This window comes from Saprospira grandis str. Lewin (assembly GCF_000250635.1).
GTDB classification, from domain to species: Bacteria; Bacteroidota; Bacteroidia; order Chitinophagales; family Saprospiraceae; genus Saprospira; species Saprospira grandis.
In genome coordinates, this window is record NC_016940.1 from 3,140,857 (window position 1) to 3,198,527 (window position 57,671).

At 48.2% G+C, this 57,671-nt stretch carries 42 protein-coding genes (2 of these 42 only partly in view); 28 read left to right on the plus strand and 14 right to left on the minus strand.

The window, feature by feature from the left end; genetic code table 11:
• Positions 1 to 329 carry the final stretch of an NADH:ubiquinone reductase (Na(+)-transporting) subunit F gene (gene nqrF, locus SGRA_RS13865; RefSeq protein ID WP_015693377.1) on the plus strand. It extends 1,000 nt beyond the left edge of the window, so only the last 329 of its 1,329 coding nucleotides appear in the window; its start codon lies off the left edge, out of view; the stop codon is at positions 327 to 329.
• Positions 330 to 615: 286 nt separating this feature from the next.
• On the plus strand, positions 616 to 1,890 hold the full coding sequence (gene fahA / locus SGRA_RS13870; RefSeq protein WP_015693378.1) for a fumarylacetoacetase: 1,275 nt from the start codon (positions 616 to 618) through the stop codon (positions 1,888 to 1,890).
• Between the two features lie 85 nt (positions 1,891 to 1,975).
• On the opposite strand, the gene SGRA_RS13875 is transcribed toward fahA, so the two are convergent.
• The 5 genes from SGRA_RS13875 to SGRA_RS13900 form a co-directional block, all read right to left on the minus strand.
• Complete coding sequence (locus SGRA_RS13875; protein WP_015693379.1) at positions 1,976 to 2,617, minus strand: hypothetical protein; 642 nt, start codon at positions 2,615 to 2,617, stop codon at positions 1,976 to 1,978.
• Positions 2,618 to 2,693: 76 nt separating this feature from the next.
• Positions 2,694 to 3,893, minus strand: coding sequence for a class I SAM-dependent rRNA methyltransferase (locus SGRA_RS13880; RefSeq protein WP_041329931.1), 1,200 nt, complete (start codon positions 3,891 to 3,893; stop codon positions 2,694 to 2,696).
• Between the two features lie 230 nt (positions 3,894 to 4,123).
• Positions 4,124 to 4,777 carry an HD domain-containing protein gene (locus SGRA_RS13890; RefSeq protein ID WP_015693382.1) on the minus strand — a complete coding sequence of 218 codons (654 nt, stop codon included), beginning with the start codon at positions 4,775 to 4,777 and terminating at the stop codon, positions 4,124 to 4,126.
• Positions 4,778 to 4,958: 181 nt separating this feature from the next.
• Positions 4,959 to 6,197, minus strand: coding sequence for an SH3 domain-containing protein (locus SGRA_RS13895; RefSeq protein ID WP_015693383.1), 1,239 nt, complete (start codon positions 6,195 to 6,197; stop codon positions 4,959 to 4,961).
• 38 nt (positions 6,198 to 6,235) lie between these two features.
• On the minus strand, positions 6,236 to 7,180 hold the full coding sequence (locus tag SGRA_RS13900) for an SDR family oxidoreductase (RefSeq protein WP_245538560.1): 945 nt from the start codon (positions 7,178 to 7,180) through the stop codon (positions 6,236 to 6,238).
• A 129-nt stretch (positions 7,181 to 7,309) separates the two neighbouring features.
• Here SGRA_RS13900 and SGRA_RS13905 point away from each other — a divergent pair, with 129 nt between their 5' ends.
• The 5 genes from SGRA_RS13905 to SGRA_RS24130 all read left to right on the plus strand — a co-directional run bounded on the left by SGRA_RS13905 (position 7,310) and on the right by SGRA_RS24130 (position 13,940).
• Positions 7,310 to 8,332, plus strand: a complete 1,023-nt coding sequence (locus SGRA_RS13905; RefSeq protein WP_015693385.1) for a FecCD family ABC transporter permease — start codon at positions 7,310 to 7,312, stop codon at positions 8,330 to 8,332.
• Positions 8,333 to 8,505: 173 nt separating this feature from the next.
• Positions 8,506 to 9,309, plus strand: a complete 804-nt coding sequence (locus SGRA_RS13910) for an ATP-binding cassette domain-containing protein (RefSeq protein WP_015693386.1) — start codon at positions 8,506 to 8,508, stop codon at positions 9,307 to 9,309.
• Between the two features lie 5 nt (positions 9,310 to 9,314).
• Positions 9,315 to 10,391: a hemin-degrading factor gene (locus SGRA_RS13915; RefSeq protein ID WP_015693387.1), complete on the plus strand. Its 1,077-nt coding sequence runs from the start codon at positions 9,315 to 9,317 to the stop codon at positions 10,389 to 10,391.
• 184 nt (positions 10,392 to 10,575) lie between these two features.
• Entirely contained in the window at positions 10,576 to 12,642 is a 2,067-nt protein-coding gene (locus tag SGRA_RS13920) for a TonB-dependent receptor plug domain-containing protein (RefSeq protein WP_148268353.1), read from the plus strand.
• A gap of 497 nt (positions 12,643 to 13,139) precedes the next feature.
• Entirely contained in the window at positions 13,140 to 13,940 is an 801-nt protein-coding gene (locus SGRA_RS24130) for a hypothetical protein (RefSeq protein ID WP_015693390.1), read from the plus strand.
• Positions 13,941 to 14,539: 599 nt separating this feature from the next.
• Here SGRA_RS24130 and SGRA_RS13945 read toward each other — a convergent pair.
• Complete coding sequence (locus SGRA_RS13945) at positions 14,540 to 16,777, minus strand: Na+/H+ antiporter NhaC family protein (RefSeq protein WP_015693393.1); 2,238 nt, start codon at positions 16,775 to 16,777, stop codon at positions 14,540 to 14,542.
• A gap of 452 nt (positions 16,778 to 17,229) precedes the next feature.
• Between SGRA_RS13945 and SGRA_RS13950 the strand changes: the two genes are divergently transcribed.
• The 4 genes from SGRA_RS13950 (at position 17,230) to SGRA_RS13965 (ending at position 20,812) form a co-directional block, all read left to right on the plus strand.
• Positions 17,230 to 18,345, plus strand: a complete 1,116-nt coding sequence (locus tag SGRA_RS13950) for a leucine-rich repeat domain-containing protein (protein ID WP_041329934.1) — start codon at positions 17,230 to 17,232, stop codon at positions 18,343 to 18,345.
• 14 nt (positions 18,346 to 18,359) lie between these two features.
• Positions 18,360 to 18,674: an MGMT family protein gene (locus SGRA_RS13955; protein ID WP_015693396.1), complete on the plus strand. Its 315-nt coding sequence runs from the start codon at positions 18,360 to 18,362 to the stop codon at positions 18,672 to 18,674.
• A gap of 259 nt (positions 18,675 to 18,933) precedes the next feature.
• Positions 18,934 to 20,529 (plus strand): zinc-dependent metalloprotease, encoded by a 1,596-nt coding sequence (locus SGRA_RS13960; RefSeq protein ID WP_015693397.1) that lies wholly within the window; start codon positions 18,934 to 18,936, stop codon positions 20,527 to 20,529.
• Between the two features lie 22 nt (positions 20,530 to 20,551).
• Positions 20,552 to 20,812 carry a hypothetical protein gene (locus tag SGRA_RS13965; RefSeq protein ID WP_015693398.1) on the plus strand — a complete coding sequence of 87 codons (261 nt, stop codon included), beginning with the start codon at positions 20,552 to 20,554 and terminating at the stop codon, positions 20,810 to 20,812.
• A gap of 226 nt (positions 20,813 to 21,038) precedes the next feature.
• On the opposite strand, the gene SGRA_RS13970 is transcribed toward SGRA_RS13965, so the two are convergent.
• Entirely contained in the window at positions 21,039 to 21,317 is a 279-nt protein-coding gene (locus SGRA_RS13970) for a DUF202 domain-containing protein (RefSeq protein ID WP_041329935.1), read from the minus strand.
• A gap of 178 nt (positions 21,318 to 21,495) precedes the next feature.
• Between SGRA_RS13970 and SGRA_RS13975 the strand changes: the two genes are divergently transcribed.
• The 4 genes from SGRA_RS13975 (at position 21,496) to SGRA_RS13995 (ending at position 34,748) form a co-directional block, all read left to right on the plus strand.
• Positions 21,496 to 22,701: an imelysin family protein gene (locus SGRA_RS13975; RefSeq protein WP_245538561.1), complete on the plus strand. Its 1,206-nt coding sequence runs from the start codon at positions 21,496 to 21,498 to the stop codon at positions 22,699 to 22,701.
• 432 nt (positions 22,702 to 23,133) lie between these two features.
• Complete coding sequence (locus SGRA_RS13985; RefSeq protein ID WP_041329673.1) at positions 23,134 to 27,873, plus strand: T9SS type A sorting domain-containing protein; 4,740 nt, start codon at positions 23,134 to 23,136, stop codon at positions 27,871 to 27,873.
• A gap of 336 nt (positions 27,874 to 28,209) precedes the next feature.
• Positions 28,210 to 33,060, plus strand: a complete 4,851-nt coding sequence (locus SGRA_RS13990; RefSeq protein WP_015693403.1) for a T9SS type A sorting domain-containing protein — start codon at positions 28,210 to 28,212, stop codon at positions 33,058 to 33,060.
• A 242-nt stretch (positions 33,061 to 33,302) separates the two neighbouring features.
• The gene (locus SGRA_RS13995; RefSeq protein WP_015693404.1) at positions 33,303 to 34,748 is read left to right on the plus strand and encodes an IS4 family transposase; all 1,446 of its coding nucleotides are present in this window, start codon (positions 33,303 to 33,305) and stop codon (positions 34,746 to 34,748) included.
• A gap of 138 nt (positions 34,749 to 34,886) precedes the next feature.
• Here the strand turns inward: SGRA_RS13995 and SGRA_RS14000 are convergent, their stop codons facing one another.
• From SGRA_RS14000 to SGRA_RS14015, 4 genes are all read right to left on the minus strand, one after another.
• The gene (locus tag SGRA_RS14000) at positions 34,887 to 36,140 is read right to left on the minus strand and encodes a pyruvate dehydrogenase complex dihydrolipoamide acetyltransferase (RefSeq protein WP_015693405.1); all 1,254 of its coding nucleotides are present in this window, start codon (positions 36,138 to 36,140) and stop codon (positions 34,887 to 34,889) included.
• A gap of 334 nt (positions 36,141 to 36,474) precedes the next feature.
• Entirely contained in the window at positions 36,475 to 37,341 is an 867-nt protein-coding gene (locus SGRA_RS14005) for a nuclear transport factor 2 family protein (RefSeq protein WP_015693407.1), read from the minus strand.
• A 95-nt stretch (positions 37,342 to 37,436) separates the two neighbouring features.
• On the minus strand, positions 37,437 to 39,371 hold the full coding sequence (locus tag SGRA_RS14010; RefSeq protein ID WP_015693408.1) for a toxin-antitoxin system YwqK family antitoxin: 1,935 nt from the start codon (positions 39,369 to 39,371) through the stop codon (positions 37,437 to 37,439).
• A gap of 595 nt (positions 39,372 to 39,966) precedes the next feature.
• The gene (locus SGRA_RS14015) at positions 39,967 to 40,470 is read right to left on the minus strand and encodes a Dps family protein (protein ID WP_015693410.1); all 504 of its coding nucleotides are present in this window, start codon (positions 40,468 to 40,470) and stop codon (positions 39,967 to 39,969) included.
• A 294-nt stretch (positions 40,471 to 40,764) separates the two neighbouring features.
• Between SGRA_RS14015 and SGRA_RS14020 the strand changes: the two genes are divergently transcribed.
• Together SGRA_RS14020 and SGRA_RS14025 are read left to right on the plus strand one after the other, a co-directional pair.
• Complete coding sequence (locus SGRA_RS14020; RefSeq protein WP_015693411.1) at positions 40,765 to 41,760, plus strand: sugar phosphate nucleotidyltransferase; 996 nt, start codon at positions 40,765 to 40,767, stop codon at positions 41,758 to 41,760.
• A complete protein-coding gene (locus SGRA_RS14025; protein ID WP_015693412.1) occupies positions 41,760 to 42,416 on the plus strand; it encodes a glycoside hydrolase family 25 protein in 657 nt (218 codons plus the stop codon). Before SGRA_RS14020 ends, SGRA_RS14025 begins: the two co-directional genes overlap by 1 nt.
• Here the strand turns inward: SGRA_RS14025 and SGRA_RS14030 are convergent.
• Positions 42,413 to 45,061 (minus strand): AAA family ATPase, encoded by a 2,649-nt coding sequence (locus tag SGRA_RS14030; RefSeq protein ID WP_041329675.1) that lies wholly within the window; start codon positions 45,059 to 45,061, stop codon positions 42,413 to 42,415. The genes SGRA_RS14025 and SGRA_RS14030 overlap by 4 nt on opposite strands.
• Before the next feature lie 1,588 nt (positions 45,062 to 46,649).
• Here SGRA_RS14030 and SGRA_RS14045 point away from each other — a divergent pair.
• Genes SGRA_RS14045 through SGRA_RS14060 form a run of 4 tightly spaced genes read left to right on the plus strand, consistent with a single transcriptional unit; the run spans position 46,650 to position 50,570 of the window.
• Complete coding sequence (locus tag SGRA_RS14045; RefSeq protein WP_015693416.1) at positions 46,650 to 47,360, plus strand: ABC transporter ATP-binding protein; 711 nt, start codon at positions 46,650 to 46,652, stop codon at positions 47,358 to 47,360.
• Positions 47,357 to 48,502 (plus strand): ABC transporter permease, encoded by a 1,146-nt coding sequence (locus tag SGRA_RS14050; protein WP_015693417.1) that lies wholly within the window; start codon positions 47,357 to 47,359, stop codon positions 48,500 to 48,502. Before SGRA_RS14045 ends, SGRA_RS14050 begins: the two co-directional genes overlap by 4 nt.
• Positions 48,499 to 49,773: an ABC transporter permease gene (locus SGRA_RS14055; RefSeq protein WP_015693418.1), complete on the plus strand. Its 1,275-nt coding sequence runs from the start codon at positions 48,499 to 48,501 to the stop codon at positions 49,771 to 49,773. Before SGRA_RS14050 ends, SGRA_RS14055 begins: the two co-directional genes overlap by 4 nt.
• A gap of 59 nt (positions 49,774 to 49,832) precedes the next feature.
• Positions 49,833 to 50,570 (plus strand): outer membrane lipoprotein-sorting protein, encoded by a 738-nt coding sequence (locus SGRA_RS14060; protein WP_015693419.1) that lies wholly within the window; start codon positions 49,833 to 49,835, stop codon positions 50,568 to 50,570.
• Between the two features lie 59 nt (positions 50,571 to 50,629).
• Here SGRA_RS14060 and SGRA_RS14065 read toward each other — a convergent pair whose 3' ends face one another.
• Positions 50,630 to 51,406 (minus strand): ParA family protein, encoded by a 777-nt coding sequence (locus SGRA_RS14065; protein ID WP_015693420.1) that lies wholly within the window; start codon positions 51,404 to 51,406, stop codon positions 50,630 to 50,632.
• 181 nt (positions 51,407 to 51,587) lie between these two features.
• On the opposite strand from SGRA_RS14065, the gene ribD reads away from it, so the two are divergent.
• The 6 genes from ribD to SGRA_RS14095 all read left to right on the plus strand — a co-directional run bounded on the left by ribD (position 51,588) and on the right by SGRA_RS14095 (position 57,061).
• Positions 51,588 to 52,634 carry a bifunctional diaminohydroxyphosphoribosylaminopyrimidine deaminase/5-amino-6-(5-phosphoribosylamino)uracil reductase RibD gene (ribD, locus tag SGRA_RS14070; protein ID WP_015693422.1) on the plus strand — a complete coding sequence of 349 codons (1,047 nt, stop codon included), beginning with the start codon at positions 51,588 to 51,590 and terminating at the stop codon, positions 52,632 to 52,634.
• A 3-nt stretch (positions 52,635 to 52,637) separates the two neighbouring features.
• Positions 52,638 to 53,540, plus strand: a complete 903-nt coding sequence (locus SGRA_RS14075) for an EamA family transporter (RefSeq protein ID WP_245538562.1) — start codon at positions 52,638 to 52,640, stop codon at positions 53,538 to 53,540.
• 229 nt (positions 53,541 to 53,769) lie between these two features.
• Positions 53,770 to 54,549 (plus strand): hypothetical protein, encoded by a 780-nt coding sequence (locus SGRA_RS14080; RefSeq protein ID WP_015693424.1) that lies wholly within the window; start codon positions 53,770 to 53,772, stop codon positions 54,547 to 54,549.
• A gap of 173 nt (positions 54,550 to 54,722) precedes the next feature.
• Entirely contained in the window at positions 54,723 to 55,151 is a 429-nt protein-coding gene (locus SGRA_RS14085; protein ID WP_148268474.1) for a hypothetical protein, read from the plus strand.
• A gap of 9 nt (positions 55,152 to 55,160) precedes the next feature.
• A complete protein-coding gene (locus SGRA_RS14090; protein ID WP_015693426.1) occupies positions 55,161 to 55,925 on the plus strand; it encodes a leucine-rich repeat domain-containing protein in 765 nt (254 codons plus the stop codon).
• 17 nt (positions 55,926 to 55,942) lie between these two features.
• Positions 55,943 to 57,061, plus strand: coding sequence for an AAA family ATPase (locus SGRA_RS14095; RefSeq protein WP_015693427.1), 1,119 nt, complete (start codon positions 55,943 to 55,945; stop codon positions 57,059 to 57,061).
• Positions 57,062 to 57,121: 60 nt separating this feature from the next.
• Here SGRA_RS14095 and trxA read toward each other — a convergent pair whose 3' ends face one another.
• Positions 57,122 to 57,442: a thioredoxin gene (gene trxA / locus SGRA_RS14100; protein ID WP_015693428.1), complete on the minus strand. Its 321-nt coding sequence runs from the start codon at positions 57,440 to 57,442 to the stop codon at positions 57,122 to 57,124.
• 142 nt (positions 57,443 to 57,584) lie between these two features.
• Between trxA and dacB the strand changes: the two genes are divergently transcribed.
• Positions 57,585 to 57,671 carry the start of a D-alanyl-D-alanine carboxypeptidase/D-alanyl-D-alanine endopeptidase gene (dacB, locus tag SGRA_RS14105; protein WP_015693429.1) on the plus strand. Its footprint extends 1,374 nt past the window's final position, so only the first 87 of its 1,461 coding nucleotides appear in the window; its start codon is at positions 57,585 to 57,587; its stop codon lies off the right edge, out of view.

A 57,671-nucleotide genomic window follows, 5' to 3' on the forward strand; every position in this document is an offset into this window, starting at 1 on the left:
GTGGACGTACCCGCCGAGAACTCTTCTATATCGAGCAGTTCCGCGAAATCGAAAAACAGTTCCCTAACTTCCGCTTCTATGTGGCTCTCGATAACCCCTTGCCCGAAGATAACTGGCAGGTCAAAGAAAATATCGATGCCGATGGCGATGGCTTCAAAGGTTTTATTATGCCCGTTTGCTACGAGCAATACCTTAAAGACCATCCAGAACCAGAAGAAATTGAGTACTATTTCTGTGGCCCTCCCATGATGAACAAATCTGTGGTAGATACCCTAGATCGCCTAGGGGTGCCAGAAGAAAATATCTCTTTTGATGACTTTGGTGGCTAATCTTAGCCCTTTCCATAAAAGCCTCTGTTCTTTACAGGGGCTTTTTTATTTTTTTTAGGGGCCTCCCGCCTGCGGCGGGCGCTACGTTTCGCAGCTCGCAGGTCTGCTCGGCCCTGCGGCAGCAAAGCTGCCTAGGTCTGGCCTGACGGCCACTGCTCCACATCGCTAGGCCAATTCACCACCCAGCCCACTCAAATTTTGGATAAAATTAAGTTTTGAAGCCTTGTGGCTTCCCCTTTTTTTTATAGCTTAGACGCTATTCAATAAACTCATCTAAAAATATTATATGGCTTCTATTATAGCAGCAGCACTCAAAAGCTGGTTGCCCGTTCAGCAAAATAGCGACTTCCCTATCCAGAACTTGCCTTTTGGGGTCTTCAAAACCACTCAGTCTGAAGCCCGTATGGCTACAATTATCGGAGATACCGTTATCGACCTACAACAACTAGCCAAATTAGGCCTCTTCGATGATATGGACCTCGATAAAACTGTCTTTAGCCAGCGCTATATCAACGATTTTATGGCCCTCGGAAAAGCCAAAACCTCGGCCTTCCGCCTCCGCCTAGCCGAAATCTTTGCCCAAGATAATCAAGCCATGGCCCAACATGCCGAACTCCGCGCCCGGGCCCTCTTTCCTCTCGATAAAGTAGAGTTGCTCCTGCCAGTCAAAGTAGGCGATTATACCGATTTCTATTCTTCTATCGAACACGCTACTAACGTAGGAACCATGTTCCGCGATCCCGATAATGCCCTGCTCCCCAACTGGCGCCACCTGCCTGTAGGCTACCATGGCCGCGCTTCTTCTATTGTGGTTTCTGGTACAGCCATTCACCGCCCCAAAGGCCAACAAAAACCCAATGAAGGAAATCCCGTTTTTGGCCCTTCTAAATTACTCGATTTTGAGCTGGAAATGGCTTTCGTTATCGGTAAAGAAAACCCCCTAGGCAAAAGAGTAAGCACCGCCCAAGCCGAGGACTATATCTTTGGCCTCCTCCTCTTCAATGACTGGTCCGCCCGCGATATCCAAAAATGGGAGTATGTGCCCCTCGGTCCCTTCTTGGCCAAAAGCTTCGCTTCTACCGTTTCACCTTGGGTCGTTACCCTAGACGCCTTTGAAGATATGCGCGTAGAAGGCCCAGAACAAGATCCCGAAGTTCTTCCCTACCTCCAATATGAAGGCAAGAAAAACTATAATATTGAGCTAGAAGTTAACCTCAAAACAGCAAGCGGAGCAGAGAAAACGATCTGCCAATCTAACTTTAAGTACATGTACTGGAATATGGCCCAGCAATTGGCCCACCATACCGTAAATGGCTGTAATGTTCAAGTTGGCGACCTCTGCGCCTCCGGTACAATCTCTGGCAAAGAACCCTCTAGCTATGGCTCTATGCTCGAACTAAGCTGGAGAGGTACCCGCCCCATCGATATGCCCGACGGCAGCCAACGCAAGTTCCTCCAAGATGGCGATGAACTCAGCCTTTCCGGCTATGGCTACAATGCCGAAGGGATCCGCATCGGCTTTGGCCCCTGCACAGGCAAAATTTTACCCGCTCTAGATTAAGCGATTGGCCCAATAGAAAAGAGCGCAGTACCCCAAGGGTACTGCGCTCTTTTTTTGCCCTTTAGGGCGCTGACCATAATAAACATTAAAACAAACGCATGGCCGTAAACATAAACCCATAAGTAGGTAGGTCATTGGTCGTGCTGCCATCAAATGCACCTCCCATATAACGAGCCTCTACACCCAATTGCATTTTTTCCGTCTGCCAACGATGACCTACAGAAATAATAGGACGATAGCCCTGAGGAAAGAAAACTCCACCAACCTCAGATTCAAACCAGTTCCTAATGTTCAGAAATAAGAAGTTGTTGGCCGTCTCTTTTCGATTGCTATACTCCCAGTATAAGTTGAGGTCCGCCTCAGGCTGAAAAGGCGTTAAGTCACTGGTCGAATAAGAGTTGAACTGGGCCGTTAGCCGAGGAGAGATACTACAACCCGGCCGCCAACCCTTGGGCTTCAAAAGTCCATACAAAAAACCAATATCGGCCATGAAAACACCACCCAATAAAGAACTGACATTGGTGCCCGCATAAAAGGTCGTGTACTTAGATAATCCATGGGCCACTTGCATGTTGATAATGGGGGCCGCTTCTCCAGCTGTAGTGAATAAACAGACATCGGCCCCAAAGGCCGTTTTCTTCTTTTCTAAAGGCCGAACCACTCGGCTAGAGGTACAAGAGGCAAATAAAAAGAGGCCCAAAAGGGAGAGTAGGAAAGGGAATTTCATCAGAAGGGGATTAGATTATTTAATACCCTAAAGATAAAAAAAGCTAATAGATAAGGTCTATTAGCTTTTTCTAAAATTATTCTACATGCAAAAGTAATCCTTTGAGATAACTCCCTTCTGGATGAAACATACTCACGGGATGATCGGCTGGCTGACTCAAGCGACGCAGTACCCGCACTTGTCGACCCGCCTCAATGGCGGCAGAGGTAATCGTATTGTAAAACAGTTGCTCATCTACCACCTGAGAACAAGAGAAGGTAAATAGTAAACCTCCTGGGGCCACTTTCTTAAAGCCTTCAATATTCAATCGCTTATATCCCTGTACCGCTTTATGCCGCTTTTTCAGGCTTTTGGCGTAGGCCGGTGGGTCAAGAACCATCACCTCGTATTTTTCTTCCGATTGCTGCAAAAATTTGAGCACATCTTGGGTGTACGCCCGATGGGTTTCCCCTTCCAAACCGTTAATCTCCACATTTTTGTTGAGCAAATCAATCGCTTTGGCCGATACATCTACAGAGTCTACCCGCTTGGCTCCCGCTTTTAAGGCATAAATCGAAAAACCACCCGAATAGCAAAAGGCGTTCAATACCGTTTTCCCCTCAGCATAACGCCCCAAGAGCGCACGGTTTTCTCTTTGGTCCAAGAAAAAGCCCGTTTTTTGGCCCGTAATCCAGTTGACCTCAAACTTATGGCCGTTTTCTAGTACTTCGGCCAAGCCGCTTTCTCTTTCGCCATAAAGCAAACCATCTTCCAACTCTTGGGCATAAAGAGCCGGCAAACTCGCCTTACTTTTATCATAAACCGCCTGTAGCTTATCGCCCAAACAACGCTTGAGCGCCTCCACAATTTCATTGCGGCAGCGGTGCATCCCAATAGAATGCGCCTGAAAAACAGCCGTCCCCGCATAAAAGTCAATAATTAAACCCGGCAAACCATCTCCCTCGCCATGCAATAAGCGAAAACAGTTGGTTTTGGGGTCTTGGTCCAAGCCCTCTATTTGCCGAACTTTCCAAGCTCGATTAAATTTTTGGGCCCAAAAATCAGCATCGGGCGCCAAGGGCTCATAACTAAATACCCGCACGGCAATGCTGCCATGATGATAGTGCCCAATGGCCAAAAACTCCCCATTGCTGCGGTGCAAGCTCACAATATCGCCATCTTCTACCTGCCCCTCAATGCGCTTGATGGCCCCAGAAAATAACCAAGGATGCTTGCGCAAAATGGCGCTCTCTTTTCCCGGCTTGATAAATACTTTTGGATAATATAATTTGTTCATCAGTTGTTTGTTGCTGTTCTGTTTCAAAGACTGTTTTTTTGGGGCTGCCCCGCCCTGCGGGCGGGTCGGGCTGTTTCGCAGCTCGCTATTCGCTCGGCCCTGCGCCGCCTTTGGCGGCTGGGTCTGGCCTAAGGGCCACTGCTGTCCATCCCTCAGCCAAAAGAAAGGCGGCTAAAGCCGCTCAGCGCCTTGGCCTAAAGGCAAAGGCCCAAAAATAGGCTTTTTAAGCGCTATTGGCTAATCTCACGATCTATATTTTCTCTGGCTTGGGCCTCATATTGCTCTCTAAAGACCGCAGAGTAGTAAATTTGAGGACGATCCAGAAAGCTTTTCATGGCTTTTCGCCTCCCTTGCTTATAAAATAGGAAGTTGTACCAATTGACGTATTCTTTCTGCACGGCTTGGGCGTATTCTTCATAAATAGACCAGCTTTGGCCCAATATGGCCAAGTCAAAATCTAGAAATAAACGACAGTCGGGCTCATCGAGCAAAGGAGCATGCTTTTCTGTACTCAATATATATTGTTCGAGCTGTTTGCATTTTTTTGCCCCCAAGGGTTTGCGCAGCTGCTGCCGAGCAAATTGGGCCGAGAGCCGCTCATTGTCTTTGGATTTGGGGTTGTACTCTACATCATGAAAAAAAATGGCCATTTGGACCAAGGCTTTATCTTCTAGCTGGGCCTCCCACTGATCGGCTAGTTGTAGCAGATTGTACAAATGAGAAAGGTTGTGGTAATGCCGACCCCAATCGGCATAGGCCGCATAGAGCAAATCCCAGATGTCTTCTTGTTGCTTGGGCCCGATCGAATAGGCCCCAGCGGCCTCTTGCCATTTCTCTACTAAATAGGCCTTTTGTTCTTCTTCTAAATATGGACTAATAATCATATTGTATGGTTTTGCGGCTAGCTTGGGCGGCCTAGCCGCCCCTGGCCAAAGGCCAGAACGGCTGAGGGATGGGCAGCAGTGGCCGAAGGCCAGACCCAGCCAGCTTGCTGGCGCAGGGCCGAGCGATTAGCGAGCTGCGAGACAGCCCGACCCGCCCGCAGGGCGGGACTGCCCCAAAAAATTATTCATATACCTTGGCTTGTGCAGCCCTTACTCGCTCATTGTAAATATAGTTTTCTTGGGCCAGTACCTCCACATAGGGTTGCATTTTTAGAATCAAACTAGCTTCCCCCATCTGTTCGAGCAGGTTTTTATAGGCCAACTGAAAATCATCCTCTAAGCGCTTGGGCTGGCCCGCAAAAGCCGGGCGATTGGCCGTGCCCTGCAATAAGGCCCGCAAATAAAGGCTTTTTTGCTCCTCGATCCAGTCCTTGAGCTCGTAATTGGGCAAGCGCAATAAGAATTTATCCCAGCTAATGAGACGAGCGGCCAACTCCGTAATGGGCCGAATAATTTCCCCATCCTTTAGCACCGGCTCCTCGATGTCTTGGGCGTACAGGTCCAGAAAAATACGGCCATTGGCCGGGGCAATGCGATAGACCCGCCGCTGAAATTTATCAATGTTCGGGACCAGCAATAGCTCGCCCTTGGGCCCCAAGGCAAAGGCCAAATACAATTGATCGAGCTCTCGCAAACTGGCATTTTGCTGCATATCTACAGAGCCATAGCGCTTGAGCTCGGCCAAATGGGCCTGAAATTTACTGCTGGGCAAACGGTCTACCCAATAGCTATGCACTTGCTGCTGAAAAGCAATTAGCTTGGCCAAAGCCCAGTCTGAAGCCGCCGCTTTGCGGTTGGGAAACATCCCCTCATAGTATTGTATAGCCTCTTCTAAGGCCGACTTTTTTTGTATCGAAGTCTTTTTAAGCAGCTCTCCAAAACGATTCATCTGGGCCTGCTCCATAGGGTCAATTTCCTCCTTTTGGCTCAAGGGAATAGGGGTTTCACTCTCCTTGATGCTCTGAAAACGAAGGCTCTCTCGCTCTCCCAAAAATTTGATGCAACCGCCATAGACCCAACCCTCATTGCCGTTGCCGCTGCGCACCTTATACCAATGCTCATAGCGATCCTCTCCACCCATTTCTACTAGGGTCGTAAAGTTGGTGCTGTCGTTGAGGTACTCCACTACACTCTCTAAGGCCAAACGCTCTAAAACAGCCCCCTCCAAATCAGGGGTGGAGCGCAGCCGAAGGTTGGGAATACTGACTTCTACAAACTGTGGCAATGGGCTGGTTTTGCTGTTTTTGGCCGCCAAACGATGCTCCGGCCCCTGAGGCTGCTCTTTGGGCCGTTCCTCATTACAAGCAGGTAAGAGTAAAAAAACAAAACTACCAATTAGAAGATGTCGAAAGGGTCGCATAGGGAATAAACTAACGTGAGAAAAAAATAAGTTGGCCCTTAACCTTTGGCGGCAATCTCTTCTAGCTGAGCGGCCAAACTTAAGGGACTGTAGTTGAGGTATTGGGCGGCATAAAGACTTTGCATACTGAGGTCTTCAGGGCGAGCAGGCTGTATATCGGCCAAACTAGCCGCCAAAATTTTATGCGCATCAAGACCAAAACAATGGGCCATTTTTTGGGCCAATTCTAAACGAGATAGCCGCTCTGGCCCAGGAAAATGCCAAATTCTAGGCAATTTCTCTTCCGTATTATAATAAATTAAAGCCAAAAGTTGCTGCAAATAACGAGCAGCCTCATAAGCCGATAATGGGGTTCGGTATTCATCGCTAAAAGCCGCTAGTTGCTCCCCTTCCTGATCGGCCAATTGGGCCAACCAACGCCCAAAAAAATGCTTGCTGTAAGCCGGACCAATGCCCAGCAATAAGGGCAGGCGACAAATATACGCATTGGGGTAATCGGCCAATAAAGCTTCTTCTACCGCCAATTTCTGACTACCATACTGCAAGAGCGGATAAGCAAAACTTTCCTCATCATAAGGCGCCGAATGCCCATTGAATACCATGTCCGAGGAGACAAACAAAAAGGGAATCCCCTTGGACTTGGCATAATCCGCTAAGGTCAAACTCGCATATACATTTACATGATAGGAGAGGGCCGGATGCTCCTCGCAAAAGCTAGTGTTGGCAATAGCCGCCGCATGAATAATGGCATCAGGAGCCAAACGATCCAGCAGTTCCCGCACTTCCTGATCCCGCAATAAGTTGATGCGCTCCCAAGACCAAGGCGCCCCCTCAAATTGCTGCCGATAATATAAACCTACAGCCTCTCCGCCCAATTGCCAGCTCTGAGCCAAATGCCAACCCAAAAAACCCGAGGCCCCCGTCAAAATAATTTTTTTCACAATCCAATTCGTTCGGTGAATCGCTAATCTAAGGAATATCAAACAGCCTTCATATTTAGTAGCCCAAATCTTTTAAGGCCGCTTACTTAAAATAAGTCTAAATAAGTTTTGTCTTTTGCTAAATAGGGCCTATACTTGCACTATTAGTAATTGATCTAAATAAGAATAGCGATGAATCTGGCAAAGGAAGATCTGCAATGGCTGTTGTTGGGCGGACTGTTTTCGGTCCTTTTGCTCTTAGGTTCAGCTACTTTTGGGGCCTACCCACTTTCTGCTGCCGATTTATGGGCCCTGCTTTCTGGCCAAACCCAAGCAGGCGCTAGCTATTTTCTCTTTTGGCAAATTCGCCTGCCTCGCCTGCTCATGGCTTATGCTGTGGGCGCGGCCTTGGGCCTTTCTGGGGCGGGGGTGCAGGGACTTTTCCAAAATCCTTTGGCCGAACCCAGCCTGATTGGGGTACAGGGCGGAAGTATGCTGGCCGCTGCCATTTATTTGGTCCTCATTGGGCCACTTTTGGGCAGTTATTCGCTTTGGGGCTTGCCGCTTTTTGCTTTTCTGGGGGCCATTTTGGCCTGCCTGGGGGTCTACCGCATGAGTACGCTAAATGGCCGAACTTATACGGCGAGTATGCTACTCGCTGGGGTGGCCATTACGGCCCTTTGTGGCGCCTTTACGGGCCTACTGACTTATTTTTCCGATGAGGCCCAACTCCGAGATTTTACCTTTTGGAGCCTGGGTAGCCTGGCCGGAAGTAGCTGGTCCAATCTCCTGATTTTATTGATTTGCTTATTGCCTGCCTTGTTCATTTTGTTGCCTATGGGCCCTGCCCTAAACGCCCTTTTATTGGGCGAAACCGAGGCGCAATATATGGGCTGGAGCAGCCAAAAAATAAAATGGAAGGTCTTGTTTGCCGCTAGTTTGGCAGTAGGGGCTTCGGTGGCGCTTTCGGGCAGCATTGGCTTTATTGGCCTTTTGGCCCCACACCTAATCCGCCTTTGGCGAGGCAGTAATCAACGCTTTTTGTTGCCGGCTTCGGCTATGCTGGGGGGCTGCCTGCTCTTGCTGGCCGATACCTTTGCCCGCTGCCTTTTGGCCCCTCAAGAGCTGCCCCTTGGGGTCTTGACGACCCTTTTGGGGGCCCCGCTTTTTTTCTATCTGGTCTTACAAGCCAGAGGAAGACATCAGTTGGTTTAGGCTGATTTATTTTTTGGGGCCTCCTGCCTGCGGCAGGCGCTACGTTTCGGGGCTCGCTGCTCGCTCGGCCCTGCGCCAGCAAGCTGGCTGGGTCTGGCCTTCGGCCACCCCTACACATCGCTAGGCCTGCGGCCCCTTTGGGGCCTGTAGGACGCAAAATAAACGGAATAATTATGCTTTTAGATGTAGATGCGGCCTTGTATTGGGGCCAAAAGCCCTTGCTCGAAGAGTTGCGCTTTTCGCTCTCTGCTGGAGAGTTCTTGGTGGTTCTGGGCCCCAACGGAGTCGGAAAGTCTTCTCTTTTGCAATGGTTGGCAGGCCAAAAAAAAACAGCGCTCAAAGTTAAGGGCAAGGCCCAACTCAAAGGGAAAGATTTGGCCCAATATAGCCTTTCCGAAATGGCAAAGTTTAGGGCGGTGATGTCGCAAAGTTTGCATCTGCCTTTTCCCTTAAAGGTCCAGGAGTTTATGAGCCTAGGCCATGCCCAACAAAAAGCCGCCCTCTCTGATGAACGAGCCCTAGATTTACTGGCCCAATTGGGCCTGAAAGGCTATGAAGACCGCCTTTGGCAACAGCTTTCAGGCGGAGAGCGGCAGCGCCTGCAATTGGCCCGACTCCTCTGGCAATTGGAGGAGGCGATTGAGCAAAAAGAAGCCCTGCTTTTATTAGATGAGCCCCTAGCCGCTCTCGATATTGCCCACCAACAACAATTGATGCAGTTGGTGGCCCAACTTTGCAAAGAACAGCAATTAGGGGCCCTGGCCATTTTGCACGATATCAATATTGCGGCCCAATATGCCGACCGTCTACTGCTCTTGGCCCCAGGCCAACAATGGGCCCTCGGCCCGCCCGAAGAGGTGCTCACGCAAGAAGCCCTCAAAGCTATGTATCAAGTAGAAACATTTATAGAAAAACATCCTATACATCATTGTCCACAGGTCATCTTTAGCGGCTGGCTAAAGGGCCAAACTATATAATTATTATGGAGAATCAATTGAATACGCCTCAGGATTTGGCCCAAGCTTATGCGGCCCTTCAAGCAGAAACCCCTCATTTGCGCATTCGCCAAGCGGCCCAAAAATTGGGCGTGGCCGAGCTGTCTTTATTAGAATTGGAGCTGGGCGGCCGCTGTATTCGCCTAGAGAATAAACCCCAAGAGATTTTGGCGAGCCTAGCGCCTTTGGGCCGCCTGATGGCCCTTACTCGCAACCCTTATGTGGTGCATGAGCGTAAAGGCATTTATGAAAATGTTTCTTTTATGGGCCCAACTCAGCAAGTGGGGCTGGTGGTAAATCCCGATATCGATTTGCGCCTCTTTTTGTCTAGCTGGACCCATGTCTATGCCGTGGGCATTCCCAAAGGAAAAGAGGTCTTGCATGGCTTGCAGTTTTTCGATAATAGAGGGGAGGCCGTGCATAAGGTCTATTGTACCAAAGAGAGCAATATGGAGGCTTATCAGCAGTTGTTAGATAAGTTCCGAGCCGAGGACCAAAGCCCTTTGGCCCTTTTGCCTTACCCCCATTGGGAAGGCCCCGAAGCTTCAAAAGCAGAGGTAGATGTAGCGGCCTTTCAAGAAGATTGGTTGAATTTGCAGGATACGCATGATTTCTTTGGGATGCTTAAACGCCATGGCTTGGCCCGCCAAGATGCGCTGCGTTTGGCCCCAGAAGGCCATGCCCGCCAAATGGAAAAAGCAGCTGTTAGCCAAATGCTAGAAAAGGCATCGGAGACGGGCCAACCCATTATGGTCTTTGTAGGCAATAAAGGCTGTATCCAAATTCATACAGGTCCAGTAAAACGCATTGTAGAGCGAGGGACCTGGATCAATGTGATGGATCCCGATTTTAACCTGCATCTAGATTTGGCTGGCGTAGCCGAGGCTTGGTGGGTCCGCAAACCCTCTGCAGACGGAATCGTCTCTAGCCTAGAGCTTTTTGATGAGCAAGGAGAACTAATTGCTTATTTCTTTGGCGCGCGCAAACCCGGTATTCCCGAAAGAGAAGACTGGCGCGCCCTGCTCAATACTTTGCCCGTTTTGGTCCAGCCCGAATCGGTCTAAAGGGTTTGATTTTCTGCGTTCTACAGGCGCGAAGCGCCGCAGGCTGAGCTGCCCGGTGGGTGGCCGCAGGCCAGACCGGCTTTTGAGCGCAGCGAAAAAGACGGGCCGAGCAGAGAGCGAGCCCAAAGGGGAGCGACCCGCCCGCAAGGGCGGGGCAGCCCCAACAAAAAAGAAAAAAGTAGATATGAACTACCTAAAGATTAGCAGTATTTTCTCATTTTTGCTTTGGAGATGCGGTTTGCAGCTGCTGAACGCCCAAACTCCACCCACTGCAGATAGCTTGTTGTTAGAGGAGCGGCAGGATGAAGCAGTGATTGTGAGTGGAGAATTTTTGCCCATTGGGCAAGCGAAGGCGATCGAGCCGCTGCAACTCATCTCTTTAGAGGAAATTAGAAGGCGGGCCGCCTTGGTTTTAGACGAGCTTTTGCAACAACAACTCAATATTCGGATTCAGCAGGATGGGGTGTTGGGCTCGCAGATAGAAATGCAGGGGTTGTCTGGCCGTTATATCAATGTATTAGTAGATGGTGTTCCTTTGGTGGGCCGACAAGATGGGCAGCTCGATTTGGGCCGTATGGGCCTAGAAAACCTCAAGCAGGTCGAGATTGTCGAGGGCCCGATGTCGGTCCTTTATGGCAGTAATGCCCTAGGCGGAACGATTCAGTTGGTCACCCAAGATTTTATCAAAGAAGGCTGGCAGGCTGGCGGGCATTTGCTGGGCGAAAGCAAGGGCCGCTATCAGGGATCTGCCTATTTTGGGGGCCGTTATAAGGCTATTTCTGGCCGCATTAACTACCGTTATTTAAATTGGGCGGGCTATGGTTTTGATAGCCTTCGCTCTCAGGCCTTTAACCCAAAAACGCAGCATGATGTACAGGCTTTTTTGCGTTGGGATGCTAAAAAGCTGGGGCAATTTCGCTATCGGATTGGGGGCTTATTGGAGGAAATTAAGCAGTTGGGCGATACTCGTTTGCCTGATTTTCCCAGCCTTTCTTATGCTAATGATTATACCTTTACTACCCGCAGTTTGGACCAACAATTATCTTGGAAAAAGGTAATTGATGAGCGCTATCATTTGCAGGCTTTTTTGGCCAATAATCTTTATGAGCGGCAAAAAAATGCCTATCGCCAGCCTTTGGGGGAAAATCCCGAAGCCCTGCGGCAGGATAGCCTAGATTCTGATACTTCGGCCTTTTCCGCCTGGCATTTTCGAGCGGTGATGGCTACCGAATTTAGAGAAGTTTGGGATTTTCAAGCGGGCTTAGATTTTCGCCAAGAGGCCGCTTTGGGCCAACGCCTCAAAGAGGATAGCGAGCAGGGCGATTATGCGGCCTTTGGGGTGGTCCGTTATCAACCTACAGCCAAGCTACGCTTGCAGTTGGGCCTTAGAGGGAGCTATCATACCGATTATCAGGCGCCATTGACCTATAGTGTGCAGGGGCGTTGGCAATGGCATCCTTACTGGACGCTTCGGGGCTCTTATGCTTCGGGTTTTCGGGCGCCCTCGCTCAAAGAGCGCTATATGGATTTTGTAGATGCCAACCATTTTATTCAGGGAAATGCCGATCTCAAGGCGGAGCGTTCTCAGCATCTGCGCCTCAATTTAGATTACCGCAAAGGGCCTTGGCAAACGGGCCTCAATTTGTTCTATAACTATATTGAGGACCAAATTACGCTACAAGATTTTGTGGTCGACAGCACGGGCAGTTATCAACCTGCGCCCAATGCGAGCAATCAGTATAGCTATTTCAACTTGGAGCGCTATGAGAGCTTAGGCGCCGATTATCGCCTGTCTTATCAAAAGGGCGGTTGGCGCGTCCAGTTGGGCGCCATTTATACGGGCCGATACAATAGCCTTAGCCAAGATTCGGAGGCGGTGCCCCGCTACAATTATACCCTAGAATTTAGCCAGCAGTTGTCTTATCATTGGGCCAAAACGGGCTGGAGCTGCTCCATTTTTCGCCGAGATTATGACAAATTATTGCGCTATGCCGAGACCTACAACCCCATTACGCAAGAAAATGAGGTCTATGAATATAGCTTAGGGGCCTATTCTTTAATGGACCTGACGGTACAAAAGCGCTTTAAGAAAGTTTGGACCCTAGGGGCGGGCGTTCGCAATTTGCTCAATGTACAAACCGTAGCGTCTGGCGATAGCGGCTCTGCGCATTCGGGGGGCAGCGGCAGCATGGCGATTAGCCCTGGCCGGCAGTTTTTTCTGCAATTGCGCTATAATTATCGCTCTAAATAGAGCAGAAGAAGTAGTCGATTTTTGTGTTTTAGCCTGCAGTAATGCGGGCTTTTTTTATGCGGCTAGTTGATGGATGTTTTGGGGCCTCCCGCCTTCGGCGGGCGCTACGCTTCAGGGCTCGCAGGTCTGCTCGGCCCTGCGGCCTGATGGCCTTGGTCTGCGGCTTCGCCGCCCCCTTTCGCATCGCTAGGCCGTTTGGCCTTCGGCCATAGCTGCAGCTTAAAAGCCGCAGCCAGATTAGGATCCCAGCTAGCTCTTTGTCGCCCCTTGGCCTGCAGCTTAAAAGCCGCAGGTCCTGAAAACCTAAGCCCCTGCTTCCAAGATAGAAGGCAGGGGCTTTTAAGCTCCTGCGGCGAGCAAGATGATGGCCCAACGGGATTGGCTGCGGCCTTTAGGCTGCAGATAGCGGCGCAGCCGCCATGGCCGAAGGACAAATAGCCCAACAAAACCTTTACGCCCTATTCTGCAGCTGCAAAACGGCATCCTACAGTTGCGGTATGCTATTCGGAATTTGTGAAACGGCAATTGTAAAGAGGGGGATGCTATTCGGAATTTGTGAAACGGCAATTGTAAAGTGGGGGATGCTATTTGCAATTTGTGAAACGGCATTTGTAAAGCGGGCTATGCTATTCGCAATTTGTGAAACGGCAATTGTAAAGCGGGGGATGCTATTCGCAATTTGTGAAACGGCAATTGTAAAGCGGGGGATGCTATTTGCAATTTGTGAAACGGCAATTGTAAAGCGGGGGATGCTATTCGCAATTTGTGAAACGGCAATTGTAAAGCGGGCTATGCTATTCGGAATTTGTGAAACGGCAATTGTAAAGTGGGGGATGCTATTTGCAATTTGTGAAATGGCAATTGTAAACTGCGGTGAGCTATTCGCAATTTGTGAAATGGCAATTGTAAAGCGGGGGATGCTATTCGCAATTTGTGAAATGGCAATTGTAAACTGCGGTGAGCTATTTGCAATTTGTGAAACGGCAATTGTAAACTGCGGTGAGCTATTTGCAATTTGTGAAACGGCAATTGTAAACTGCGGTGAGCTATTTGCAATTTGTGAAACGGCAATTGTAAAGCGGGGGATGCTATTCGCAATTTGTGAAATGGCAATTGTAAACTGCGGTGAGCTATTTGCAATTTGTGAAACGGCAATTGTAAAGCGGGGGATGCTATTCGCAATTTGTGAAATGGCAATTGTAAAGCGGGCTATGCTATTTGCAATTTGTGAAACGGCATTTGTGGGACTGTTCAGGATTTTGTGTATCCGAATAAAATTTGGGTCTTTAGCCTGTTAGGATTTGGCCAATCATCGCCTAGGGACAAGCCCCTAGGCTAATCCAATGGAGTCAGCCCTAAAGGGCCTCAAAGGCTGATATACACGGCCTTGCTAAGTAGTTATTTCAAAGGAAAACCTTATCCAAAGGCCCTCTTTAGAGGGCTGTCTGAAAAGCTAGCCTAGGGGCTTGTCCCTAGGCGCAGGAAAGGCGCAGACACAAAATCCCTGTTTCTGCAGCCTAAAGGCCGCAGCCAATTTGCTTGGGTCATTATTTTTTTCGCCGCAGCGGCTTAAAAGCCCCTGCTTCAATTAAGAAAGGAGCTATTTGATTTTTGAGGTCCTGCGGCTTTTAAGCTGCAGGCCAAAGGGCGGCTAAATCTTAACTAATCTGTTCCGAAATTGGCTGCGGGTTTTAACCCGCAGGTCTATATATCCATCCTACAGGCCCGAAGGGCCGCAGGCCTAGCGATGCGAAAGGGGGCGGCGAAGCCGCAGACCAAGGCCGTCAGGCCGCAGGGCCGAGCAGACTTGCGAGCCCTGAAGCGTAGCGCCGCAGCTTTGCTGCGGAGGCCCCAAAAAAAGGCCCTCCTCACAAAAAGTGAAAAGGGCCAGTTATCATTATTCTTGTTCTGTATCTAAGGGAGGATGATCGGGGGGGGTATCCTCTGCATCGGGATTCTTTTTGACTGATTTTCCGAAGAAGATGACTACCAAAAGCAAGACCGCCAAACCGACAGGGAAACAAATCGTAAAGGGAATAGCGAAAGCCGTGCTGGCATAGCCGCAGGCCAAACTCACACTACCAACCGTTAGGGCATAGGGAAGTTGAGTGCGCACATGATCGATATGGCGGCAATTGGAGGCTAGAGAGCTAAGGATAGTTGTATCGGAAATTGGCGAGCAGTGATCGCCGAGGACCGAGGCCGAGAGGACGATAGCGATATTATTATAGAGTAGGGCCCAGGTGGTTTCCATAGGCAGGCCATTGGCACGGCAGAGCTCCCAAGTCATGGGAATGGCGATAGGGTAGAGGATGGCCATGGTACTCCAGCTAGAGCCCGTAGAAAAGGCAATTAGTGCCGAGAGGATAAAAATGACCACGGGCAGAAAATAAGGGCTGAGGTTTCCTTCTAGACTAGAGGTTAGGAATTCGGCGGTGCCTAATTCCTCTGTCGTGAGGGCCAGCGACCAGGCAAAGACCAGAATCAGGAGAGCGGGCACCATCGTTTTGAAGCCAGCGACCATCAGTTCGAGGCCTTCTCCTAATTTGAGAATCCCTTGAATCATGGAGAGGAAAATGGCCACAATAATGGCAGAAAGCGAGGCCCAGAGGAGGGCCGAATAAGAGTCGGAGCTACCGATAAGGATACCCAACTTGCGCAAATCGGAGATGGCCATCGCCTCATTTTTGGCAGCGGCCAGACCTTGGCTGAGGTCGGCTTCTAGGTAGCCGAGTTCTTGCCAGATCAGTTCCCAGCTATTGCTTTCTAGGGCAAGGCCTTTATCCATTAGGCTTTGGTAGCAGCTATTCATGCCCGTATCGATCAGGCCGAGGAGGGTGCCGAGCACTACGACGAGAATGGGAAGCAGTCCGTTAATCCAGCGAAGGGGAGCGCCGGGCTTGGGGTCTAGCTCTTCTAGTTCGCTACTATCGCCTTCATTGCCAGAGACGGCGAAAACCTGACCTTGGTGGCGGGCGCGGCGTTCGGCCTTAAGCATAGGGCCAAAATCGCGGCCGAAAATCACGATCATAGGGATAAAGAGGAGCGTAAAGAAAGAGTAATAAGAATATTGTAGAGAAGAGAGAAAAACCGAATAGGCCGAGGGCGGCTGGCCGATTCCCTCTAGGCTAGGGAGCGCATCTTCGATATAGCCGAGTTCGGCGCCGATCCAGGTCGTAATAAAGGCAATGGCGGCGATAGGGGCGGCTGTACTATCTACGATATAGGCGAGTTTTTCTCTAGAGATCTTGTACTTATCGCTAAGGGGGCGGATCGTATTCCCAACAATTAGGCTATTGGCATAATCATCGAAGAAGATGGCGATACCGAGAAACCAAGCGACCAACTGGGTACTTTTGGGGCCACGGGCTAGGGGGGCTAGCTGTTTGACAATGCCGGCCATACCGCCATTTCGGGAAATCAGGGCGACCACTCCGCCAATCATCATCGAGAAGAGGACTACTGAGAGGTGACCACTATCAGACATGGCCTTAATAATATAAGTATCGAGAACGCTAAAGAAGCTTTTAACGATCAGGTAGGGTTCTAGGGGCATTCCGCTAATGATCCAGGCGCCAGAAAAGATGCCGAGGAAAAGGGCCAAAACCACCTGTTTGAACATCAGGGCAATCAGGATGGCGACAAGGGGGGGAAGAATAGACCACCAAAGCGGAATGGGTTTGACGCGGATGCTGCCGTCGGTACGTTTGCGGAGGTGGACTAGCTTATGCGTTTTTTGTCGCCCCGATTGGCTAGAGAGCTGATAAAGCTCACCTTGGAGCTGGGGTTCAATTTGTTTTTGGCTTTGTCCGTCTTTAAAGAGGAGGAGTTGTTCTTCTCCATTGATGGATATTTTGCCCAAAAAGGGTTTTTGATTGACCACAGAAAAGCGGAGGAAGCTCTCCTTATTTTCTTGGATACATTCGTACTGAAAGCTAGCGATGCCAAGCGTATCGTATTGAGGGATTGTATCTCTTTTGACGTTAATTTGGGCGAGGCTATCGGCTAATAGTTGGATATGAGCCTGGGCGATAGAATCTTGGCGGAGACTATCGGCTTGATTGCTCGGAGGGCTTTGGGCGAGCAAGTTAGCGGCCAAGAATAGCGTGATTAGGGTCCAAAAAAAAGTTTTCATTAACGGGCTATTATTGGGCATAAAAAAAGGCTAGGGGGTGGCCTGCCTGTTTATTGCCCAAATGATTGATTGCAAAATCGCTTAATTGGGCGCTTAAAATAATGGATTTTAAAAAAAATTAAAGAGAATTGCTCAACAAACTTCTGGAAAATGGCTGTGAGTTTGGCCTAGGCGAGACATCGGCCCAAAAAACAAACAAAATAAATGGGAGCTAAAAACCCTAGAGGACCTTTTGCCGTAACAACTTGGGTAATCAAAAGGGCGGCGGCCTTAAGTTTTTTAAAACTTAAAGACTTTTGTGACGTTTTCATATTCTATGCATCTTAAGTTTGTTGAAATTTAATTTGTTTGTTATTAGCTCTGTGATGTTTTGCACCTTTAAAGCTCTTTTTGGCGGTTAGTTTTGTGTATAGACATTGATTTCCCCCCTCATTCTATAAAATTGTATGGCTATGGCAGCAAGAGCAGCAACAGAAAAATACTACTACAGTCGGTACATGCTGGTCCAAGAAGAGCAAAAGCAGCAGGAGCATCCTTTTAAGGAGCAGATCTGGCAACTATTCCAATCTGCGGATCGGGCCAATATAGAAATGGCCTTGAGTTGGATTAAAAGTTTGCAGATTCCGATGTTTCAAGAGCTAGAAGGCCTAAAAACGCTATATCGGGCGAGCTGTGGGCAGCGGGTCGTGCAAATGGGGGGTAAAGAGATACAGCAATTATTTTCCTTAGAGCATTTATTTATTCGACAGCGGTCTTTGTATCAGATCCCTGAGGTATTGGGCCGTTTGCAGCAGCTCAAAAAGCTGAGCATATTTCATAGTCGGGCCAAGCGCTTGCCAGCTAGTATTGGGCAATTGCATCAATTGGAAGAGTTGAGCATACAGATGAGTTTGCTGGAAGAGTTGCCTGAGGAGATTGGACAGTTGAAGAACCTTCGTTGTTTGCATTTGGGCCAATTGGCGCTTTCTTATTTGCCTAAAAGCATTGGGCAATTGCAGCAGCTAGAAGAATTGCAAGTGGTGGCCTCGCCGCTTATGTACTTGCCCGAGGAAATTGGGCAGTTGTCTAGTTTGCGTAAGCTAGTCGTTGAGCATAGCCAATTAGAGCAGTTGCCTAAAAGTATTGGGCATTGTTGTCAGTTGCAAGAGTTGAGTTTGCGAAACAATAAACTCAAGAAGCTTCCCTCTAAGCTTTGTTCTTTACAGCTTTTGCAGTGGCTAGACCTCAGCCAGAATGAGTTGAGGCGTTTGCCTTTTGCCTTGGCGCATTTGCCCTTGCTACGGCTGTTAAATTTGGATGGGAATCAGTTGGAGAAATTGCCTTGCATTAAAAATTGGGCACTACTCTACGAGCTATCTGTTCGAGATAATCAATTGGCCAAATTGCCTGCTACTATAGGGCGTTTGCAGCAATTGAAAACCATGCGTGTAGAAAATAATCAGCTGTCGGCCCTACCGCTAAGTATTATGGATTTGCAGGAGTTGCGCAGTTTGAACTACCATAAAAACCCCTTGCGGCAAAAAGACATTGATCCCGAACTGATTGTCTGGCTCAATAATAACGCTTAACTTAGGCCCAAAAGATGGCTAGTGATTTTTATGAGGCGATCTATGAATTGGTTCGCCAAATTCCCAAAGGAAAGGTCTGTACTTATGGCCGAATTGCCGCTGCCCTAGAAAAAGCTGGGGCGGCTCGGCAGGTGGGCTATGCCCTAAATAAATGCCCCGCAGATGTGCCCGCCCATAGAGTAGTGAACCGTTTGGGCCGCCTGACGGGCAAGCTGCATTTTGGCGGCCAAACTATGCAGGCCCTTTTAGAGGCTGAAGGACTAGAAATTGTAGAAGACCAAATCCAAAATTTTGAACAACATATTTGGGAGCCGCTAGAAGAGCTTTAGGGGTGAAGAGGCGGCAAAGCCGCCTCTGGCCTAGCGATGCGGCGGGGTGGCCGAAGGCCAGACCAAGTTTTTTGAGCGCAGCGAAAAAAACGCAGGGCCGAGCAGACCTGCGAGCCCCAAAGCGACAACAAGCCCTTTAGGGCGCAGTTCGACGACCGAAGAGAGTAACCGCCGACGACCGAAGGGAGGCGGAGGCCCCAGAAAACTGTTTAGATATAAATGAGTTCAGAAAAAAGAAGCTTATCTTTTCAAAAAAAAGATGATGCTAAGAACTTTATTATTGCTCCCCTTACTTTTGCTGAGCAGCTATTTATTGGCCCAAGAACCCTTTGAGTGGTTGTCTTGTGGTAGCCCCTCGCATAAGTCGGCCTGGCTAAAGAATTATCAGGCCAATCCCAGCCAATATGCGCCCCTCTTGGCGGCAAAATCTAATAGTACCCAATATATTGGACTAACAATTCATCAGGTATTTAAGGATGATAGCACGGGCAGTATTCCTATCGACCAGATTTTGCAGTCGGTCTGCCAGCTCAATACCGATTTTGCGGCCACGGGCATCCAGTTTTATGTAGAGCCCCCCATTAGCAAGATTTATGATACCGACTTTTATGTGCATGATTCTGTCTCGCAGGGCGGCCAAAAGATGCTGCAATATAATAGAGACAGCAGCCTGAATGTCTACTTTGTGGCTTCTGCAGCTGCTGGAAATTGCGGCTACAACCTCCCTTATGCTGGGGTGGCCATGAGCAATAGTTGCTTGACGGGGCACACCTTTGCCCATGAGTTGGGCCATGCTTTGGGCTTGCCGCATACCTTTATTGGTTGGGAAGGGGGCCAAAGTTGGAATGGCAGTCCGCAGACTAGTTTTTCGCAGCCAGCGCCCACGCAAGTGACCATTAACTACACCGATTTTAAGGACCAACCCTATCCCGATACCCTAATTATCGACACCCTTTTGGTCGAAAAGGTGCCCAGAACAGGCCCCAATGCCAACTGTGGGATTGCCGCCGATGGTTTTTGTGATACCCCAGCCGATTACCTGGCCTATCGTTGGGTTTGTAATTCGACGGATGCCAGCAGCACCATTTATCAGCTAGATCCCGATAGCGTGGCTTTTCTAAGCGATGGTTGGTATATTATGTCTTATGCCTTGAGCAGCTGCCAAGTTGGCTTTTCTCAGGAGCAAATTCAGGCCATGAATGCCTTTTTATTGACGGAGCGAGGGCATTGGATCGGGCAGCCTAGCAGCCTAGACAGCTTTAGCAATTTGAGTACTTTGCTCAGCCCTAGCCAAAATGCCATTATTCCCGCCGAATATCCGCTCTTTCAATGGAATGCTACGGCTGGCGCAACGCACTACCTTTTTCAGCTCTACAAAGAGCCCATGGGCGGTGGCCAAGTTATTGAAGAAGTGATTGTGGCCGATACTTTTTTTCAGAGCAACCGCATTTTATCGCCCCGCCCCAATATGTTCCCTTATAGCTGGCGGGTGATGCCCTTAACCTACAACTATTTTTGTGCGGCTTATGGTCCCACACAGCAGTTTAATACCAACTCGCCCACGGCCCTAATCGATTTGGAGATGCCCACTTTATCAGACTTTCAGTTGGGGCCCAACCCTTTGCCGCAGGGGCAGCCTTTGCAAATTTTATGGACCCTAGGGGGAGAAAAAATGGGCCAATGGCGAATTTTTAATGCTCAAGGACAGTTGATCTGGGAACAAAGCGCTCAGTTGCAAGCTGGGGCGGGCCGCTATCAGTTGCAATTGCCTACAGATTGGGCCAGCGGCAGTTATTTTCTGCAGTTTCGCAGCAAAACAGGCGAAATGCAAGGCAAATTATTTATCATTAAGTAAGAACTCATTTAAAATAAGAGATATGTTTTTGATTGGAAGTATTATTTTCTGGACCATGGCTGCGGTGGTCGGCTATTTTTCGCTCATTCCCCTCAAGGCGGCTGCCGAATACCGTTTTAGAGGCAAATTGGGCCTAACTGTAGAGGGGATTGGTTTTGCCGTTTGCCTATTGGCGGCCATTGCTACTGGTGGTTTTGCAGGCTATTTGTTGTTGGGCGGTGGCATTGCGGCTGGGGCGGCCATTCGCTCTCGCTCGGGCAATGACCAGCGTTATTTGGAATAAGAGCAGGCTCGCTAAGAGAAAACCGCTAATTTCTAGATCTAGAAGTTAGCGGTTTTTATTTTGGGGCTGCCCCTTCCTGCGGTCGGGTCGGGCTGTGTCGTGGCTCGCAGGTCTGCTCGGCCCTGCGCGGGCTGCGCCCGCTGGGTCTGCGGCTTCGCCGCCCCACTTTCCATCCCTCAGCCGCGGCGCTGCGCGCCTTTGCGGCGGCTTCGCCGCCTGCAGGACCCTACTCCTTATAGTGGTCCAAAATTTTGGCCTTCATCTGGAAATATCGAAAAATACCCAAGAAGAAAATCACTAAGCCCAAGGCAAAAAGCGCATAAGCCGTATAATGAGAGCTTGCTTTATCGGGATAAAAATTGATAATGGCAAAGCCCGTAACCACCATATAAAGCGCTGTGCGCATAAAAGAAAGTGCGGTGCGCTCATTGGCGAGGTGGGTGCGGTCTAGGGCAAGTAAATCGCGGACCAAAGGTTGGGGTTTATTATTGGTAGTATCAGACATAGCTTGTTTTTGTTTTGGGCCTAAGCAACAAAAAACAGCCATCATTTTCTGTGATAAGGTTGGCAGTCTGCTTAAATTTAAGAGGACTTTAAAATAACGGCCAAAATATTTTTTGCTTAGATGAATGCTGTTATCTTTGCGCCTAATCTTAATTAGATTAAATCTTAATAAACTAACAATGATGAAAAAGTGGACCTTAGCGCTAGCCTTGGGCGCATTGAGCCTAACGGCTTGTAAGAAAGATGAAGACCCCAATGACGGTTTGAAAGATGAGGTAGTGAGCAACTACTGCGAGATTGTTTATGCTTCTTATAGCGACAGTCATTTGAAGGCTCAGGAATTGCAGACTGCGATTAACAATTTGGTGGCTGGACCTTCTGCCACAACTTTAGAGGCGGCCAAAACGGCCTGGAAAGCGGCTAGAGAGCCTTATGGCCAGACGGAGGCCTTCCGTTTTTATGATGGCCCTATTGATGATGCCGATGGGCCAGAGGGGGATTTGAATGCTTGGCCTTTGGATGAAAACTACATTGATTATGTAGAGGATGCTTCTGGAAGTATTGTAAATGGTGGCATTATCTACGATACGGCCAGTTATCCTATTTTGAGCAAAGAGTTATTGGCTAGTTTGAATGAGCAGGGAGGCGAGAAGAACATCAGCATTGGTTATCATGCGATTGAATTTTTGCTTTGGGGCCAAGATGATCTGGATGTCAATGTAAATCCGGGGCAGGGCGGAGACCGCAGCTATGCGGATTTTGCGGGTGATATTTTTGCGCAGCGTCGTGCTCAGTATTTGCAGGCAACTACTGAGTTGTTGGTAGAACAACTGGCAGAGTTGAAGGCAGCTTGGGCTGTTGGAGCGAGCTACCGAACTACTTTTGAAGCCATGCAAGAAGATGTAGCCTTGGCTAAGATTTTGAGTGGTGCGGCCATCTTGTCCAAGTCAGAATTGGCTGGAGAGCGGATGTTTGTGGCCTTAGAGGCCAATCCGGCGGATAATCCGCAGGAGGATGAGCACTCTTGTTTTTCAGACAATACGGATAGAGACATTATTACTAATGCTTTGGGTATTAACAATGTATTGTCGGGGACCTATGAGGATGTGAATGGTCAAATTATTGGGGACCAAGAGCATTCTATTTTGGCTTTATTGCGCAATTTGGACGAGCAGAAAGCGGCTAACTTAGAGACTGCTATGGAAGAAGCTATGGACAAAGTCAATGCGATTCCCACTCCATTTGACAAATACGTCACGCAGGAGAACGTAGGTGATAATGGGCCTATTTTCCAGGCCATTACGGCCTTGCAAGAGCAGGGTGATTTATTGGCTGATGCGGCGGTGGCCTTAGGCTTTACGATTAGCACAGAGCTACCCGAGTAGGGAAGACTACTAAATAGTATATGAAGAAGAGCGGTCCGATTGGGCTGCTCTTTTTTTTTAGACAAAACGTAGACAATTAGGGAGAAAAGAAGATTTAGGAGAGTTTAGTCTTTTTTTAGCAATTGAAAAACGCTATTTTTAGACATCTTTGATCGCCAGCACATTTGTGCTGGCGATAGAGGAGCGAAGCGACTGGCTGAGGGATGGAAAGCAGTGCCGCGAAGCGGCAGACCGAGGCAGCTTTGCTGCCGAAGGGCCGAGCAGACCTGCGAGCTGCGACACAGCCCGACCCGACCGCAGGGCGGGGCAGCCCCAAAAAAATAAAAAAAGGGGGAGAGAGTAGCCGAAGAAAAGCTTAAAATCGTTTTAACATTTGATAGGGGTCCTATTGGCGGAGGGGCCTAGAGAAATTAGAATAGAAAACGCAACACTATGAAGAATATACTTACCCTTTTATTGCTGAGTTTAAGTTTTTGTCTTTGGGGGCAGAAAACGACAACAATCACGAACTTAGATGTTGGTTCGGCTATACAAGAAGCATGTCCGACGCATGATGTGAGAATTAACTACAGCGGATATTCGGACTATCCTGACTTCTTTTTTCTATCGGTAAAAGGGGGGCGGCAGCGCTTGGTGAAGAGCGTGCCCACAACAGATACGATTTATTGGTCTCATGTTCAGAATTGGCAAACTACGCCGCCTTTGAATCCGCATTTGAGTCCGCCTTCTGGGGGCTACACTACAGATAGTCTTATTGCGCAGACGACTCGTCAGGGAACTGCGGGTAATTATTCTGGAACCATTACTTTTTCGGCTCCGGCAGATATTACTTCAGGGACCATTGTGTTGTATGCGGTAGATAGTAACTATGCGGTGGCGCCGATTCCCTTGGACACTATTGTGTTGTTGGCGACCAATCCGGATGTAAATATGTCTCCTATTCCGGCCACAATGTGTACGACGGAAGATGTAGAAATTTTTGTTACGCCAGCGCCTTCATCTTCTTCTTTGGGGACGGGTTCGATTAGTATTTCGAACACAGCTACGCTTACAGGATATTCGCCGATCGATTATATTATTACGGATAACAATCCGAATACCTCTTTAGACTATACCTTTGTGCCTAATGGTTTGAATGGGGCGACGTCTATTGTGGCGGCTCAGGATTTGTCTACGACCTATACGCTTCGTTATGATTATGTTCCGATGATGCAGACAACGGCGGTTAGTTGTCCGTCTAAGAACAGGTCTCAAATTACCACTATTTATAATAATAATATTGATGGGGCAACTTTTGCGGCGGTGACCAACCGAGAGGATAGTGCTGTTTTGCAGCTACAGTCGGTAACCCCTACTAGTTTTGAGAACTTGATTGTCAATAATAACTTGCCCGATACAATTTATGGGACTTATGTAGTTGATGGGGAGGTCTTTTTGGCTTCTCAGTCAGATACGGGCAGTTTTCCTATAACCTATGAGGTAGAGAATGGGCCTTGTTTGGCTCAGGCCACGGCCAATCTTTTGGTCCGAGATGTTCCGGGTCGGGTGATGCCTTATTCTTACTGTAGTTTGGATACGGCCTTTACTTTTGGGCGAGACAATGATAACTTTCCTTGGAATCCTCTTTATTCAGGAACTCAGCGATCTACGATAAGAAGAAAATACTTAATGAATGTAGATGTACAGCCTGCTTCTTGCCTAACGGTACTCAATAGCAACCAAGGGCAGGAGCGTTATCAGATTGATCCTGCGGCTGCTCCTGCTGGTACGGATACCATTTGGGTACGAATTGAGTATCAAGAGGAAACTAGGGGGTATGGGTACAATGGTAATGCGAATTATAACAACGGTAATGGTACACAGGATGTGTCGGGCTACCCAATTCTAGACACCGTCACCACCTTGGTCTATTATGAGGCGATTGAGTTATTTGCTCCGCAGGATCCAGTAATTGATACTAGTTTGCAGGCCACCTACTGTAATGATGTGCCAATTGTGGGTTTAAACTCTACGCCAGCTGGTGGGGTACACGACTTGATTACTTTAACGGGGCCAAATACAGGGACTGTACGTCAGGCGGGCAACAACTTTAGTCCCTCAAGTTTGCACCAAGGAGAGGTCAGTGATATTCGCTATCGTTTGATTTATGAATCGGGGATTGGTAACTGTATTGCTTATGATACGGCGGAGTTTACGGTTGTGGCTCCGATTAGTTTGGCTTTTATCGGTCGGAACTCGGCCAATCAGGGAAATGGCAACAATACCTATTGTTATAATGACCTCTCTAACCAGCTACTAACGGCTCCCGCTCCCAGGCGTTATGCTCACCCTGATTCTTTGCAGCCAGAAGAAGGGAGCTTTACCGGGCAGGGGATTCAGGGCTTTGGACCCACCTTTAATCCGCAGGCGGCAACTCCAGGTACCTTTAATATTCGCTATACTTATGTCAATCAGTATGGTTGTAAAAGCTTTGTTGACTCTACCTTTACGGTAGATCCGGGCCCCAACCCCATTTTGTCTAGTGATCAGTTGGGAGATACTTATTGTGCCAATGATACCCTGGGCATTTTGACCGGCTCACCTGCTGGAGGAATCTTTTTTGGACCAACAATCCAAAACCCTCAGGATAGTGCCTTTCAGCCCAATATTATTTATGCCCCATCCATGCCTAATACGGCAGGGACGGTAGACTTTGAGTACCGCTATACCGACCCTAATACGGGCTGTAGCGATACTACTTATTTGAGGGTAACCATTAACCCCTTGCCGCAACCTAGCCTGACGGTCAGCGATTATTTCTTCTGTGAATCAGATCAGCCCGTTAGTCTAAATGGACAACCCGCTGGTGGGGTGTTTTACTACTATAATACAACAGATACGCTTCATGATGCGACCTATTATCCTAACCCCAATTATCCAACCTTACTCACAAGCACTAGAGTGGATACGGTGGTCTATGAGTTGGAAGAATTGGGTTGCGTCAATCGAACCGAAGCCGTACTCACCACTTACCCCAATCCCGTCTTTAGTTTTTCTACCGTAGATGGGGGCGGCGATACGACCACTCATGTTTGCTTGGGCCAAGATACCCTCTTTTTCTTCCCTTATTTAAGTGCCGGAAATGTACTGAATTATGATGGACCAGGGGTACTCAATAATACCGACTTCTTGCTGCCTCAGGTGGCTGGCGTCGGTGCACACAATATTCGAGCAATTTATGAGGACTCTACCAATTTTCCCGCAGTTTGCCGAGATACAGCCTATGCCGAGTTCTATGTGCATAGTCAGCCTAATGTGAATTTTAGCTCTATCGATGGCTGTGGAACACAAGATGCCGTGCTCTTTCCAGATAATGCACAATTGGGACTAACAGGAACCATCCCCGGAACGACCACGCTCTACGATTCTATTTCTCAAGTAACTTGGGATTTTGGAGATGGAACAATTCGTTCAGGAACATTTGACCTAGCCGATAATACGATTGATACGGTCCATTATGTTTATCCTCAAGAAGGGGTCTATACCGCCTCTCTTTTTGTAGAAAATAATAGCTATTGCTCCGATTCTGCAGAATTGCGCATTTTGGTGCTGCCCGCTATTCAACCTACCGACTCTGTTCCTTATTTCCAAGATTTTGAAGCCGATGCTGGCGGATGGATTGAGGAGGCCGAATCGGCCAATACGAGCAGTAATCTCTGGGAATGGGGAACCTCTAACGCTAATGTGATTGCTTCTGGACACGGAAATACCTGGATCACTGGCCTCAATAGAGCCTATACCTCAGGCGGAGAAGATGGCTGGGTCTATAGCCCTTGTATTGATATGACGGCCCTCGAACGCCCGATGATTAGCCTAGATCTCTACTATGAAACAGACCCCGGAAATGATGGGGCTGTCATTGAATACTTTGATCAAGATGTCAATAAATGGCTGCCTCTTGGCGAACAAGGTCGCGGAATCGAATGGTACAATTATAATGTGGTGGCCGGCCGCCCCGGTGTGCAAAGCCTAGCCCCTAGAGGCTGGTCTGGCGACTCTGATGGCTGGCAGGATGCCCGCTACAAATTAGACGACCTCATGCACTATACAAACCTCCGCCTCCGTATCGCCTTTGGCGCAATTGGCGTAGTGCAGGGCCTCGATGGAGTAGCCTTTGATAATATCTGGATCGGTAACCGTAGCCGAAATGTTCTGCTCGAACACTTTTCTAATTCGGGCCTCAATAACTTTGACTATGTGAACCAACATGTCTATAATCTCATGTATCGCACTCCTGTGATCTATGATGCCGTCATGCTCCAATACCAAACGAGCTTCCCCAATACCAACGACCGATTTAATTTATTTAATATCGATGATCCCTCGGCTCGAGTCATCAAATACGGGATTTCACTGGCCGGTAAAGCCCTAATAGATGGCCGAAGATTTAGTGCTACTTCCAATTCTCAAGATCTCCAAATGGTCGATTTTGAAGAGGATATGCTCCGCTCGCCTAAGTTCGATATTAGTATCGATACCTTTGTGAGCTATGCCGGAAATACCCTAGAGGTAGCCGTTACTTTCACCGCCCTAGAAGACCTTCCTCTAGGCGATTATGATCTGCATATCGCCGTGCTAGAAGATTCGCTCACTTATTTTAGCGGAGAATATACCCATAGCGTGATGCGCAAAATGTTGCCCGCTGCCGATGGTAGCCGATATAGCCGCGCCTTCGCTATTGGCGACCAAGAACATGTTCGATATACCTGGGATGATTATCCTAATAATTTTGACTTTAACGAAGCCTCGGTGGTGGCCTTTATCCAAGAAGAAACACCCACTTCTAAAGAGGTCTTCCAAGCCACTAGCTCCAGAGATATTACCATCTATCTCGACTCTTTGGGAACCTCCACTTTTGAAGCCGCTCAGGCTGCCGCAGCTCCTTTCCAAAATCTAAAACTCTATCCCAACCCCTCTTCAGAGTTCTTTAATTTGCAGTTGACAGAGCTCCCCCAACAAGCACATAGCTGGCGAGTTACGGACCTGCAAGGTCGCATCTTTGAAGAAGGAAACTGGGAGCCTGGCCAAGAAAGCCTACAGCTATGGGCCCGAGATTGGCCCGCCGGCGTCTATATTTTCGCTATCCAAGGCCAAGGATTCCAAGTACAACGCAAAATGGTACTGGTCCGATAATTTGGGGCCCGCGGCCGCCCCAATAAGGGCGGGCGGCCGCCGCTATGCTCCGCCGCTCGCAGGTCTGCTCGGCCCTTCGCCGCCTCCGGCAGCTCGGTCTGGCCTGCGGCCACGGCTGCGCAGCGCTGGGCCATTGGCCCTAGGGGCCTGGCCGGCTTCGCCGGCCAAGTCATCCCTGCCGCTAAGGGTCATCTCCGCCCTATGATGAACTAAACCCCGCTATAAAAATAGCGGGGCTTAGTCCCAAGGCTCCGCCTGCCTCTAGCCCAAAGGCCAACAAGCAAATACCTACAACCTATTTATAGCAAGAGCGCCTTCTCATCTAAAACTAAAGATATGAGACAGTTGCTCCTCTTTTTGTTGCTCTCTGTTCCCCTAACCACCTGGGGCCAAACAGTAAGTATTACTAATAATAACCATACAGGCGCCCTCTTTGAAGCCTGCCCAGGCGATCAGCTAACAATCCATTATGAAGGAACCAACAGAGCTCCCCACTTTTTCTATGTTCAACATGAAGATAATACGAGCTCTCTTTGCCTCATCAAACAAGCCAATAATGGCTATCTAGGCAATCGTAGTAATGCTAGTTTTTATGGCAGCGATGGGCCAATCGATGATATTACTGAAGACCTAGACGCCACAGAGCCCGCCTACCCCCCAGCCAATATCCGAACAGTACGAGTTGCTCCTAATAACGTTTTTCCAGCTACCATTTTACTCAATGCAACAACGATAGAAGGAGATACCGCAGGCCAAATGACTTTCTCTGTGCCCAGCGATATGCAATCAAGCCAAATTACTTTTTATCATTATGATGAACAGCAAGATACTGGCTGGGCCGTGCTGAACTTCTTTTTACAAGTGGTACAGGTCCAGCCCGAAATTATAGCCCCTCAAGAGGTCTGCTCTAGAGATACTATTGCTATACAGTTAAGCCCCCAACCCAATACAGGCTCTGGCTATAATCCTAGCTCAGGTCCCACTTATCTACGACTGATAGAAAGCAATAGCAATACCCCAGTTACCAGAAATTATCTGCAAAATCCCTCTTCCCAACCAAGCTATATTGGCGCTAGCTACGATTTTATACCCGATGGAATAAATGGCAGCGCAGCACTAACCACAAATAGAAAAAATAGAGACCTACGACTAGAATATCGCTACCAACCCTATATGCAAACCACGACAGATGTTTGTAATACGGTGAGTAGCCGACAACTAATAACAATTCATAATAATAGCCTCGATAGCGTCGCCTTTGCTCCCGTAACAAACAGCTCAGATACCGAAAATATCCGTATTATCGCTAGCGAACCAGCCTATTTTACCTCTATCCTGAACTCTAGTCCCCCCATAGCTAGCAGCTTTTATGGCGTCTATGCTCAAAATAACCGCTTTTTAGGCGCTACCGCAGATTCTGGCCGCTATGAAGTGGGCCTGCAAATAGATAATGATGGCTGCCTCGCCCAATTAGGCGACTCTATTAACGTCTTAGCTATTCCACCCCGCCTTTTTCCTGAGATTTACTGCCGCTTAGATGGCCCTCTAGAGTTTGGCCGAGATACCAGCAATTTTCCATGGGATGCTAACTGGCAAGGAGCAGATGCCTCTTCAACAACTAACCGAAGCCGACAAAGAAGAGGCTACCGAATGAATGTTCAAGCTAATCCCTCTTCTGCCCTCCAACAAATCAATAGTACTCCAGGCCAAGAACGATATAGACTGCTGCTGCCAAACGGATTAAATAGTGTGCTGCTGACTATTGAATATATAGAAGAAGTTAGAGATAGAGAGTATGTGCCTACTTCTCCAACAACAGGACAAGCACAAACCATCTATACAGGACAAGAAGTTATCGTTCGATATCAAGAAACTATTCAAATTGTAGACCCGCCCGAAGTGACTATAGATTCTACAATTGCAGAGAATTACTGTAATTATGAAACCTTTGTCAATTTAGGTGGCTCTAGCCCCGCTAATGGAGTACATTATATTACCGCCAGAAACGGAAATGCAGCCAATACTTCCACTACGCTAGGGTCTATTTTTAACCCTAATGCAATTTATACGGCTAGCAATGAAACCACTGATGTTAACTACTACCTCATTTATGAGGCGGGACAAGGAAACTGTGCCGCTAGAGATACCGCTAATGTCCGCATCCTTGGAGATGTAGCCCTAGCCTTTTCTGGCCGAAACTCTAGCTCTTTGGGCAACCAAAATAACCGCTATTGTACCAATGGAGGTGTAGATATTTTAACAACTTATCCGGCCCCAACTTCTTATGCCGCTACAGCCAATCTTTTAGCCTCTCAAGCCAACTTGACCGGGCCTGGTATTGTTGGTGATGGACCACTTTTTAATCCTGCTGCCGCAGGAACAGGCCAAAAGGTGATTACCTATACTTATGTGAGCCAATATGGCTGCGTTTCTTCTATTGACTCTACTTTTACAATCAACTTATCTCCCAGTGTAGGGCTCTCAACCGATGAGGCCGATACCACCTATTGTGCCGATGATACAATCGGTATTTTAACAGGAACTCCCTCTGGTGGGGCCTATTCTGGACCAACGATTTCTGGACCAACAGATGATCAGTTTAATCCCTCTGTGGTTTATAGTCCCGTTTTGCCCAATACCCCTGGCTATGTCAATTATGCCTATGTTTATCAAGATCCTACCACCCTTTGTAAGGATACAGTAGAAATTGAAGTGACGATCAATCCGCTACCAAGCGCCAACTTTAGTATGGCGAGCTATCATTTCTGCCAAGCCGATGAACCGCAAGAGCTCTTTGGCTTGCCCACAGGCGGACGCTATTTCTTTGGGGATACTTCTGCCACGGGAGGAATCATGCATGGGGCACTAATGAGTGGGCAATATTGGCCCAATTCTAACTACTCGGATACTAGCCGCTATACTGCTTTGGTTAAAGATACCATTATCTATGAAACGGAAGCGCTAAGTTGTACGGCCCGAGATACTCAAATTGTTCATGTTCATCCGCATCCAGATTACAGCTTCTTTGCCACTCATGACACTCAAGGTTTGCCCGCAGACTCTACCGCAGATGCTTGCTTTGGCCGAGATACGCTCTTTTTCTATCCCAATTTGCTCACAGGAAATGTCCTTAATTATAGCGGCCCCGGTGTGCTCTTTGAAAAAGAGTTTATGATTTCTAATATTGCAGGAGTGGGAACACATCAGATTCAGGCGGTTTTCCAAGATACTAGCAATGCCTTTGTCTCTTGTCTGGATACCGCTTGGGCTAGCTTTAATGTGCATAGTTTGCCCAATGTAAAACTGAGCGCAGACAATAGCTGCTCTAGCGATTCTGTCCTCTTTGAGATAGATAATGATAGTATGAATTTGGTCGGAACAATCCCTGGAACGACCACTCTCTACGATTCTATTACTACCGCTGTTTGGGATATGGGCGATGGAAACAGCTTTGCCGCTAGTTATGATAATAATAACCAGTTTCCAACTTTTAATTATCAGTATAGTAGTCCAGGCATTTTTGAGGCCTCGCTCTTTGTCGAAAATAATAACTATTGCAGCGATTCGGATACTATTCGGGTCTTAGTTTTGCCCAATGAACAGCCTAATGCGCTAGTTCCCTATAGTGAAGACTTTGATGCTAGCGCCAATGGTTGGGTCGAAGAGGCCGAAGGCCAAGCCCAATCGAGTAACCTCTGGGAGTGGGGCCTGCCCGCCGATATAGATATTGCTCAGGACCATGGCCAAGTTTGGATCACCCGAACAGATAGTACTTATGGTCCAGATGAAAGTGGTTGGGTCTATAGTCCTTGTATCGACCTAACCGCTCTCGAACGTCCGATGCTCAAACTCGATTTCTTTAATGAAACCGATGAAGGAAATGACGGAACGGTGATCGAATATTTTGATCCCCAAACGGAGAAATGGTTGCCCTTAGGAAATGTCAACCGAGGCATCAATTGGTATAATCAGGCAGTAGTGGCTGGCCGTCCAGGTGTGCAAGATTTAGCCCCCAGAGGCTGGTCTGGCATAAGCAATGGCTGGCAAGATGCCCGCTATACCCTAGATGCTTTCCGCAATTATGATAATTTCCGCTTTAGAGTGGCCTTTGGCGCTATCGGGGCCTCACAAACGCCTCTTCGTGGCTTTGCTTTCGATAATGTTTGGATCGGGAACCGAGAACGCAATGTACTGCTCGAGCATTTCTCTAATGCTGGGGTGGTCAATATGGACCCCATTAACCAATATATTTATAATTTGGTCTATGGTACGCCTGCCGTTCGCGATGTGATTTTACTACAAATCAATAATGAAGCCCCTGCTTTTGACCCCATGAACAGCCTGAACCGAGACGATCCCTCGGCCAGGACCTCTATTTATGGTATTGATGGCGTAAGCGCTAAGGCGGTAGTCGATGGTCGCCGCTATAGCAACAACCCACCCAATTCTGCCGATTTGAGACAGGAGGATTTTGAAACTGATATGCTAGAAGATGCTCGTTTTGATATCCGCCTCGAGCCGATTGCCTTTATTGGTAATAATAATCTGCAAATCAATGCGACTCTAATTGCAAAAGATACCTTGGCCGCTGCAGATTATGATTTGCAGCTAGTGGTCACGGAAGATTCAGCCGTTTATTTTTCTAATGGCGTAAACTTCCATACGCACTCTTTGCTTCGCAAGATGCTGCCCAATGCTGCAGGAACTCGCTTTAGCCAATCTTGGTTGCCCGGTGATAGTATTCAGGTTTCGGAGGTCTGGCCCTACAACCCCAGCAATATCGATACGGCCCATTTGGAGGCCATTGCCTTTGTGCAGGAAGATGCCTCCACTAGCAGAACGATTTATCAGGCGGTGAGGACCCGAGATATTACCGAATATGTTAATGCCTTGAGCACTACTGAACTCGCCGAGGCGCAGGCCGAAGCTCATCAGATCAATACGGCTTTGCTTTCGCCAAATCCTGCGGTAAATTATACGCAGTTGTTGTTTGCGCAGCCGCTCAGCCAAGATTTCCAATGGTCCTTAATCGACTTGCAAGGAAGAGTATTGGCCCAAGGCCAGCTAGAGGCGGGCAGCCAAAGCGCTCGCTTCGATCTGCATGATTTACCCGCAGCTCCTTATTTCTTGCAAATTGGCAATGCCAATTTTAAAACCACCAAGAAGTTTACGGTAATTCGGCCCTAATCTTTAGGGGCAGAAGGGGACAACAGCTTGCTGTTGTCCCCTTCTTTTTTTTGCCCGCCCCAAAGGGGAGCGCCTGGCCCAGCGCTGCGCAGCCGTGGCCGAAGGCCAGACCCAGGAGCGAAGCGACGCAGGGCCGAGCAGACCTGCGAGCGGCGTAGCCTTGGGTTGACCCACTTTTAAAAATAAGCTTAAATTAGCTCTAAATCAAGATTTATATGGACAGTACAAATGTATCTTCATTTATGTTAAATAAGCAATCAGTAAGAGTATGTTATAGATTAGTAGAGAGTCTAAAAAATAATCCTAACCCACATTTAACAAATGTAGCAAAAACTGATGCAGACCGTAAGGCTTTCATGAGGTTGTTATCAAACAAAAATCTTACTGAGGAATACATTCAATTTGAGTTTATTGGCAAAAGTAGGGAGTCTATGAAGGTGGTTGAAGAAAAGCTTCTGGCCTTTCACGACACCTCTGAAGTTGTACTGAACAAGCAAAGAAATAGACTAACCGACAAAGAGGGTTTAGGCCCTGGAGGTCGGGAAACAAATTTGTCTGTATTTCTTCACATGGCTCTACTATATGGTCGAGAAAGCTTTCATTATCATGGCTTAGGAGGTATTCAGCTTTATAATCGATATAAAAATAGAGTAACTTGTAAGGAGGCTGAAAATAGAAATACGGGTCATTTTAGAGGTGAAATTACGAGGTGGAAAATAAATGTAGAAGAGACAGAATCTGCGTTAAAAATAATTAACGACCTAATTGATATTTTACATGTTTGTGATCGAGAAGGAGATGTTTATCCTATGATGGAAAGTTTTTTCAGACAGCATATTAAGTTCTTGATTCGGTCTCGAACAGATAGACGAGCAACGATTTGGGAGGATGGCAAAAAGATTCCATTATGTGATGTCTTTGAACATTATCCAGCAGACTTTGAGACGACAGAAACGGTCAAGAGTAGCCGTAAAAAACTTAACGGGAAGAAGCTAGTTATTCGATCTAAAAAAGTGACTTTTGCCGTTCCCAAATCTTGTAAGTATGTTCTTGGCGAACCAAAGCCTAAGCCAATGACAATCAATGTTATTGAGGTTTTTGAAAAGGGCAAAGGTTTTTCAAAATCTGCCGCTAGAAAAAGAAGCCGAACAAAAAAAGATCATGATGATAAAACCATCAGTTGGCGCTTACTCACAAATGAAGAAATCAACAGCGAAGAAGAGCTCTTAGAGCTTGTTCTTTGCTACCGCAAGAGGTGGTTAATTGAAACATACTTTAAATATTTAAAATCAGATGGCTTTGATATTGAAAATATATGTTTGAAAACAGGTAAAGCTATCCGCAAAATGATACTTATGGCAATCAGTGCATCTGACAAGGTCCTTAAGCTTAAAGAAGCTGGACTTAACCAAGATAATGAGACTCCAGCAACCTCTATTTTCACAGAAGATGAAGTAGAAGTCTTAGATCTTATATTTAAACAATATCTAAAAGGCGAAAGCCAAAGCCCTTCTTTGCGCAATCCATTCACCTCTAAATCAATAGCTTGGGCCTATTGGATCATAGCGAGGTTGGGCGGATTTAATGGCGCAGTGAAGAAAACTAGGCATGCCGTATCCGTCAAAAAAATAGGACTAGGATTAGAGAGATTCATATTTATGTATGATGGATATCGATCCCTAAATTGACACCGCTATAAAAAGTGGGTCAACCCAAGCGGCGTAGCATAGCGGCGGCCGCCTTGCGGCCGCGGGCCCCAAAAAAACAATAAAAAAAGCCAGCTACCCAAATGGCAACTGGCTGATATTTTAATGGAGCAAAAGCGATTAGATAATCAAACGCATGGGCTCCTCTAGAATGTCGCGTAGGGTCTGCAAGAAACGAGCGCCCTGAGCACCATCCACCACACGGTGATCGCAAGAAAGGGTCACTTTCATGAAGTTAGACTCCTTCACTTCGCCCTCTACCATCACAAGGCGGGGCGCAATGCGGCCCACCGCCAAAATGCAGGCATCGGGTGGATTGATAATGGCCGTAAACTCGTCAATACCAAACATACCGAGGTTAGAGATCGTGAAAGTATTGCCTTGCATTTCTTGTGCTTGCAAGCGGCGATCGCGGGCTTTGCCAGCCAATTCGCGAATTTCCGTAGCAATTTGAGACAAAGATTTTGTATCAGCGGCATCAACAACGGGAACCACCAAACCTTCATCCATGGCCACCGCCACGCCAATATTTACATAGTCGTAGTAGCGGATCGCATCGCCCAACCAAGAGGCATTGATGCTAGGATGCTGCTGAAGCGCCTTAGCTGCAGCCTTGACCACAAAGTCGTTATAAGAGATAGAAGTCTCGCTAATGCCCTTGATGTATTGGCGAGTTTCCATCAATTTGTCCATGCAAATTTCCATGGTCAAATAGAAGTGAGGCGCATTGAATTTGCTTTCGCCTAGGCGGCGGGCAATCGTTTTGCGCATCTGGCTCAAAGGAACATCTTTGTAGCCGCCTTTGGCCTCGGGGACCTTGGGCGCAGCTACTTGAGGGCTAGGCGTAGCCGCTACAGGAGCCGCTTTTTGGCTCTCCATATAGGCCAAAATATCTTTCTTCACAATGCGTCCGTCATCGCCAGAACCTTCTACTTGGCTCAAGTCGATGCCCTCTTCTTTGGCCATTGCACGGGCCAAGGGAGAAGCCTTTAGGCGGCTATCATCAGAAGAAGAAGTTTCTTTTTGGGCCAAAGGAGCTTCTAGTTCTTGCACTACCTCTTCGGCTGGAGCAGCCTCCTCAGTAGTGGCCGAATCTCCTGCATCTGCCTGGGCCAAAAGGGCCTGAACATCCTCTCCTTTTTCGCCAATTACGGCAATAATTTGATTGACAGGTACCGCACTACCTTCCTCTACACCAATGTGCAAAAGTGTTCCTTCATAAAGACTTTGAAACTCCATGACGGCTTTATCCGTCTCAATTTCAGCCAACAATTCGCCGATTTCTACAGCTTCGCCTTCTGCTTTATGCCAAGCCACCAAAGTACCCTCTGTCATCGTATCACTGAGAGCAGGCATTCTTACAATTTCTGCCATAGGATGTTCAGTTATTGATTTATTTAATGTAATAGTTGTTTATTCTTGCTGAAGCCAGGGCCTCGGCTCAAAGATAGTAAGCTTTTCTTAATGTCCTAAAATTATTCTAGGCTTTCCTCTAGAGTTAGAGACTATCTATTGTTATGTAGTTTTTTTGGGGCCTCCCGCCGCCCCAAATAGGGCGGGCGGCGGGCGCTATGTTGCGGGGCTCGCAGCTCTGCTCGGCCCTTCGCAAAACTTCGCTAGCGCTCGTTTTGCTCGGTCTGGCCCTGCGGGCCACCCCTCCACAGCGCTAGGCCAAGCAGAGCCCTCGGCTTTATAGAATAGCGCTTGGCTATTTTTGTTCAAGCCATTTAAGATAAGCTTTTACTTTTTCGTTAGGGACCGTCATAGAGAGTTGGTAGTGCTCTATTTTCCATTCGCCATTTTGGTAGCTCAGGACCGCTGTGGCCCGACAAGGGCCCATCCAGGTATCGAGCAGTTCATCGGCCCAAGCGGTTTTGCCGCCTTGCTCATCGATGCGGATATGCCGCTCTTTTACGCTAAAATCCCAGGCGGGGGCTTTCTTGAAAGCGCCTTTAGCCCATTTTCGCAGCTCGTCTCTATACCATCTTTCTCCAGCATCGGTACCAATGTAAATGCCTTTTTCGGTCATTTTGCCAAAAAATCCATCGGCATCGGCTTCCTTGGCGGCTAGATGCCATTGGTCCAAAAGGCTATCAATTTTGGCCTGGCTTTCTTCGGCCCAAGAACGGTTGAGGCAGCCCTCTTGTCGGCGGCTATCTACCAAACTAATGATCTGCCATTGGCCATCGGCCTTTTGGCGAAGCGTAAAATGGTTGGCCCCACAATGGCTGAGATTTCCATCGAGATAAAAGCTATAGGGGGTCCAAACGGTAGCTAGTGGCCCATCTATTTGCAGGCGGTAGTCCCAGAGTTTTTCCTCCCATTCTTGCAATCTCGGTTGGCGGGCAATGGCCATTAAAAAGGCGGGTAGGGGACTGCGTTGGACCTTATCGCCAGCTACCGTGAGTAGCTCCATTTGGGGGGCTAAAAGTGGCCGCATTTTGGCCGAGTCGCCGCTATGCAAATGCAGAAAAAAGCTATCGACGGTGGCGATGAGCGCAGGGCGCTCATCTTTTTGGGCCCAAAGGCTAGCTTGCAGCAGGAGTAGGGCCAAGACTAAGCTTAGTTTTTTCATGATATCCAATGTTTGTGATCAAGAGATGCTTGAACTCATAAAATAAAAAAAGCTCCCCAAAGGGAGCTCATTTCTTAGATTGGCCTAAGGAAAACTTAGACGTATTGGGCCGCATAGCGATTAAAATCCGCCTTGATCTTGGGCAAATCAATGATAAAGCCCAAACGCTTGCGCCCAGCATTTAGCTCTTCGGCTAGTTCGGCCGCAGCCTGTAGAATCAAAGCAGGAGATTGCTTGCAAAGCGCAATGTATTCGGGCAATTTAGCCGCTTGGCCCTCTAACCAAAAGGCCGACCAGAGGTGATAAAGCGCTTCTGGGACCGAGCTAAGGATGTCGCTAGCTTGCTCAGGCGCCTTGTAGGGCTGATTGCTATAGAGGTTGTAGGCAATGCTAGAAGGGTCACCCTCTGCGCGGAACAACTCGATAATCCAATGACTTTTGTTGTATTGTTGGACCAAGGCATTTTGCTTTGGTCGATACTTAAAGTCGCTTTCATTTACATAGCGGTTCCCCATGCGAACATGGTTCATAAAGTAGTATTTGGGCGCAAAGTTTTGTTTGAGTGGCCCATCGTATAAGTTAGTAAACTGCTCCTGAGAGAGCAACTCATATTCATGATAGAAAGAAAAGGCCGATAGCCCAAAAAGCCAAGCCGATAAGTTGGGGGCCATAGCGCTGCTTAGTTGGCTGCCCCAGAGCCCATTGTTATTATGCTCGTAGCAGTAGATTTTTCCCTGCTCTTGCTCTGTACCATAAAGCTGATAAAGATAGCTGTAGTAGCCATAGCGGTAGCGACCATTTTGCTGCTGCTGGGGCTGGTCCAAACAAATTCCTCCCGTAAACCAATCAATGATATGATCATAGGGGTATTCTTGTTGCATAGAGAGCAGGGCGGCCTCGAAGAGGTTTTGGCCAGCGGCCTGTTGGTCCAAAAGGGCTTGGTTTTTCGGCAGGGCCAGCAAAAGGCTATCAAAGAGTTCTCTTTGGCCAATGGCGGACCAAAGCGCATAGAGTTGGCCTAAGTCTTCGGGCAGGGGCATGCCCCAAAGCTGCTCAAAATTAGCCTTTATCTTGGCCAGCGCTGCCGATTGGTCCTGAGCCAACAGCTGCGGATAAATTCGGCCCAACATCTCTTGGTAGCGGCTAGGGAAAAAGCCATTGGGGCCAGGCGTCAACAGATCGTCCAGAGCTACAGTTAATAAGGCAAAGCCCTTGCTGCTACAGGCCGTCCCATCGGCAAGGAAATACTCCCGATGATCTTCTTGCCCATTTGTTTTATAGTGAATTTCGTAGCGGTCAACTCTTTGGTCGACCTGATTCATGAAGCGCTCTTGGCTATAACTTTTGTTGCGGTAAAAATGATGCACGCCCTGGGCTTTGCCTTGGGCGTATTCGCCTGCTCTAGAAACCTTGCCGTCGTTGTGGTAGCGCTTGAGTGGACCATGCAAAACGCCATGATCATAATTGGCCTCACAAACGAGGCTGGCATCGGGCCGCCACCATTTCCAAAGGCCATGCTTTTTGCCCTCTTGGTCATAGGGGCCCATTTCCCATTCATAATCGCTTTGGTTCCAGCAAGCTTCTTTAGGGACCGAAGCGGGCTTGTGGCTAAGGTAGTTGGTAACCTCTTGGCCATTTTGCAAAAGATAGCGCTTGCCAAGGGCTTGTCCATTTACATAGCGCTGTAAGACTTTGACGATTTGGTTGTAGTAGACCTCTCTGGGGAAAGGCTCTTTACTATTGCCCGAGCGTTGGCGATAGAAGGCCAACCAGCCGTCTAACTTGCCTGCTTTATAAGACCCTTCCTGAGAAATACTGCCATCGGGATGATAGCGGCGATAATCATTGATGTGCTTGCCCTGCTCATCATACTCCATTTCCATCCAGAGCTGGCCATTTTTTCGCCAGATTTTCCAAGGGCCAACGGTTTTTCCGTTTGCATTGATTGCGCCAGCTTCCCAGCGGTTTTTACTCTGTACCCATTTTGCCTCCTCGGGCAAATTAGCGGGTCTATTGGGTTGTTTTGCCATGCTAGTTAATTTTTGTGTTTCAGTTTAGGGTTTTTCCTTGGCTTTTGCAAGTTTTTCTAGGGGGCAAAGCCGCTTTTCTGCGCACTACAGGCCCGAAGGGCCGCAGGCTGAGCTGCCGAAGCAGGGCCGCCGCAGGCGGCAGACCCAAGCCCGCAGGGCTGCAGGGCCGAGCAGACTTGCGAGCTGCGGAGTGGAGCGACCCGAGCCGAAGGCGAGGGGCAGCCCCAAAAAATAGAGCGTATAGGCCTGCTAGCAGCTGAACTAACGCTTTTGCTGGATCTTAAGAATCTGCCCGCAGGCCTCTATCTGCTTAGGTTGCGAAAAGGCGAAAGCATACAACAATTTAAGCTGCTTAAAGTAAACTAGTTATCAACTGATGATTTGGGGCCCGCGGCCGCCCCAAATAGGGCGGGCGGCCGCCGCTATGCTGCGGGGCTCACAGGCCTGTTCGGCCCTGCAGCCGCCTGCGGCGGCTTGGGTCTGGCCTTCGGCCACCCCTCCGCAGCGCTGGGCCAAATGCGCTGATGAGCTAATGAAAAAAGGGCCCCCAACCTATGGTTGGAGGCCCTTTGCGGCTAGCCGCTTTGGGCCAGCTCTAGTTGTGCTGGGGCGAGGCCACAGGCACTTTCTTTAGCCAAGCCGAAAACATCCAGTGGCGTTTCTCTAAGGCTTGCATCATGTTCATGATTAAGTGAATGCTGGCCGTATCGCCAGTCTCTTCGGCAGCTTGCACCACCTCAAGCATTTCACCCAAAAGGGTTTCCATATCATCCACAATCTGTCGAACCATATCCTCTGGGGCCAAACCACTTTTGGCCTCCTTGATTTTGGCCATTTCTAAATATTCAGCCAAGCGATAAACGGGCTTCTTTCCAAAAATCCGAATGCGCTCCGCAATGCGGTCAATGTTCTCATGAGCAGCCTGATAGTCTTCCTCGAATTTTTCATGCAACTCAAAGAAGTCGCGGCCCTCTACATTCCAATGAAACCCCCGCAATTTATGATAGTAAATCTGATAGTTGGCCAGCAAATGGTTGAGGGCATGAACAATAGATTGACTCTCTTTTTTCTCGAATCCTAACTTTTGGTAGGTCTGCATATATAGTTTTATAAGATGAATAATGTAAAAGAAAAGAACTTGGGCAGCTAGGGAATCTAAAGCCGCTGTTCAGCAAGCTTAATCCCAATCTTCCCAAAATATCAGGCTAAAAACAAGCCCCCTTTTGATCTTTCCTATTTACTTAACAGCTTTGTCAATATATTGTTTACATTTAAATCACTTTTTTGCGTCTGTTTCTTTTGGCTAAAAGAAATTGGATGCTGCCCGATTTGCGGGAAAAGCTGTATTTTGGAGCACCTAAAGCCAGTCTATCACTCATCAGAAGCCTATTTTATGAAAGCGCTAATACCTGTAGCAGGAGCGGGCACCCGATTGCGCCCGCATACCTACACCCAACCCAAACCCCTTATTCCCGTGGCCGGTAAACCCATTATTGCCGCTATTATTGAGCAGCTGCAAGAGTACGGAATAGAGGAGTTTGTTTTTGTCATTGGCTATCTAGGCGATAAGATCCGCAAGTACATTGAAGATAGTTATCCCGACCTCAAAAAGGTGTTTATCTACCAAGAAAAACGCCTCGGCCTTGGGCATGCCATCTGGCTGGCCCAAAAGGAGTTTATGCAGGAACCCGAGTTTTTGATTATGCTGGGCGATACGATCCTAGATGGCGACCTGCAAGGCATCCTCTCTAGCAAAACTACCTGCCTAGGGGTCAAAAAAGTAGAGGACCCCCGAGAGTTTGGGGTGGTGGTGCTCGATGAGGACCGCTATATCCGTAAGGTGGTCGAAAAACCCCGCATCCCCAAATCCAATATGGCCATCGTGGGCATCTATAAGATCTGTGAAGTGCCCGAACTGATTGCGGCCCTTAGCTATATTATAGAGCATGAGGTCAAAACTATGGATGAGTTCCAACTAACCGACGCCCTCATGCAGATGGTCCGCCTAGGCTGCAAAATCTCCGTCTGCCCTATTAGCAATTGGTTTGATTGTGGCAAAAAAGAGATTCTACTAGCCACCAATGCCATGCTGCTGCAACGCCGCGACCGAGAGGAAGGTACCCACTATAGTTTTACAAATACTATTATTATTCCCCCCGTACGCATTGGCAAAGGCTGCAAAATAGAGAACTCTATCCTCGGCCCCAATGTGTCGGTGGGAGATGGCGCCCAACTCAAACAAGCCATTATCTATGATTCTATTATTGGAAATTATGCCAGTATAGAAGAGGCTGTCTTGCAACGATCTATCATTGGTAGCGATGCCTCGGTAAAGGGCCTTAGCCAAAGCCTAAATATTGGAGATAACACTGAAATTGACTTTTCCTAATGCGCTTTTTCCCTCTCTTGCTCTTACTGCCGCTTTTATTCTCTTGTAAACATCAAGCCGATGACTATGCCGTCAAAGGCCTAGATATTTCACATTATCAAAAACGAATCGATTGGGAACAGTTTGATGAAAAAAAGGTCGACTTTGTTTTTATTAAGGCCACAGAAGCCGATAATTACCAAGATTCTCTCTTTGAGCATAATTGGACGGCCCTCAAGAAGAAGGGCCTGCCCGTAGGGGCCTACCATTTTTTTAGACCTCAACGCTCGCCAATCGCACAAGCCGAGTTTTTTCTCGAAACGGTGCCCCTAGGCCCCGGCGACCTGCCCCCCGTCCTCGATGTAGAGGAACTGGATGGGGTAGGGGCGCAAAAGCTCCGCCTCGGCGTATCGCTTTGGCTCAACAAGGTAGAAGAGGCCTGCCAATGCAAGCCCATTATCTATAGCTCCATGAAGTTTTATGAGGATTATCTGCATCCAGAGTTTCAAGCTTACCCCCTCTGGATCGCTCGCTATAACCGAAAGATGCCCACAACCAAAAATTGGTTGTTTTGGCAGTATACAAATAAAGGCCGACATCCAGGCATTCCCGCCCAGGTCGACCTTAATGTGTTTGCCGCTAGCCGCCAAGAGCTAAAGAGGCTCTTGCTCGATTAGGCATTGCCCTTGGAGCGAAATCCAATGCTCTTTTTATTAAAGAGCTGCTCTTCCCCTTCAGCTGCTAAGCCCGCTACATCGGCATAACTTACCTGCTGCAAGGATAGCTGCTGCCGCTCTTCTTCTGTTAGCGCTGCCAAACGCAAACTTTGTCTGCGACTGACCTCATTGATGAGCTGACGCACCGAACGAGCATTGCCAAAGTATTTATCTCGCACTTCATAGAGCTGCTCCAAATGCTGACGAAGATAGTCCGCCGCAGCTTCTTCCAACTCTAAACCTTCTTCTTCTAGCATCATCAAGGCTATAGAATAGAGCTCCTCGCTTTTGTAATCCTCAAATTTCAAGACTTTGTCAAAACGAGAACGCAATCCCGGATTGACCTTGAGGAAGTTTTCCATGTTCTCCGGATAACCCGCAGCAAAAACAAAGAATTGCCCTCTAGAGTCTTCCATTCGCTTGAGTAGGGTCTGTATGGCTTCGGCCCCAAAATCACTGGCATTGGCCAAACTGCCATTGCCGCCTGAGATCAAGGCATAGGCTTCGTCTATGAAAAGAACGCCTCCCATGGCCTCATCTATTCGCTCAGAGGTTTTTATGGCGGTTTGCCCCACATAACCCGCTACCAAGCCCTGACGGTCGGTCTCTACCATATGCCCCCGCTCCAAAATACCCAATGCCTTGTAGATTTTGGTCAAAATGCGGGCTACTGTGGTCTTTCCCGTTCCCGGATTCCCCACAAAAACAGTATGCAAGAAGAACTTATTAAGGACATTCCGATGGCTCAGACGATAGAAACGAACCAACTGTACCAGTTCGGCAATCTCCGTCTTGATGTTCTGCATACCTATTAGTTCGTTGAGCTCTTTCATGGCCTCAGTCAATAAACGCTCATCTATAGGGAGGTTGGGCAAGCGCTTGGGGCTTTCCAACTCTATCCGCTGCACATCTTCTAAACTAATGGTCTCTAATTCCTCTTTGCTAAACTGCTGAGGCGCCTCGCTGCCCATAATCCGCAAGCCCAAATTGATTTTGGCCTCCTCTATGAGGTCGTAAACAAAACGTGCATTGCCAAAACTACGGTCTCTGGACCGAAAAGCATCTACAATCATCTGATCCAAGGCTTTCCGCCCCGCTTCCGATAAAACAACGCCCTTCTGCTGACAAGCATAGTTAGATATTGCCGATAGCTCATCGGGCAAGTAGTCGCTAAAGTCAAAGAATAACTTAAAACGAGAACGCAAGCCTGGATTAGAGCCTAAGAAGTATTTCATTTCCTTAGGATATCCCGCCACAATGACGGCCATATCACCCGGACCATTAGACATTTCTTTGACCAAGATCTCAATGACTTCTCGACCAAAGTCCTTGCTGTCGTCATTGGTCCTCGCTAAGGCATAGGCCTCATCAATGAAAAGGACACCCCCACGAGCTTTCTCAATCGCATCCCGGACCTTAGGCGCAGTCTGCCCAATGTATTCGCCCACAAGGTCCACCCGATCTACTTCATGTACATGCCCCTTAGATAAGAGCCCCATACTAGAGTAGAGCCGCCCCATCATTTTGGCCACGGTGGTTTTCCCCGTCCCCGGGTTGCCCTGAAAGACGGCATGCAGACTGATTTCTTCGGTTTCCGCAAAGCCCTTGTCTCTACGCAGTTGCAGAAATTGTAGGTAGTTGGCATGGTCGCGCAACTTCTGCTTGATGGCCGCCAAGCCAATCAAACGATCCAAACCTTGCATCACTTCCTCAAAATCTTCGCCTTGTCCATCCAGCCCCGGCAAGGCCATTGGCTGAAATTGATTGGGCAAGATACATCCCACAATCCCTTCTTCCGCCTCTTCATCTACGGTAAAAGGCAAAATGGCCAGCAGTTGGTCCATAAAGATGATTTCGGCCGTATACTGCCCCTTGCTCCAAGAGCCCTTCACATTAGAGCCCCACTGCAACTCAATCTCCAAAACTTCTTCTTCGGCCTCAATGCTCTGCAAGTGCGTGGCCTCTCCCTTGAGCTGCCGAGCCGAGTTATAGACCCGTACCACCAACTCACAATGCCAGGATTTTGCCCGAAACATGTTCTCTAAGCCCAAATCTATATGCACATAACGCGTCTCATTGGCCGGAAAAGTCTTCAAATATACTTTTTCTTCTTCCGCTAAGGAGGCATTATAAGGCGCCTCAAACATTTTGGCCGACTTTAACTGCAAGTAGTGCTTAATATCTAAGGTCTTCTTTCCCGTATCCTCTATATAAAAGTACCGAGTCGCTACTTTCTCCCCATCTATATAGGCTTCCCAGTAGTAACTACCGGCCTTCCAAAAATTACCTACTTTTTTGTTTCCCCAGCCTTCTCGAATATAAACACAGTTGTCATAACGACTTACTTTGCGCTCAAAACTAAGGTCGCAGAGCTCTTTACGCCCCTTCTTTAGGGAATAACACTTGAGGTTGACCTTCACTACCCAGTCCTCCTCATCAAATAACTTATTATAAAAGGTCAGCTCCGCATAGATATGTGCCGTTTCATAGCGGTCAAATACTTGCCGATATTTCTTTTTATTGCCCGCTAACCATTCTACCGTACAGTAGGTCTTGAGATCCAAGTATTTGTACGGCTTAAAGTTCGGGTCGATTAATTTTGACATAGATCGCTTTTTATTAACTATCTAATATAGTTGTTTAACTTTCTTTCTGCAAGTTTTATTTTTTGGGTCCCGCGGCCAGCTTGGCTCTGCCAAGCTGGCCGCCGCTATGCTGCGGGGCTCACAGGTCTGTTCGGCCCTTCAGCCGCCTGCGGCGGCTTCGGTCTGGCCTGCGGCCACCCCTCCGCAGCGCTGGGCCGCTCAACGGCCTTTTTTTCTCTGGGCCTACTACTTCGGCCCCCAATTTTAGGAGATAAAAAGGCTTCGCTTCATATTTTAGCGCCTAAGCGCTTATAAATCAACGCTAGTAGGGGAGTACCCCAAAAAAGCAATAGGACCATTTAGATACCCCCGGAGCTAAATGTAATGATCCAGATGGCTCCGGCGCCACGCCAGAGTTAAATGTAACGATCCAGATGGCTCCGGCGCCACGCCAGAGCCAAATGTAAGGATCCAGACGCCTCTGGGGAATCCCCGGAGCTAAATGTAAGGATCCAGATGCCTCTGGGGAATCCCCGGAGACTAAATGTAAGGATCCAGATGCCTCGTGGGGAATCCCCGGAGCTAAATGTAAGGATCCAGGCGCCTTTGGGGAATCCCCGGAGCTAAATGTAAGGATCCAGACGGTTTTGGGGAATCCCCACGGCTAAATGTAACGATCCAGATGGCTGTGGGGAATCCCCACAGCTAAATGTAACGATCCAGACGGCTGTGGGGAATCCCCACAGCTAAATGTAACGATCCAGACGGCTGTGGGGAATCCCCACAGTTAAATGTAACGATCCAGATGGCTAGGGGGAATCCCCCAGCTTAAATGTAACGATCCAGATGGCTAGGGGGAATCCCCACAGTTAAATGTAACGATCCAGATGGCTAGGGGGAATCCCCCAGCCTAAATGTAAGGATCCAGATGGCCAGGGGGAATCCCCCAGCTCAAATGTAATGATCCAGATGGCCAGGGGGAATCCCCCAGCCTAAATGTAAGGATCCAGATGGCTAGGGGGAATCCCCCAGCTCAAATGTAAGTATCCAGATGGTCAGGGGGAATCTCCTAGAGCTAAAGGGAAACTTGCTGTACACTCATTATTATAGCTGGCCTATTGGCTAAGGAAAACAGCAGCTTAAAGACAAAACCCTATAAATAGACAAAGTTTAGTCGCATACTATATATATAGGGAATCTAGCCCAAAGCAAAGGGCGAGGGTCCAGAAGGGCGCGAAGCGCCCGCGGCTGAGGGATGGAAAGCAGTGGCCCGAAGGGCCAGACCTAGCCAAAAAGCGCTTTACGCTTTTTGGCGCAGGGCCGAGCAGAACTGCGAGCTGCGACACAGCCCGACCCGCCCGCAGGGCGGGGCAGCCCCCAAAAAAAACATCAAAAAACATCCATTTTCTTAAAGATGCCATAGTTATGGCCTAGGCATGAAGTCTGGGAGAGCCGCCTGCCATTAAGCGGTGGTTAGAAAGGGCCAAAAAAGAGGGCCTTCCAGAATATTTTTAGCAATCAGCAGTCTATTTCTTAGCGAAGTCTTATCTTCAGTAGAAAGGCAGCCTAGCCTTGGCCGCCTAAGCAACAGCAACAATCCTCTAGCAAGATGAAAGAAGAAATCTTCGCCCTTAAACATATCTATAAGCGCTTTCCTTTGGGCGAAGGAGAGTTTACGGCCCTAAAAGACTTGAGCCTAAGTATGCAGGCGGCAGAATTTGCGGGCCTAGTCGGTCCCTCGGGCTCAGGTAAAACCACCCTGCTCAATATTATTGGTGGCTTGGACCAACCCTCGGAGGGAGAGGCTATTGTTTTGGGCCAAGATGTGGCCAAAATGAGCGCCAAGGCGGCGGCTAACTTTAGGAACTTAGAGCTGGGGTTTATTTTTCAGCAATTTAACCTTCTGCCCGTCTATACTGTTTTTGAAAATGTAGAGTTTCCCTTACTGCTCCAAAAAAAGAGCAAGGCAGAGCGCCAAAAAGCCGTAAAAGAAGCCCTAGAATGGTTGGGCATTGCGCATTTGGCCAATAAAAAACCCGATAAATTATCGGGCGGAGAGGGCCAAAGAGTGGCCATTGCCCGCGCTATTGTCAAACGGCCCAAGTTAATCTTGGCCGATGAACCCACCGCCAACCTAGATGCCGCCAATGCACATAATATTATGCGTCTGATGCGCCGCCTGAATCAAGAATTAGGCACGAGCTTTCTATTTTCTACCCATGATGAGAAAGTAATGGCCTACCTAGAGCGCATCATCCATCTTCGAGACGGAGAAATCGAAAAGGATGAGGCCAAAACTCCTAAAACAGTAAGCGAATGATAGCCTGGACCTTAGCCTATCGGAATCTGAAGGGGGCTGGCCTGCGGACCTGGCTCAATGCCAGCATTCTCTCCCTCGTTTTTGTCTTGATTCTCTTTATCAATGGTCTGTTAGACGGCTGGAACCAGTCGGCCAAACAGGATAGTATTGCTTGGGAGTTTGCCGCGGGGCAGTATTGGGCCCAAGGATTTGATCCCTTGGATCCCTTTTCTTATCAGGAGGGCCTAAAGGATTGGCCCAACAGCCTAGAGGGAACGCCTATATTATGGCGGCAGGGCAGTATTTATCCCGATGGCCGCATGTATCCCCTCATCATCAAAGGAATTCCCGCCCAACAAGAACTATTGGCCCTGCCTACGGCTCTTTTGGCCGAAAGTCAGGCCCAGTTTCCCGCCCTCATTGGTCGCAGAATGGCCAAAAACTGCCAGCTCCAAAAAGGTGACCGTCTTTTGATGCGCTGGCGAGACCAAAAAGGCAGTTTCGATGCTCAAGAAATAGAAATAGTGGGCGTTTTTGATAGCCCGCTGCCTAGCGTGGACCAAGGGCAAATTTGGGTAGAGCTCTCGAGCTTGCAAGCTAAAACGGGCCTAGAAAACAAAGCTAATATTTGGGTGTCCGCCAAGGCTGAACCGCAGTCAGTGGCAGGGGCCAATTGGCAAGAGTTGGAGATCCTACTGGCCCCCATCAATAAGATTATTGAAGCCAAAAAAGGCAGCTCGCAGTTTAGCTATTACATTTTGTTGGCCATAGCCCTTTTGGCCCTTTTTGATACCCAGGTCCTGTCTATATTTAAGCGGCAAAAAGAAATTGGGACCTATATCTCCTTAGGGATGAGCCCAAAAGAAGTTCAGCTGCTCTTTACTTTAGAAGGAGGGCTATATGCCATCTTGGGCCTCTTCTTGGGCGGTTTATATGGGGGGGCATTGCTCTATTATTTGGCCCAAAACGGCATCCCCATGCCCGAAATGGCCGATGAAATGGGGGTGAGTATGGGCAAGGCCATTTATCCGGTCTATAGCTGGGCCCTCATTCTAAAAACGAGCTTGATTATTTTAGGCAGCTCTTTTCTGGTCAGTTATTGGCCCGCAAGGAAGATCGCTCGGATGAGCCCCGTTGCCGCCCTAAAAGGAAAATTACAATGATCTACTTTCTACTTAAAGGCATTTGGCGAGATCGTTCTCGCAGCTTTTTCCCCATCTTGGTCACGGGCATGGGGGTATTGCTCACGGTCTTCTTGTCTGGGTTTATGCAGGGGGTGTTTAATGATATTATCGAGCAGAATGCCCGCCTAGAGACGGGGCATCTCAAAGTGATGAGCCGGGCCTATGCCGAGCTAGCTAGCCAAAAGCCCAATGACCTGGCCCTTTATGAGGCCGACAGTCTGCTGGCCCATTTGCGGCAGGAGTACCCTGAGCTTATCTGGACGCCCAGGCTTCGCTTTGGTGGGCTAGTAGATTTGGCCAATGCTCAGGGGGAAACGCAGGCCCAAGGTCCCGCCAATGTAACGGCCCTAGACCTTAGCCATCCTAGTTTGGGAGAGGCCCAAAGACTGAACCTGCAAAAATCTCTATATAAAGGGCGTTTGCCAGAACAGCCGCAGGAGGTCCTGATGGGGGAGGAATTTGCTAGGCGCTTGGGCATAGAATTGGGCCAAAGTTTCAGTTTGATGGGCAGCACGATGGAGGGCAGCATGAGCTTTAGAAACTACCAATTGGTGGGCGTCATTCGCTTTGGGGTGCTGGCCATGGATCGCAGCAGCCTCATCATGAATTTAGCCGATGCGGAGGATTTTCTGGATATGCAAGATGCGGCGGCAGAGATCTTGGGTTACTTTAAGGGCAATAGTTATTCGGCAGAAAGGGCCAAGAGCATTGCAGCGGCCTTTAATGAGAAGCAAGCGAAGAATCCCGATGAATTTGCGCCTATTATGCTTCCGCTCAGGGCACAAAACAACCTGGGCCAATATGTAGACTATGCGAATAATATGTCTACTTTAATTATAGGCATCTTTGTGCTGGCCATGTCTATTGTCCTTTGGAATATGGGCCTTTTAGGTGGCTTGAGACGCTATAAAGAGTTTGGTATTCGCTTGGCTTTGGGCGAGGCCAAAGGGCAGATATATACGGCCCTTTGTATAGAGTCTCTACTCATTGGTGGCTTGGGCTCTTTTTTGGGCACATTAGTCGGGCTGGGGCTTTGCTACTACCTACAACTATATGGTATTGACCTAGATGGGGCTTTGGAGCAATCTAATGTGATGATGCCTTCGGTCTTTAGGGCTAAATTAACAGTAGAGCTGCTCTATATTGGCTTTATTCCGGGCCTTTTGGCCAGCCTTTTGGGTAGTATGCTAGCGGGCTTGGGCATCTATCAAAGAAGCACCGCCAATTTATTTAAGGAATTGGAGGCCTAGAAATTGGTCCAAAGGGCCGAAGGCTAGACCGAGCCCCAAAAAAACAAAACAGAAAAGAGATGCAAAAAATATTATGTAGCCTTGTGTTAAGCCTCTTTATGATGGCGCCAAACTGGGCCCAAACGGCCAGTGAGATCATTGCCAAGATGGATGAAAACATGAATGCCAAGACGCAAATTAGTCGCAGTCAGATGGTCATTCATGGCCGTCGAGGCAGCCGAACCGTAGAAAGTCGAACGTATTCGGAGGGGAGCCAAAAGGCCTATACCGAATACCTGGCCCCGGCTAGGGAGCGAGGGACCAAAATGCTTAAGTTAGGCGATCGCCTATGGATTTATTCGCCTGCAACGGATCGGAGTATTCAATTATCGGGGCATATGCTTCGGCAGTCGGTTATGGGCTCTGACCTTTCTTATGAGGATATGATGGAAGACCGAAAACTGCAAGAGATCTATAGTCTGCGTTTGTTGGGTGAAGAAGAACTGCAGGGACAGCAGGTCTGGGTTTTGGAGCTATTGGCCAAGGTAGAGGGTTTGAGCTACCCCAAGCGAAAAATTTGGGTAGATCAGGGCTATTATGTCCCCCTAAAAGAAGAACTATATGCCAAGAGTGGCCAACTGCTCAAGGAATTGACCTTCTCGGAGGTCAAGGCATTTGGCGATCGTTATTACCCCACGGTCACGCATTATAAAGATGCCTTAAAAAAGGGCAAGGGGACCGACTTTATTCTTTTGGAGCTAGCCTTAGATGAAGCGATTCCAGAATATTACTTTAATAAAAGCGTATTGAAGCGCTAGCAAAGAAAAAGGGCTGTCGGAGAATTCCGACAGCCCTTTTTGGCCTTATCATCTAGCCTTTAGGCATCTGATTTTTTTTGAGGGGCTTCCTCTAGGCGGCCCACCACTTCTTTAGCGAGGGCGAGATAATCTTTGGCGCCATTAGAAGACTTATTATACTCAAAGATATCCTTATGCTGAGAGGGGGCTTCGGCCAAAGAGACATTGCTACGAATCTTGGTTTTGAATACCTTATCTCCAAAATACTTCTTGATGGTGCTCACGATATCGCGATTAAGAATTTTGCGGCTATCGTACATGGTAGCGATTACGCCGCCCATCTTTAGTTTCTTATTGAGGCGGAAGCTGACCTTATCGGTAATCTGTTTGATCTTGGCGAGTCCTTGCAGGGCCAAAAATTCAGTTTGCACGGGAATGAAAACAAAATTACTGGCGGTGAGTGCGTTGAGGGTCAGCAAGCCGAGCGAGGGTGGGCAATCGATGATGACATAATCATATTCCTCTTGAACGGGCTCAAAGAGTTCTCGGAGGATATACTCTCGGCCGGGCTCATTGATGAGTTCCATTTCGGCCCCAGAGAGGTCTAGCGAAGAGGTGATGACATCAAAATCCTCCTTCACATTATAGGGTTGGAGTTCTGCATCGCCGCGCATATTTTCATAGATCGTCACTCTTTGTCTAGGAATACCCAGAGAGATCGTCAAGTTAGCCTGAGGATCGAGATCGACAAGCAGTACTTTTTTATTTAATTTGACCAGGGCGGCGCCTAGGTTGATCGCAGAGGTAGTTTTGCCAACGCCTCCTTTGTGGTTCAATAGGGATATGATAATACTCATGGTCTTCTTATTAGTCTTTACTAAATTGCTAGCATTCTGCTAAAAGCGATAGGCTAGCCCGCCCAAAATAGTAAAAAAATATCTTTTTGCGCTTTTCGCTCTTCATAATTTGCGGCTAGAGGGACTAAAGCAGGGGAGAGGCAAAGCATTTCAAAATCGAAAAAAGTATTAGCTTTGGGCCATGAAAGAGACGATAGAACAATTAGACAAAAAATACATGAGTCGGGCCATCTCTTTGGCTCGTTTGAGTGGGGGGAGTCAGCAGCCGAACCCCAGAGTGGGGGCCGTGATTGTGCATCAGGGGCGCATCATTGGGGAGGGTTTTCATCAGAAGGCGGGAGAGCCGCATGCGGAGGTCTTGGCGGTTCGTTCGGTCCAAGATCAGTCGCTTTTGGCCCAATCGACCATCTATGTGACCTTAGAGCCTTGTTTTCATCATGGCCGAACGCCCCCCTGTGTAGATTTGATTGTGCAGCATAAGATTCCAAGGGTGGTCATTGCTCAGGCGGATCCCTTTGAGAAGGTGGGCGGCAAGAGCATTGCTCGCTTGAAGGCTTTGGGGCATGAGGTGAAAGTAGGGGTTTTGGAAGAAGAAGCGGCCTGGCTGAATCGACGTTTTTTTCGGCATATAGGGCAAAAACGCCCCTATATTGTCCTCAAGTGGGCCTGTTCCCTAGATGATATTATGGGGAGAGAAGGGGAGAACCTTCGAATCTCCAACCCCATTTCTAGTCGGATCAACCACCGTTGGCGCAGCCAGGAGTCGGCTATACTTGTGGGCCGAAAAACAGCAGTGGTAGACAATCCCGCCTTGAGCAATCGCCATCATTTTGGTCGGCAACCGCTGCGGATGGTTTTGGACCGAGAGGGGCAGTTGCCTAAGGGGCTACAACTATTTGATGGACAGCAAGCGACAAGAGTGTATCGGGCCATTCCGCCCGCTTTAGAGCAAAAGAACCTCAGCTTTGTCCAGCTTCCCTATGAGCAGCTTTTGGAGGAACTTTGCGCCGATTGGCAGCAGCTAGGCCTACAATCGGTCTTAGTGGAGGGGGGCGCACAGCTTTTGCAGAGCTTTCTGTCGGCGGGCCTATGGGATGAGATTCGCATTTTGCGATCTTCCGATATTTTGGGCCAAGGCATTGGGGCGCCCATAGCGCCCAAAAACTATTTGAGGAGCGTACAGCCTCTATTTGATAATCGGGTAGAAATTTATTACCGCAACGACTAAACTGTGTTATATCTTCTTTTGAGTATCCTTTGCTCAACCGCTTTGATTACGGTTTTCAAGCTCTTTCCTCGTTTGGGGGTAGACACCTTTGGGGCCATTGTGATCAACTACTTTGTCTGTGTGTTGGCGGGCGGGCTATACAATGGTCAACTGTTTGATTTGGGGGCGCCTTATATGCCCTACGCCTTCATTTTGGGGATCATCTTCATCAGTTGCTTTTATGCGGTGGGTCTGACGGTGCGTTTATTTGGGATAACTATTTCTTCGGTCCTCCAAAAGATGTCGCTTTTGGTTTCGGTGCCCTATGCTATTATTGCCTTTAAAGAGCCTGCGGGCAGCTTGAAAATTATTGGTTTGGGCTTGGCCTTTGCGGCTGTATTGGCCAGCAATTGGCCCGAAAAACTAGCCGAGGGCGATAGCCGAAAACAAGAGCGGCAGCAGTATTTGGCCCAGGGCGGCAGCCTGTTATTGCTTTGGTTTTTTCCCATCTATAGCTTTAGCGGCAGTGGCTTGATTGAGGTCCTTTTGCAGTATGTGCAGCAAAACATTTTAGATGATACTCAGGAAGAATCGGCGGCTTTTACTACGGCCATTTTTGCTTCGGCGGGTTTGGCGGGGGCTGTGGTTTACCTCTATCAATTAGTAAGTGGCAAGGCTTCTTGGTCTTGGAAAAATGTAGGGGGCGGTTTAGCTTTGGGCATCCCCAACTACTTCTCGATCGTCTTTTTGTTGCTGGCCTTCAACGTTTGGGACAAATCAGTTGTTTTGCCCATCAACAACATTAGTATTGTGATGGCCACAGCCTTATTGGGGCTCTTTTTCTTTCGTGAACGTTTGTCAAAAATCAATTATATTGGGGTGCTTTTAGCCATTTTCGCTATCTTATTGATGGCTTATTCTCAATGATTTTGGGGCTGCCCCTCGCTTCGCTCGGGTCGGGCTGTATCGCAGCTCGCAGGTCTGCTCGGCCCTGCAGCCGCCTGCGGCGGCTTGGGTCTGGCCTTCGGCCACTGCTGCCCATCCCTCAGCCGAGAAAGGGCTGGCGGTTCCGCCAGCCTCAGCGGGGCAGGGCTTCGCCCTCCCCAAAAAAGGCCAAGGCCAAGCCTTTCCGATAGTATTTAATTAAAACAGTATAATGAAACAGATTACTTTCTTACTCTTATTTCTAATTTCTGCGGGCAGCAGCTGGGGGCAATACTATGCCTATGGCGGCTATGAATACAGCAGTTTTCAATCCGATGAGCTGTCTGCCATTGTTACAGAATTTAATGAGCGAGAGGGGCATAACTTAGGCGATTTGGGTGCCTTGCATGGCTATCGCTTTGGCTTGGGGCGTTATTCTTATGTAGCGGATGTGGCCTTGGGTTTTGGCTATTTGGGGCGGAAGCTCAGCAGTATCAATCTGCAATTGCTCAAAGAAACGGTAGAACTAGAATACAGCCTTATCTCTGCGGATGCTAGTGTAGGCTTTCGGCCTTTTAAGTCAAAGTTTCATAGTATTGGCGGCAGCTTGCATATGGGCCAAATGCGTTATCGCTATTCTTTTGGGGGCGACTATCTGGTCCCGATAAAGAACTATAATATTTGGGGCGAGCTTTATGCGGAATTGGCCTTTCCTTTTCGCTTTTTGCTAAAAAAAGAGCAACGAGAGCGCTTATTTTATATCTTTAAGATTCGTCCATATTATCGGGCATATCGTCCATTGGACCTCTATGCTTTACAAAGCGATTTCAATTTGGACCAAAATGTCAGCTTTAATGAAATAACACAAAAAGGCGGGCAATTTGGGATCCGTTTGTCTTTGGTGGTTCCTTTTCTGACCAAAGAAGAGCAGGAGTTTTATCGCAGGAAGCCCAAGGCGGCGAAAAAAGCAAAATTAGAAAAGAAGTATAAAATGAAAACAGGCGCCAACTAAGGGGCTTAATGGCCTAGCGATGTGCAGCAGTGCGGCGCAGCCGCAGACCCAGCAAAAACTTGTTTTTTGCGCAGGGCCGAGCGAACAGCGAGCTGCGAAACGTAGCGCAGCAAGGCGAAGCCGCAGCGGAGGCCCCAAAAAAATATTCTTATTCAAAAACTAAAAACGAGCGTATGAAAAAGCTAATTTCTTTGGTAGTAGTGGCCTTAATTGGTTGGATTGTCTATGTGTCTGTATTGGGAACGCCAGAAGACAAGGCGGTTCGCAATAAGTTGTTGGGTTCTGCAAAGGACTTTGGGCAGACGGTAGTGGAGGTCTTTAACCATGAAAAAGACAAGGTAGAAGCGGGCACTTATGATGAGGTTTTGGACAAATTGGACAAGGCCATTGACAACCTCAAAGAGGCCGATAAGGAGCAAGACTACGCCCAGAAATTGAAGGATTTGGAGGCCGAGCGTCAGCGCATTAAAGAAATGCTTGCTGCGGCAGAAGGGGCAAAATCGGCTCGTTCTGCAGAGGATCCCAATGCGGCGGCCCAAAAAGATATTCGCAAATTGGCGGAAGAGGTCGTGAAGGTATCTGAAGAAATGGAAAAAAAGTAATTAGCCTTTATGCAAGCGGCAGAACTAGCAAACTTAAAGCGTTTATTAGCAGCGGAAGAGGGCTGGGAGCTGGGGTTTATCTTGGCGCAGTCCTTTGCTCCCTTGCCTGCTGATGCAGCTCTGGCAGAACTGATTGTTCGGCAGCCAGCGGGTTTGCATTGGGCGGTAGAAACTGCTCAGGAAGCGCTTTTGGGGGCCTTAACAGCCTGGAGTTTGCATTATGAGCCACTAGCCGAACTGCCGCAGCCTTTGGGGTACTTTGCCAATTTGCGCAGCCTGAGTCTGAGCCATAACTACCTGCCTAAATTGCCCGATAATTTGGCAGAACTTAGGGCGTTGGAGCAGCTACAGATCCATTATAATCCTTTGGGGGAGCTGCCTGAAAGTTTGGGGCAGCTCTCTCTTTTGCGTTCGCTTTCGCTAAATAGTTGTAGCCTGAGCCAACTGCCCAATGCTTTGGCCCAGTTGGAGCAACTACAGGCCCTAGTCCTGATGGACAATCAGTTGACGGAATTGCCTAGGGCCTTGGCCCAGCTACAAAATCTGGAGAAGCTGATTGTTCGGGGCAATCGTCTAAAGCGTTTGCCCGAAGAGCTTTGTGCCCTGCCCAAACTTCGGATTTTGGACCTAGGCGACAATCAAATTGATCGCCTGCCTTATAATCTGCCGCAAATGAGTAATTTGCAAATGCTGCATCTAGAGCGCAACCAATTATCGGCCAGCCAAAAGCGCAACCTTAGCCGCCAGCTGAGCGATGTAAATATTTATTTTTAGGAAGAATTTTCCCTCTTATGTCTATATCAGAACAACATCACTACCTCTATTACGGCACCAAAACCAATGCCTCAGAACTTCGCAGCTTTGTGGAGCATATTCTAAAAACCAATGCGCGGATGGAGGAGCAAAATCGCCCCAAAACGCCCATTTGCATTTGGGGAAAGCATGGAATTGGCAAAACGCAGTTGGTAGAAAGCATGGCTCGAGAAAAGGGCTATCAGTTGGCTTATATAGCGCCAGCTCAATTTGAGGAAATGGGCGATTTGGTGGGCATGCCCCGAATTGATGAGGAGGGCCGAACTCGTTTCTCTCCCCCCAATTGGGTGCCTCAAGAAGAAGGGCCTGGCATTCTCTTAATTGATGATGTCAACCGAGCAGATGACCGCATCCTGAGAGGGATTATGCAGCTTTTGCAAAATTATGAGCTAGTGAGCTGGAAGTTGCCCAAAGGTTGGCAGATTGTACTAACGGCCAACCCCGATGGGGGCGATTATTCGGTTACGCCCATGGATGATGCCATGCTTACCCGCATGATGCACATTACCATGGAATTTGATGTGAAAGAATGGGCCAAATGGGCCGAGGAATATGGGTTGGACCCCAGGGGAATTAACTTTGTATTGACCTATCCGGAGTTGGTCACTGGAGAACGGACCACCCCTCGTTCCTTGGTGCAATTCTTTGAGTCGATTAGTGATATTCCGGATCTTTCGGCGGAGTTGGGCCTTGTTCAGCTACTAGCTGATTCGGCTTTGGATAGCAATACGGTGGCGGCCTTTCTCTCTTTTGTCAATAACAACTTGGCCAAATTGATTAGCCCAGAAGATATTCTTAATGCCACAGACTTTAAGAAAGAAGTGCTTTCGCCAATTAAGTCGGTGGTTTCTAAGGGCAGTTTGCGGGTAGATATTTTGGCCACCATTTGCACGCGTTTGGTCAACTTTCTAAATATCAATAGCGTCAAGCCCAACAAAGAGCAATTGCAAAATATAAAGTCCTTTATCAAAATCGACTTCCTGCCCAATGACATCCGCTTGGCGATGGCCCAAGACCTAGTGGCCTCGCCCAACAAGCACCTTAAAGTAATTATGACCGACCCTGAGATTGGCAAATTGCTTTTGCAGAAGATGTAAAACAAAAAAGGAGCTTGACCTTAAGTCAAGCTCCTTTTTCTTAAAATAGAGGCGTATCGATTAGACGATGTACTGCTCCAATTTAGACTTCAATTTAGCCTTTGTAGTCATGCCTACTTGGCGGTCTACTACCTCACCATCCTTAATAACAAGAATAGTAGGAATAGAGCGGATATTATACTTCATAGCAATCTCTTGGTTGCGGTCAATATCTACTTTACCTACAATTGCTTTACCTTCAAACTCTTGAGAGAGATCTTCAATGATAGGAGCAATTGCGCGGCAAGGACCACACCATTGTGCCCAAAAGTCAATAAGTGCTACTTGTCCAGATTCAAGTACTAGGCTATCGAAGTTGCTATTTGTGATTTCCTTGGCCATGATTCAATCTTTGGTTTTAAATATTGTAAATATGAGCCCTTCTCGAGGGCTTTTGATTATTTTGTTGTCGTAACAACGAAATTAGCGATAAAGTTTGAGAACTGAAAACCGCCTAAAATATATTTAACAGATTCCTGCTACTATGTCTAACAAATTTAGCTTTTTCTTTTGTTTTTTACTGCTTTCGCCCAGCTTTATTTTGGGCCAAAACCGCCTAGAAATGGCGCTT

Coding starts and splice junctions, on each gene's coding strand:
- fahA (WP_015693378.1), top strand. CDS start 616: ATGGCTTCTATTATAGCAGCAGCACTCAAAAGCTGGTTGCCCGTTCAG.
- SGRA_RS13875 (WP_015693379.1), bottom strand. CDS start 2,617: ATGAAATTCCCTTTCCTACTCTCCCTTTTGGGCCTCTTTTTATTTGCC.
- SGRA_RS13880 (WP_041329931.1), bottom strand. CDS start 3,893: ATGAACAAATTATATTATCCAAAAGTATTTATCAAGCCGGGAAAAGAG.
- SGRA_RS13890 (WP_015693382.1), bottom strand. CDS start 4,777: ATGATTATTAGTCCATATTTAGAAGAAGAACAAAAGGCCTATTTAGTA.
- SGRA_RS13895 (WP_015693383.1), bottom strand. CDS start 6,197: ATGCGACCCTTTCGACATCTTCTAATTGGTAGTTTTGTTTTTTTACTC.
- SGRA_RS13905 (WP_015693385.1), top strand. CDS start 7,310: ATGAATCTGGCAAAGGAAGATCTGCAATGGCTGTTGTTGGGCGGACTG.
- SGRA_RS13910 (WP_015693386.1), top strand. CDS start 8,506: ATGCTTTTAGATGTAGATGCGGCCTTGTATTGGGGCCAAAAGCCCTTG.
- SGRA_RS13915 (WP_015693387.1), top strand. CDS start 9,315: ATGGAGAATCAATTGAATACGCCTCAGGATTTGGCCCAAGCTTATGCG.
- SGRA_RS13920 (WP_148268353.1), top strand. CDS start 10,576: ATGAACTACCTAAAGATTAGCAGTATTTTCTCATTTTTGCTTTGGAGA.
- SGRA_RS24130 (WP_015693390.1), top strand. CDS start 13,140: ATGCTATTCGGAATTTGTGAAACGGCAATTGTAAAGAGGGGGATGCTA.
- SGRA_RS13945 (WP_015693393.1), bottom strand. CDS start 16,777: ATGAAAACTTTTTTTTGGACCCTAATCACGCTATTCTTGGCCGCTAAC.
- SGRA_RS13950 (WP_041329934.1), top strand. CDS start 17,230: ATGGCAGCAAGAGCAGCAACAGAAAAATACTACTACAGTCGGTACATG.
- SGRA_RS13955 (WP_015693396.1), top strand. CDS start 18,360: ATGGCTAGTGATTTTTATGAGGCGATCTATGAATTGGTTCGCCAAATT.
- SGRA_RS13960 (WP_015693397.1), top strand. CDS start 18,934: ATGATGCTAAGAACTTTATTATTGCTCCCCTTACTTTTGCTGAGCAGC.
- SGRA_RS13965 (WP_015693398.1), top strand. CDS start 20,552: ATGTTTTTGATTGGAAGTATTATTTTCTGGACCATGGCTGCGGTGGTC.
- SGRA_RS13970 (WP_041329935.1), bottom strand. CDS start 21,317: ATGTCTGATACTACCAATAATAAACCCCAACCTTTGGTCCGCGATTTA.
- SGRA_RS13975 (WP_245538561.1), top strand. CDS start 21,496: ATGATGAAAAAGTGGACCTTAGCGCTAGCCTTGGGCGCATTGAGCCTA.
- SGRA_RS13985 (WP_041329673.1), top strand. CDS start 23,134: ATGAAGAATATACTTACCCTTTTATTGCTGAGTTTAAGTTTTTGTCTT.
- SGRA_RS13990 (WP_015693403.1), top strand. CDS start 28,210: ATGAGACAGTTGCTCCTCTTTTTGTTGCTCTCTGTTCCCCTAACCACC.
- SGRA_RS13995 (WP_015693404.1), top strand. CDS start 33,303: ATGTTAAATAAGCAATCAGTAAGAGTATGTTATAGATTAGTAGAGAGT.
- SGRA_RS14000 (WP_015693405.1), bottom strand. CDS start 36,140: ATGGCAGAAATTGTAAGAATGCCTGCTCTCAGTGATACGATGACAGAG.
- SGRA_RS14005 (WP_015693407.1), bottom strand. CDS start 37,341: ATGAAAAAACTAAGCTTAGTCTTGGCCCTACTCCTGCTGCAAGCTAGC.
- SGRA_RS14010 (WP_015693408.1), bottom strand. CDS start 39,371: ATGGCAAAACAACCCAATAGACCCGCTAATTTGCCCGAGGAGGCAAAA.
- SGRA_RS14015 (WP_015693410.1), bottom strand. CDS start 40,470: ATGCAGACCTACCAAAAGTTAGGATTCGAGAAAAAAGAGAGTCAATCT.
- SGRA_RS14020 (WP_015693411.1), top strand. CDS start 40,765: ATGAAAGCGCTAATACCTGTAGCAGGAGCGGGCACCCGATTGCGCCCG.
- SGRA_RS14025 (WP_015693412.1), top strand. CDS start 41,760: ATGCGCTTTTTCCCTCTCTTGCTCTTACTGCCGCTTTTATTCTCTTGT.
- SGRA_RS14030 (WP_041329675.1), bottom strand. CDS start 45,061: ATGTCAAAATTAATCGACCCGAACTTTAAGCCGTACAAATACTTGGAT.
- SGRA_RS14045 (WP_015693416.1), top strand. CDS start 46,650: ATGAAAGAAGAAATCTTCGCCCTTAAACATATCTATAAGCGCTTTCCT.
- SGRA_RS14050 (WP_015693417.1), top strand. CDS start 47,357: ATGATAGCCTGGACCTTAGCCTATCGGAATCTGAAGGGGGCTGGCCTG.
- SGRA_RS14055 (WP_015693418.1), top strand. CDS start 48,499: ATGATCTACTTTCTACTTAAAGGCATTTGGCGAGATCGTTCTCGCAGC.
- SGRA_RS14060 (WP_015693419.1), top strand. CDS start 49,833: ATGCAAAAAATATTATGTAGCCTTGTGTTAAGCCTCTTTATGATGGCG.
- SGRA_RS14065 (WP_015693420.1), bottom strand. CDS start 51,406: ATGAGTATTATCATATCCCTATTGAACCACAAAGGAGGCGTTGGCAAA.
- ribD (WP_015693422.1), top strand. CDS start 51,588: ATGAAAGAGACGATAGAACAATTAGACAAAAAATACATGAGTCGGGCC.
- SGRA_RS14080 (WP_015693424.1), top strand. CDS start 53,770: ATGAAACAGATTACTTTCTTACTCTTATTTCTAATTTCTGCGGGCAGC.
- SGRA_RS14085 (WP_148268474.1), top strand. CDS start 54,723: ATGAAAAAGCTAATTTCTTTGGTAGTAGTGGCCTTAATTGGTTGGATT.
- SGRA_RS14090 (WP_015693426.1), top strand. CDS start 55,161: ATGCAAGCGGCAGAACTAGCAAACTTAAAGCGTTTATTAGCAGCGGAA.
- SGRA_RS14095 (WP_015693427.1), top strand. CDS start 55,943: ATGTCTATATCAGAACAACATCACTACCTCTATTACGGCACCAAAACC.
- trxA (WP_015693428.1), bottom strand. CDS start 57,442: ATGGCCAAGGAAATCACAAATAGCAACTTCGATAGCCTAGTACTTGAA.